A 55,634-nucleotide genomic window follows, 5' to 3' on the forward strand; every position below is an offset into this window, starting at 1 on the left:
TTCTCGGCTTCTTCATCCGGAATTTCCATGCCGAACTCGTCTTCGAGGGCCATCACGAGTTCAACGGTGTCGAGCGAGTCGGCGCCGAGGTCGTTCACGAACGAAGCTTCGTTCTTGATCTCAGCCTCTGCAACGCCCAGTTGTTCTGCGACGATCTTCTTGACGCGCTGTTCGATATTGTCCATTACCCCTCCAAGGGAAAAGAAGTTCAAAAATACAGGTGCGCGCATTTTATCAGGTTTGACCCGGCAAAAAAGCGGCGCATCGGGTTGCTGTCAAGGCATGCGCCTTACGCATTTACAAACGCATCAAGGCGCGGATAGTAACCGAATTTGGTTACGACATGTACATTCCGCCGTTCACATGCAGTGTCGTGCCGGTGATGTAGCCGGCTTGCGACGACGCGAGAAAGGCCACGGCGTGCGCGATGTCTTCCGGGCTGCCCAGGCGCCCCAGCGGAATCTGTGTCTTCAGCGCCGTTTGCTGCTCTTCCGGCAAGGTCCTGGTCATGTCGGTATCGATGAAGCCCGGCGCGACGCAATTCACCGTGATGCCGCGGCTGCCGATCTCGCGTGCAAGCGCGCGCGTCATGCCCGCCACGCCCGCTTTCGCGGCGGCGTAATTGACTTGCCCCGGGTTGCCGGCCGAGCCGACCACGGACGTGATGTTGATGATGCGGCCGCCCTTCGCCTTCATCATGGGACGCAGCACCGCGCGCGACAGACGGAACACCGACTTGAGGTTGGTGTCGATCACCGCATCCCAATCGTCGTCCTTCATGCGCATGGCGAGTTGATCCTGCGTGATGCCGGCGTTATTCACCAGCACATGCAGCGCGCCGAATTCCTTCACCGTACCGTCGATCAGCGCTTCCGCTGCGGCCGCGTCGTTCACGTTCAGTACCGCACCTCGGCCGCTCACACCGGCTGCGTTAAATGCTTCGCTGATGGCGGCCGCGCCGCTTTCGCTGGTTGCCGTGCCGATCACCGTTGCGCCCTGGCGCGCCAGTTCCAATGCGATCGCACGCCCAATGCCGCGCGAAGCGCCGGTCACGATTGCGATCTGCTTGTCGAGAGTCTTTTCCATCTGTCAGTCCGGATGCCCTTCGGAGGGCTGATTGATTCCTGATGCGCAGTCCTGATGCCGTCGCGCAGCACGTGCTGCCAGGTGCCGTGCGACGTTGCGTTCAGCCTGCCTTCACGAGTTTGAGCGTCTCTTCGAGCGAAGCCGGATCGAAGATCGAGGCACCGACCAGGTTGCCGTCGATACGCTTGGTCAAACCCGCAAGGACCTTGCCCGGACCACATTCGATCACGTGCGTGACGCCTTGAGCCGACATGGCCCGAACGCTTTCGACCCAGCGCACCGCGCCGGCCGCCTGGCGCACCAGCGCGTCTTTGATCCCGGCCGGTTCGTTGACCACGGCGACGTCCACGTTGTTGATGACCGGAATAGCCGGCACCTGCACGTCGACGCTCGCCAGATACTCGCGCAGTTGGTCCGACGCGGGCTTGAGCAGCGACGAGTGGAACGGCGCCGAGACGGGCAGCGGCAACGCGCGTTTGGCGCCCTTCGCCTTTGCGACTTCGCAGGCCTTTTCGACAGCGGCCTTGTTGCCCGCGATCACGACCTGCGCCGGCGCATTGAAATTAACCGCTTCGACGACGCCCGCAGCCGACGCTTCAGCGCACACCGCGCGCACCGTATCGTCGTCGAGACCGAGAATCGCGGCCATTCCGCCTTCACCGACCGGCACCGCCGTTTGCATGGCTTGCGCGCGAAACCGCACGAGCGGCACGGCGTCGCGAAACGCAATCGCGCCCGCCGCGACCAGCGCGGTGTATTCGCCCAGGCTGTGGCCTGCGACGATTGCCGGCTTCGGGCCGCCAGCCTGCAGCCACGCGCGATACATGGCGTACGAGGCAGTCAGCATGACCGGCTGGGTATTGGTGGTGAGGTTCAGATCTTCGGCAGGGCCTTCGGCAATCAGCTTGCCGAGATCCTGATTGAGCGCATCGGAAGCTTCCTGAACCGTCTCACGCACGACTGCGTGATCGGCGAATGCGTTGAGCATGCCGACCGACTGCGAACCTTGCCCAGGAAAAACGAACGCAAATTTCATATCGTCCCCAAAATCGATGTTGTCAGATGTGGGTGGCACGCCCGGTTGACGCGAGCGCGCTCAAGCGTAGTCGAGCGCCGCGAAGGGCGCTCGCCATCACGTCGCCGCTTTCAGTAGCGGATAACCGACGCGCCCCATGTGAAGCCGCCGCCGACGCCTTCGATCAGCACGTTCTGGCCGCGCTTGATGCGGCCGTCGCGCACCGCGACGTCGAGTGCGAGCGGAATGGACGCAGCCGACGTGTTGCCGTGCTCGCCCACTGTGACGATCATGCGTTCCTGCGGCAAACCGAGCTTGCGGCAGGTGCTTTGCATGATGCGGATATTCGCCTGATGCGGAATCAGCCAGTCGATCTGCTCAGCCGACAGATTGGCTTTCTCGAGCGCTTCGACCGCGACTTTTTCGAGCACGTTGACGGCGAGCTTGAACACGGCCTGCCCGTCCATGTGCAGGAACGCGCTGCCGGATACCACGCCGCCGTTCACGTTGCCCGGCGTGCAAAGAATGTTCGAATGGCTGCCGTCCGCGTGCAGCGCGCTGGCGAGCACGCCCGGTTCGTCGGACGCCTGCAGGATCACCGCGCCCGCTCCGTCGCCGAACAGCACGCAGGTGGTGCGATCCTTGAAGTCGAGAATGCGCGAGAAGGTTTCCGCGCCGATCACAAGCGCCGTACGGTGCTGACCGCTGCGAATGAAGCTGTCAGCCGTCGCCACCGCATAGGCAAACCCGGAACAGACGGCCTGCACGTCGAAGGCCGCGCCGTGGTTCTTGATGCCGAGCTTGTTCTGCAACAGGCACGCCGTGCTGGGAAACACGAAGTCGGGCGTGGAGGTTGCAACGATGATCAGGTCGATGGATTGCGGGTCGATATCCGCAGCCTCGATCGCGCGTTGCGAAGCGATGAACGCCAGATCGCTGGTCGTGACATCAGGTTCTGCGAAGTAGCGCGCGTGAATGCCCGTACGGGCGACGATCCACTCGTCGCTTGTCTCGATACCCTGCTCGGCGAGACGTTCCGCCAGATCCTGATTGGTGACGCGGTTGGGCGGCAGATAACTGCCCGTGCCCAGCACGCGGGAATAAATTGTCGATTGAGCCATTATGCCTTCGAGGATTGCGCAGCGTAGGGCTCGGCCGGCTGGCCTGCGATCGGGCTTGCGTGGCCCGCACCGCTCGCGTCGCGCGCCGCCTGTTCGAGAGATCCCGCGTTCTCTTCCATTGCCCGCGCAAGGCGTTCCAGCACGCCGTTTTTGACGGCATCATACCCGCGTTTGATAGCCCACTCAAACCCGTAGGCATCCGCCGAACCGTGGCTTTTGATCACCAGCCCGCGCAGGCCGAGCAACGCAGCACCATTGTATTGCCGATGATCGACGCGTTTCTTGAAGCGCATCAATACCGGCAAGGCCAGCACCGCCATCACCTTGGTGAGCCAGGAGCGGCCGAACTCTTCCTTGATGATGTTGGACAGCATCTGCGCGAGGCCTTCCGACGTCTTCAGCGCGACATTGCCGACAAAACCGTCGCAGACGATCACGTCGACCGTACCCTTGAAGATATCGTTGCCTTCAACGTTACCGTGAAAGTTAAGTGTACTCGCGCGCAGCAGTTCGCCGGCACGTTTGATGGTGTCGTTGCCCTTGATGACTTCTTCGCCGATGTTGAGCAGGCCGATGGTGGGCCGCTCCTTGCCCTCGAGCGCAGACACGAGCGCGTGCCCCATTTCCGCGAACTGCAGCAGATGTTGCGGCTCGCAGTCGACGTTGGCGCCCAGGTCGAGCATCATCGTGTAGCCATTGGGGTTGGGCAGCGCCGACGCAATGGCCGGGCGTTCGATGCCCGACAGCGTTTTCAGCACATAGCGCGAGACCGCCATCAGCGCACCGGTGTTGCCGGCGGAAATGCAGGCTTGCGCCTCGCCTTCCTTGACGCGGTTGAGCGCCACGCGCATGGACGAGTCTTTTTTCTTGCGCAGCGCGACTTCGACCGGATCGTCCATGGCGACGATCTCGGACGCGGGGACGACGGTCAACGCCGGCAGATCCTGAGCCTTCAACTTCTTCAACTGCGCACGAATCGCACTTTCAATGCCGACGAGCAGCAATTGCGCGTCGGGATGCGAACGGGCGAAGTTGACGGCAGCGGGAACGGTCACGGACGGGCCGTGGTCGCCTCCCATGCAATCTATCGTGAGCTTTACTGTCATGGAGTGCGACGAATTTCAGGCGCCCTGCATGGGATCGCAGCAAGCGCCGGAACGCCAATTGCAATCGACACAAAAAAGCGGCAATTGAATGCCGCCTTTTTGCCGAGCCGGGAAAATGTCAAGCGAGCCGATCGCCACGCGAAACGCCACAGGGGCGACACGCAGTGAAACGCGCAGTGAAACGATTAATCGTTCTTCGTCTTGACGACTTTCTTACCGCGATAGTAGCCGTTCGGGCTAACGTGGTGACGCAGATGCACTTCGCCCGTGCTCGGTTCCACGGCCAGCGGCGCTGCCGTCAGGAAATCGTGCGAACGGTGCATGCCGCGCTTCGACGGCGACTTCTTGTTTTGCTGAACTGCCATGACTAACTCCTAAAAATTTTTCGGATTCTAACACAGCCCGACCCGGTGTCCGCCACTGGCCGAGTGGCCAATGCGCCCGCATCGCGCTCCAATGCAACTGTTCAGTCCTTCTTGTCGTCCGGCTCACCGCGCTTGAGACTCTCGAGCGCCGCAAACGGATTGGGCCGCTCGGGCTCGCCGCCCTTGCCAGCTTCGTCCGGTGCGTCCTCGTCGCCCTCGCCTTCTGCGCCGGCCACACCAGAGACCAGGCTCTCGTGCACTTCGGGACAGACTTCGTGCTTGGGCACGAGCGGCAAGGAAAGCAGCAACTCTTCTTCGATCAAGTCGATGAGATCGAAATGGTTCGACCCCACGATCACTTCGACTTCATCCTCGTCGAGCGGAAACTCTTCGGCTTCCGCCTCAGTGTTGACGACCCGGTAAGTTGCGTCGACGTTGAATGCCTGCAGGTACGGCGTCATGCACCGCTGACATTCGAGCCATGCAGCGCCGTGAGTCGCCAACCTCAAATAAGGCTGGGGCCCCTCGGTGCCATCGTCCTGCAATTCCGGCTGCGTCGTGCCTTCGGCTTGCCAGGTGAACGCGGTATCGCGGTCTGGCGCTTCTGCCGGGACTTCGTTTAACATGCGCGGCAGTTGCAAGACGCGCACGACACCCGCGGCCTGACGCCCACTTCGCGCAAATTCGAACAGATCGAGGTTATGCGGGTCGGGCAGACCTGCAGGGTTGCCAGGATGTTGAGTCATGTGCGCTCCTGCGTCGGCAAGGGTTTCGCCGGGGGTATAAACCGCGGATATAACCGGTTTGCAAGACAACCTGCGAGCCCCGTGCGTGGTGCACCGCCGCGTTACACGACAGTTACACGCCTGGCACACACCGAGACCCGCCTAGCGCAAGCATACCGATGAAAAGCCAGAAATCATATCCGTTTTGTCTTTTCGAGTCAAACACTTAAGCCCGTACATGCGCGAGCTTTGCGCAACCCTGTACGCCCCGCCTCCCTAGCCGTTGATTGCCCATGTCAGATTCCCTCAATCGCCCGCCACGCCTGATTCTGGCGTCGAGTTCGCCCTATCGCCGCGAACTGCTCCAGCGCTTGCGCGTACCGTTCGATGTCGTCGCGCCCGCGATCGATGAGAAGCCGCTGGCCGGCGAAACACCCGAAGTCACCGCGCTGCGGCTGGCACAAGCCAAAGCACGTGCAGTAGCCAGTGGTCTGGGCGTTGGCGAAGCCGCACTCGTGATCGGTTCCGACCAGGTCGCCACTTATGACGGCCTGCAGATCGGCAAGCCGGGCAGCTACGCCAAAGCGCTAGCGCAGTTGCAGGCGATGCGCGGCCGCGAAGTGCAATTCCATAGTGCGTTGTGTCTGTTCGACAGCCGCTCAGGGACCGTGCAGGCCGTCGACGTGATTACCCGCGTGCAATTCCGTGCTCTGCCGGATGCCGCGCTGGAGGCCTATCTGCTGGCCGAAACGCCCTACGACGTCGCGGGCAGCGCCAAATCCGAAGGGCTCGGCATCGCCCTGCTCGAGACCATTCATTCCGACGATCCCACCGCGCTCGTCGGCCTGCCGTTGATCGCACTCTCGCGCATGCTGCTCGCAGTGGGTTATCCACTTTTGGGGGCCCAATGAGCGGCACGCTCTATCTGATCCCGAACACGCTAGGCGAAGGCGACGCCGAAGCGCTCGACGCCGTCCTGCCTGCGCCCGTACGGGCCCGCGCGGCTTCGCTTCACTATTACATCGGCGAAAACGCGAAAACCACACGCGCCTTCCTGAAAAAAGTCGGCACGGAGCGGCCGATCCAGGAAATCGAGATTCGCGAACTGAACGTCAACACACCGGCGGGAGAGATCGACAAGTTACTGGCCCCGCTTCTGGCCGGCACCGACGCCGGCCTGGTTTCCGAAGCGGGTTGCCCGGCAGTCGCCGACCCTGGTGCGCTATTGGTACGGCGGGCCCATGAGCGCGGCGTAAAGGTCGTGCCGTTTGTCGGTCCAAGCTCGATTCTGCTGGCTTTGATGGCGTCGGGGCTCAACGGCCAGAGTTTTGCGTTCCACGGATACTTGCCGGTCGACGCCACAGAGCGGGCCAAGCGGCTGCGAGACCTCGAACAGCAGTCGCGCAAAGGCAAGCAGACGCAGATTTTTATTGAGACGCCCTACCGGAATCGGGCGCTGCTCGACACGTTACTGGCGACATGCGCACCTTCCACGCTCGTTTGCGTGGCGGTCGATCTGACGCTGGAGACGGAGACCATCATCAGCCGCACCGTGGCGGACTGGAAGAAAAAACCTGCGATCGACCTGCACAAGCGGCCAGCTATTTTTCTGATCCTGGCCGTTTGACCCAGGTCGGTCAGAAACGAGAGTAAAAAAAAGCCCCGCGCGATCGTCGAGCGTCGATCGCGCGGGGCTTTCCCTAAGCCTCAACACATCAGCGCAGATTCAGTTTCCCGCCAAGGGCCATCGCGTGAACCGCGCCGCTGCCGACCGCTGCGCCGAATTTACGCGCTACGCGGTCCGTAATGCTCTCTTTCACCGTGTAATCGACGATATCCGGCGCCTTGAAGAGGTCGCGCGCCACGTAATCCGCGTCGCCGAAACCGTCGGCGAGGCCGAGTTCGACGCTCTTTTGCCCCGTCCAGAAAAGACCGGAGAACATGTCCGGCGTTTCATGCAGACGCTTGCCGCGCCCCTCCCGGACGGCGTCGATGAACTGCGCGTGGATCTGATCCAGCATGTCTTGCGCATGTTCGTCCATCTTCGGCGTTTCCGGCGAAAACGGGTCGAAAAAGCCCTTGTTCTCACCCGATGTGTGCAGACGCCGCTGAATCCCGAGCTTATCCATCAGGCCGGTAAAACCGAAGCTGTCCATCAGCACGCCGATCGAGCCGACAATACTCGCCTTGTCCACGTAGATCTTGTCGGCCGCCGCGGCCGCGTAATACCCACCGGAGGCGCACATGTCGCCGACGACGACATACAGCGGAATCGACGGGTACTTGGCGCGCAGGCGCCGGATTTCGTTGTAGATGATGCCTGCCTGCACCGGGCTGCCACCAGGACTGTTACAACGCAGGATCACGCCAGCCGTGCCCGCGTCGTCAAACGCGCTTTCGAGCGCCGTGCTGATATCTTCGGCGTTCGCATTCGTATCCGCGGAGATTTCGCCGTCAAGCGCCACCATAGCCGTATGACGGCCGGTGGCAGCGACCTTGTCGCCCGAGAAGTCGATGGCGGCCCAGATCGCCAGCAGCAAGATGAGCAGAAACACGAAGCGGAAAAAGATTCTCCAGCGCCGTGCCGCGCGCTGCTCATTGATCGCGGCAAGCGCGATGCGCTCCAGCGCCGCGCGTTCCCAGCCGGGCTCATCGGCAGGCGTGCGGGGGCGGCCTGTCAGGGACGGTTCCTTCGGCTCGGGAGTCAAATTGTCGGACATGCGGTGCAGTGGAAAGGTCGAAGAAAAGGAAAAATCAGGAGGTGGCCGGGCACAGTTCGCCGTCAGGCAGCCAGAAAACGGCGCGGCCTTCAGGCGTATCGCGCTCGTCCACCTGGACGGGCCGCAATCTGCCGCCGCGGCACGGACCGCCGACGCATTTGCCCGTATCCGGCGCGTAAATCGCGCCATGTGTAGCGCACATCAAGTATAAACCGGACGATTCGAAGAACTGGCCCTCGGCCCAGTCCAGTTCCATCGGCACGTGGGCGCAGCGGTTCAGGTAGCCGTATGCACGGCCATCATAGCGAACAAAAAACACGACAACGTCACCGCCGCCGAGTTTCGCCTCGCGACGTACGCCCGCGCCGCCGTCGACCAGTTCCGCCGACGCGCAAACGCGAACCGCCTGCGCCGCCTCTGTCGACTGCCCACTCATGCGTTCTCCCGCAGCCAGCCCGACAGCACGCTGACGCTCGACGCAACGAACTTCGGCGATAACGCGCTCAACGGACCCTCAGGATGCGCCCCATATGTGACACCGATGCCCGCGACGCCCGCATTGATCGCCATTTGCAGATCGTGCGTGGTGTCGCCGATCATCACTGTGCGCAAGTTGTCCTGCCCTAGTTCGCGCGTCAATTCGTGCAGCATGGCCGGGTGCGGCTTCGAGAAAGTCTCGTCGGCGCAGCGGGTGCCGTCGAACAGGCTTGTCAGGCGCGACTGGTCGAGCGCGCGATTCAGCCCGACGCGGCTCTTGCCCGTCGCCACCGCCAGCAGATAGCCCAGATCGCGCAATTCCTGCAGCATTTCGCGCACGCCGGCGAAAAGCTCGGTAGTTTGATCCTTCACCAGATAATGGAAGCGATAACGCTCGGCGAGCCGCGGATAGTCGGCCGGATCGAGCGTGGGCGCGGCAATTTGCAGCGCGTCGCGCAAACCGAGACCGATGACATAGCTGGCCGCCTCGTCGGCGGGAACTGGCAAGCCGAGATCGCGGCACGCCGCCTGGATGCTGCGCGTGATGTGCGCGGTCGAATCCATCAGCGTCCCGTCCCAGTCGAAGACGATCAGATCAAATTGCTCTCTAGCCATGCGGTGTCGTCTCCGGGTGTGACCCATTTCGTAATTCGTTGAGCTGCGCGATGAAGCTGCGGCACTCGGGCGGCAGCGGCGCGTCGAACTGCAGCGGCTCGCCGGTTGCCGGGTGCGTGAGCTTCAGCCGGTAAGCGTGCAGGAACATGCGCTTCAGACCAGGCTTGGCGTTGGCACGCGCCAGCGCCTTGTTCAGCGCGAAATCGCCGTATTTGGCGTCGCCGACGATCGGCAATCCCAGATGCTGCAAGTGAACACGAATCTGATGCGTGCGCCCTGTCTTCAGTTCCGCCTCGAGCAGCGCATACTCCGGCCAGCGGTCGATCAGATTGAAAACTGTGTGCGACGCGAGGCCGTCCGGCTGGACGCGAACACGCCGTTCGCCGTCTGCGGTCAGGTATTTGTGCAACGGCTCCTTGACCGCGCGGCGGCGGCCCCAGTCACTCGCCCACTCGCCGTGAACGCAAGCATAGTAGCGCTTATCCATTTTGTTCTCGCGAATCTGCTCGTGCAGATTGACGAGCGCCGAGCGCTTTTTGGCGAGCATCAGAATGCCGGAGGTCTCTCGATCCAGCCGATGCACCAATTCGAGGAATTTCGCCTGCGGACGCGCTTCGCGCATCTGCTCGATCACCCCGAACGCGACGCCGCTGCCACCGTGCACGGCCACGCCGGCAGGTTTGTCGATGACGAGCAGATGCTCGTCTTCAAAAATGATCTTGAAATGGGCGGCAGGCACCGGCGCCTGAGCAGCCGCTTCACTTGGCTGGGCGACGCGAATGGGCGGTACGCGCACCAGATCGCCCAGTTCGAGACGGTACTGCGCGTCTATCCGGCCCTTATTCACGCGCACTTCGCCGCTGCGCAGGATGCGGTAAATATGGCTTTTCGGGACGCCTTTGCAGACGCGTAACAGGAAGTTGTCGATGCGCTGCCCGGCCGCACTGTCGTCGATCTCGATCATGGAGACCTGGTCGCTTGCGACCGATTTCTGGGATATTTTGCCTAACTCTTTCATTCTGAATATAATTTGCCCAGCAGTCTGCGGCGGCCGGCGCAGTGTTCGGAATTCGGGCGGATTGCGCAGGCGCAAGCGATAAACCGTTATTTTACTTGCGCCGGGGTCTGGTTGCTCACCCTGAAAATGAGATGCAACAAGTTGCACGCACGAGGTCAGTGCCCGGCAGGGACGGCGCCCACAGGCGCGTTCGGTCAAGGTCGGCTTCGACGGTAACGGAATTTTGGTAAAAAAGAATTTAACTTTCAGCTTCGGTATCGGGCGGTATGACGCCCTGCTTGTCCGAAGCTGCAGGTTGCGAAAATACGGCGTGCGCCCGAGGCGTCTTGTAGAAAGTACAAGACATGGCGACGTCAAAATGAGGCGAGACACCCCCAGCAGGAAAAGACGCGCCGACTGCGCGAACTTCCCGCTGCGGCACGGCCGCAGCCTTCGACCCTCCGGTCACGCGCCCAGTTGGCGCACCGGCGCGAGTGGACGAAGGCTCATGAAGGTCTGCCGGCAGAACCCGCGGCGTGTCGGGTCGTTATTTGAAGCCGTGTTCGCATGTGCCCTGCGGCACCGCACCCATTTTTCAATGGGCCGGGCCCTCTCAGGCAATTCTCCCGCCAGTTTTCCCGCTCCAGCGTGCTTGTGAAAACACAATAAGGCGCGGCATGCCGCTGCCCGCTTCGCTCTCGCGACTGACAACCGCGCAGCGAAGGGACAGGCTAAGCCGCTCTGGAGCCGTTCAATGAAACGAATGTTGTTCAACGCGACGCAGCAGGAAGAACTGCGCGTCGCCATCGTCGATGGGCAAAAACTCATCGATATCGACATCGAAACCGCCGGGCGCGAACAGCGCAAAGGCAATATTTACAAGGGCATCATTACCCGCATCGAGCCGTCGCTCGAAGCCTGTTTCGTCAACTACGGCGAAGACCGCCACGGCTTTCTGCCGTTCAAGGAAGTCGCCCGCCAATATTTCCGCGACGGCGTCGACATGCGCTCGGCGCGCATCCAGGACGCCCTCCGCGAAGGCCAGGAACTGATCGTTCAGGTCGAAAAGGAAGAACGCGGCAACAAGGGCGCAGCCCTCACCACCTTCATCTCGCTCGCCGGCCGGTATCTGGTTCTGATGCCGAACAACCCGCGCGGCGGCGGCGTATCGCGCCGGATCGAAGGCGACGACCGCCAGGAATTGCGCGAAACCATGGCCCAGCTGCAATTGCCGGAAGGCATGAGCATCATCGCGCGCACGGCCGGCATTGGCCGCAGCGCCGAAGAGCTGCAGTGGGATCTGAACTATCTGATGCAACTGTGGCGCGCCATTGAAGCCGCGTCGCAAAGCGGTTCGAGCGGCCAGCCGATGCTGATTTATCTCGAATCGAGCCTCGTGATCCGCGCGATTCGCGACTATTTCCAGCCGGATATCGGCGAAATTCTGATCGACACCACCGAAATTCATGACCAGGCGCGCGCCTTCATGGATATCGTGATGCCGGACAATGTCAGCAAGGTGAAGCGGTATCACGACGACGTGCCGCTCTTCTCGCGCTTCCAGATCGAACACCAGATCGAAACGGCGTACTCGCGCACGGTGCCGCTGCCCTCGGGCGGCGCAATCGTGATCGACCACACCGAAGCACTGGTCGCGATCGACGTGAACTCGGCGCGCGCCACCAAGGGCGCCGACATCGAGGAAACCGCCGCGCGCACCAACCTCGAAGCCGCCGACGAAGTCGCCCGCCAGTTGCGCCTGCGCGATCTGGGCGGCCTGATCGTGATCGACTTCATCGACATGGAATCGGCCAAGAGCCAGCGCGAAGTCGAGCAACGCCTGAAAGACGCGCTGAAGCACGACCGTGCGCGCGTCCAGATGGGCAAGATCTCGCGTTTCGGCCTGATGGAACTGTCGCGTCAGCGTCTGCGTCCGGCCCTGTCCGAAGGCAGCCACGTGACTTGCCCGCGCTGTAACGGCACGGGTCACATCCGCGATACCGAATCGTCCGCGCTGCAAGTGCTGCGGATCATTCAGGAAGAAGCGATGAAGGAAAACACCGCGGCAATTCATTGCCAGGTGCCGGTCGAAGTCACCGCCTTCCTGCTGAACGAAAAGCGCGCTGAAATCAACAAGATCGAGTCGCGCTTCAAGGTCAACGTCGTCCTGATTCCGAACAAGCATCTCGACACGCCGCATTACAAGCTCGAGCGCCTGCGTCACGACGACGCGCGCCTCGACGAACCCCGCGCCTCGTGGAAGATGGCCGAAGAAGCGGCTCGCGAGCTCGAATCGGAAACCGGCTACAGCAAGCGCATCGAAGAAGTGAAGCCGAAGCAGGAAGCGGCGGTCAAGGGCATCACACCTGAAAAGCCGGCGCCGAGCGCGCCGGTTCGTCCGGTCGCCACCCCGGCTCCGGTCGCGGTCACGCCGGCGAGCGGCGGCTTTATCGGCTGGTTGAAGAATCTGTTCGGCATGCAGCCGGCGGCACCGGCGCCTGTTGCGCCGGCTACGACGGACAAACAGACGCGTCCGCAACGCAGCGAACGCACGGAGCGCGGTGAGCGCACCGGCGAACGCGGCGGCGAGCGCAACCGCAACCGCCGTGGCGGCGCAGGCGGCCGCGACGCAGCGGGCCGTGGCGAAGGCACGACCGCCACCGGCGGCCGTCCGGCTCAGGGCCAGCAGCCGTCGCAGCGTCGCGAGGAACGCGAACCGCGTGAAGCCCGCGAGCCGCGTGGCAACCGTGAGCCGCGTGAGGCCCGCGAAGGCCGTGAGCCGCGCGAAACCCGTGAACCACGTGAAGGTCGCGAGGGCCGGGAAAACCGTGACCGCGACAGTCGCGGCAACGAGCGTGCGGAAACCGTCGAGGGCGCACCGCGCGCCGAACGTGGCGAGCGTCCGGAACGTGGCGAACGCCGTGAACGAGGCGAACGTGCCGAGCGCGGCGAACGCCGCAAGCCGCAAGCAGAAACGGCGGACGCACTGACGCAAAGCGACGCGCAAACGGCGGAAGAACTGGCGCAAAACCAGACCGCCTTGGGCGAAAACGGCGCGCCGGTCGATCAGGAAGCCGTGGCGCGTGAAGGTGAAGAGCGTCGCCGCCGCCGTCGCGGCCGTCGTGGCGGCCGTCGCGAGCGCGAAGAAGACGTGAACGGCAACCTGGCAGCGGACGTCGCGGAAGCTGAAGGCGACAACGCCGCCGTGACCGACGAAGCGCCGGTGCTCACAGCACGTCAGTCCGTCGAGCGCGAAATGGAAGTCAAAGAGGCGAAGGACGTGACGCCGGTGGAAGTGGTGGTCGCTGCCGTCGCGACTGAAACCGCCGTGGTCAGCGAACTGCACGCTGCAACCGAAACGCCGGCTCTCGCCGTCGAGAAGGCGGCGAAGACGGAAGCGGTTGTCCCGGTGGCACAAGTGCCGGCGGCTCCGGCAGTCGTCGAGCCGGTTGCCGAAACGCCGGTGGCGCCAGCCGCTGCCGCGCCGGTCGAAGCAGCGCAAGCTGTGCCGGCCGCCAGCGAAACGGTTTCGCTAGTTGAACCGGTCGCGCATGTCGAGGCACCGGTTCAAGCCGAGGCCGAAGCGCCGGCAGTTGCTTCGCCGGTCGAAGCGCAAGCCGCACCGGCTCCGGTCGAAACCGCAGCTCCGGCGACGGTGGCCGAAGCACCGGCCGTTCAGCCTGCGCCGCATGCGGGGATCGTTGAATCGCAGCCGGTCGTGACCGCTGCTGCAACAGTGATTGAGCCGGCAGTGGTTGAGCCCGCACCTGTCGCCGTTGCACCGCAGGCACCGCAGGCACCGCAGGCACCGCAGGCAGCACATCATGACGCAGTGTCGGCGGAAGCCCTGAAACCGGTACTGGAACAAGCCGGTCTCGTCTGGGTGAACACCGACGCCGACAAGCTGCGCGCAGCTCAGGAAGCCGCCGCGCAGACCGTCAAGCCAACTCGCGTGGTGCGCGAACGTAAATCGTTGCCGCCGCTCGACAGCGCGCCGATGCAACAAGTGGAAACGGGTAAGCACGCGCAGTAAGCTTGCCCCGCGTCACTCGGAAAGCCCGCCTTCATGGCGGGCTTTTTTATGCGCGCCGCGACCCGCACTCGCCACGCTATGCCGCTCCCCGTATACCCCGACACGGCCAGGGGTGCCACTGCCGTCGGAAGCATTTCCGATAGAATGAATATCTGGCTTTGATTTAAAGCACTAACCGAAGCAATTCATGTCCCGACGCATCATCCCTGTTGCCGATCTCAGCGCCGTGCCGGTGATTGCCGGCCCCGTGCAGACGCCCAGCGGCGCGCTGCACGACACGCTCGCGCGCCCGTTGCGCGATCTGCGCATTTCGGTCACGGATCGCTGCAATTTCCGCTGCGTCTACTGCATGCCCCGCGCAGTGTTCGACAAGGACTATACGTTCCTGCCGCACAGCGCCTTGCTGAGCTTCGAGGAAATTGAACGGCTGGCGCGGATCTTCGTCGCGCATGGCGTCGAAAAAATCCGTCTGACGGGCGGCGAACCGCTGCTGCGCAAGAATCTGGAATTCCTGATCGACCGGCTTGCGCACCTGACCACGCCGGCAGGCCGGCCGCTCGATCTGACGCTGACCACCAACGGTTCGCTGCTGGAACGCAAGGCGCGCAGCCTGAAGGACGCAGGCTTGACTCGGGTCACGGTCAGTCTGGACGCGCTCGACGACACACTGTTTCGCCGCATGAACGACGCCGACTTCGCCGTTGCCGACGTGCTGGACGGCATTGCCGCCGCGCATGCGGTGGGCCTCGCGCCGCTCAAGGTGAACATGGTCGTCAAACGCGGCACCAACGACGGCGAAATCGTGCCGATGGCGCGTCATTTCAAAGGCTCGGGCGCGGTGCTGCGCTTTATCGAATACATGGACGTCGGCACCTCGAACGGTTGGAACATGACTGAAGTGCTGCCGTCCGCCGACGTGGTCACACGCATCGCCGAGCATTTCCCGCTCGCGCCGCTCGAAGCGCACAGCGCCGCCGAGACTGCTCAGCGCTGGGGTTATGTGGACGGCGGGGGCGAGATCGGCGTGATTTCGAGCGTGACGCGCGCCTTTTGCGGCAGTTGCACGCGAGCGCGTCTGTCCACCGAAGGCAAGCTCTACCTGTGCCTGTTCGCATCGGCGGGGCACGACCTGCGCACGCTGGTGCGTAACGGTTCGAGCGATACCGATATCGCCACCGCCGTCGCCGAAATCTGGCAGGGCCGCGGCGACCGCTATTCGCAACTGCGCGGCAGCAACCCGGCCGATTCACGCGTTCGCGACGGCCGCCGGGTCGAAATGTCGTACATCGGCGGCTGAGCGGCGGCGCATGAAACCAACACGCGAACACATTACCGGCCTGTTGCTCGCTGGCGGCCGCGGCACTCGCATGGGAGGCGCCGACAAGGGCCTGCAAACGCTGCACGGCACGCCGCTCGCCGCCCACGTGCTCAAGCGCCTCGCGCCACAAACCGGCACCCTGCTGATCAGCGCCAATCGTCATCTGGAGGCTTACACCGCACTCGGCGCGCCGTTCGGCGCCACGGTCGTGGCCGATACGCTGGCCGGATTTCCGGGCCCGCTGGCAGGCCTGCTCGCCGGCTTGCGCGCAGCCGGAACCGGCTACGTACTCAGTGCGCCCTGCGACTCGCCGTGGCTGCCCGCCGAACTAGCCCAGCGCCTCGCGCACGCGCTGGACTCGAACGGCGCCGACATCGCCATGGTCAGCACCACCGACGCGCACGGCCAGGTGTCGCTGCATCCGGTCTTCGCGCTGTTGCGCAGAGACCTCGCTGACGACCTGTCGGCCTTTCTGGAAGCCGGCGAGCGCAAAGTCCGCGCGTGGTACGCGCGCCACAAGACGGTGGAAGTCGTCTTTACCGACGAGCGCGCGTTTTACAATATCAATTCGCTACAAGAACTCGCCGACCTCGAACGTGATTGAGGCCCCGGTTGAAATCCCGCTCCGGCCGCACGGCAACTGCCGCTGCCGCCTCCGGCCGCGACGTCCAGCTCTTCATGACCACGCTTAACGAATTCTCCCGCTGCGTCGCGCAGTACGATCCTCACGCGCTACCCGTCCCGGCCGCTCAGGCGATTGTTCGCCAGTGGGCCGCACCGGTCACGGCCATTGAACGCGTGCCGCTGCGCGACGCGCTCGACCGCGTGCTCGCGGCCGATATCGTGTCGCCAATCGACGTCCCCGCCCACGACAACTCCGCCATGGACGGCTACGCGTTCAACCGCGCGGCGCTCACCGGCGGCGGCGCCACTGTCGAGTTGGCCGTGGCCGGCAAGGCGCTGGCCGGACACCCGTTCGCGGGCCGCGTCGAGACCACGCAATGCGTGCGCGTCATGACCGGCGCCTGCATGCCGGCCGACTGCGACACGGTCGTGCCGCAGGAACTCGTCGAGCGCGCCGCCGGCTCCAGTTCGATCCGCTTCGCCGCCAACGCCGTGGCGGCCGGCGCGAACCGGCGCCTCGCCGGCGAAGATCTCGCACGCGGCCACGCCGCACTGCGGGCGGGCCGTATCATGCGCGCGTCGGACCTCGGTTTGCTGGCCTCGCTCGGGATCGGCGAAATCAGTGTCAAGCGGCGTTTGCGCGTCGCCTTCTTTTCGACCGGCGACGAATTGCGCTCGCTCGGCGAGCCGCTCGGCCCGGGCTGCGTGTACGACAGCAACCGCTACACGCTGTTCGCCATGCTGCGGCGCCTGAATATCGACACGCTCGATCTCGGCGTGGTGCGCGACGAGCCGGCCGCGATGGAAGCCGCCTTGCGCAGCGCCGCGGCGAGCGCCGACGTGGTGCTGACCTCCGGCGGCGTCTCGGTCGGCGAGGCGGATTTCACGAGGCAGCTGCTGCAGACTTTCGGCGACGTCGCCTTCTGGAGCCTCGCCATGCGGCCGGGCCGCCCGCTCGCCTTCGGCCGCGTCTGGTCCGGCGAACGGCCGGGCCTTGGGCTTCCCGCGTTATTCTTCGGTTTGCCGGGCAATCCGGTCGCCGTGATGGTGACCTTCTATCAGATCGTGCGCGAAGTGCTGCTGCTGATGTCGGGCGCCACACCGCAACCGCTGCCGCTCATTCACGCGCTGAGCCGGCAGGCGATCCGCAAGCGCGCCGGCCGCACCGAGTTCCAGCGCGGTGTCGCCGAACAGGACGTGCACGGACAATGGCATGTCACGCCTACCGGCTCGCAAAGCTCGGGCGTACTGAGTTCGATGAGCGAAGCCAATTGCTTCATCGTGCTCGGACACGATGAAAGTGAGATTGGCGAAGGGGAACACGTCTCGATCATGCTGTTCGACGGTCTCATCTGACGCCCGGCTCGCGGCACACTTTCACCAGCGGTCATTTATAGCTTCACCCATTACCACTACGACACACGGGTTTGACTTACATGAAAAAACAGATCTCGTTCATTGCACCGGGACAGACGGCCAAAGCACTGATCCTCGTGTACCTGACGTTTTCGGTACCGATCGTGCTGCTCGGCGTACTGGTCGCGTTCGTGCGCTATGGTTCGGTGGAACTGAGCACGGTGTTCAGCGCGCTGCTGCTGAATGCGATTCTCGGTTTCATCCTGCTGTGGATCGCATGCCATGCGTACAACTGGGTTGCGTCGCGCTTCGGCGGCATTGAAATCCAGCTGACCGACGCCCCGGAAGAAGCGTAATGCCCGCAACGATCCGCGCCGCCACGCCGGCGGACACCGGCGCGATCTTCGCGCTGACGTACGAGCTCGCGGAATTCGAAAGCCTCACGCACGTGTTTGTCGCGACCGAAGACGGCTTGCACGACGCGCTGTTCGGCGCGCGGCCTTCCATTGAGGCGCTGGTCGCGGAGAACGAAGGCCGCGTCGTCGGCTATGCGCTGTTTTTTCACAATTACTCGAGTTTCGTCGGCAAGCGCGGACTGTATCTCGAAGACGTCTATGTACAACCCGCGCAACGCGGCGGCGGTCTGGGCACCGCATTGCTTCGGCGCCTCGCCGCACTGGCGGTGGAACGGCAATGCGGGCGGTTCGAATGGACCGTGCTGGACTGGAACCAGCAGGCCATCAGCTTCTACGAAAAAATGGGCGCAACCGTCATGCCGGACTGGCGCGTGGTACGCCTGGCGGGCAATGCGCTCGAACAACTGGCGGCGGGGGCTAACGCAGGTCAACCTCTCGCGCCGGCCCCATCACCTCTGCGTTAACCCAGTACCCTCATTGCTCTTCGGGTTCCACACCCGACAGCGCGTCGCCGAGCAACCCGCTCGCTTCCTCGCCAGGCAATGCCTCCACGTCGCGCAATCTGCGGCTCATGACACGGGTGCGCGTTTCCGCCGCCTCGATGGAACGCGTGACGGTTTCGAGTTGCGCCTTCGTTTTGGCCAGCACGTCACCGAACTTGCCGAACTCCGTTTTCACCGCGCCGAGTACCTGCCACACCTCGCTCGACCGCTTTTCGATCGCGAGCGTGCGGAAACCCATCTGCAAGCTATTGAGCAAAGCGGTCAGCGTGGTCGGCCCCGCAATCGTCACGCGGTAGTCGCGTTGCAGCAGATCCGTGAGACCCGGCCGACGCAAAACCTCCGCGTATAGACCTTCGGTCGGCAGAAACAGCAAAGCGAAATCCGTGGTGTGCGGCGGCGACACGTACTTCTCGGCGATAGTGCGCGCCTCGGCGCGAATCCGTGCTTCGAGCGCGCGTGACGCTTCTTCCACCGCGACCGGATCGGCGCGCTCCTGCGCTTCGATCAGACGTTCGTAGTCTTCGCGCGGAAACTTGGCGTCGATGGGCAGCCAGACCGGTGTGGCCACGGCGCCCGCCTCCGCGCGCCCCGGCAGCTTGATCGCAAACTCGACGCGCTCCGTGCTCTTCGGCACCGTCGCAATGTTCTTCGCGTACTGGTCCGCGGTGAGCAGTTGTTCGAGCAACGCTTCCAGTTGCACTTCGCCCCACGTGCCGCGTGTCTTCACATTGGTGAGCACCTTCTTCAGATCGCCGACGCCCGCCGCCAGCGTCTGCATCTCACCCAGACCGCGATGCACCTGCTCGAGCCGGTCGGACACCAGCTTGAACGACTCACCCAGACGCTGTTCGAGCGTGGCGTGCAGCTTTTCGTCGACGGTACGGCGCATCTCCTCGAGCTTGACCGAGTTGTTCGTCTCGATATCCTTCAGCCGCTGTTCGATGGTCGCGCGCACCTCGGCGAAACGGCGATCGTTCGCCTCCGTGAGCTGGCCAAGCTGCAGGCTCAGCGTATCGCCGAACTGCTTGAGCGAGCGGCCCTGCTCGTCGCGCGCCTGCTGGGCCTGCGCCTGCAGACTGTGGCGCACGGCGTCGAGCTGCTGTGCGAATCCGTCGATCTTGCCGCCCTGCACCGTCGTCATACTGCTGAACTGCGCAGCCAGCGTCTGCTGAAAATGCGCGAAGCCGCTGCTCTGTTCAGTACGCGACACGCGCGCGGTCTCGGCGATATCATTGCGCAGTTGCCGTTCGAGGCGCTCATAGGCGTGCGCTTGCGCGTCGGTCGCGGCGTCCATGCGCTCGCTGAGCAGTTCGAACTGTTCGCCGTTCCCGGCGCTATGACCGCGCATCAGCAAAGCCAGCGCGATGACCAATGCGACCGCCAGCACCGCGACGGCCGCCACCAGAATCATTGTCATGAACGCGCCTTGCCGATGACCTCGGGATTGACCGGATTCGGCGGCCGGCCCGCGCGCGGACCTTCACCCAGCCCCGCGATCAGATTGTCGGCGGCAAGATTCGCCATGGCGCGGCGCGTGGCTTCGGTCGCACTGGCAATGTGCGGCGTCAGCACGACATTCGGCACGCTCAGGAGATCCCGATTCAGATCCGGCTCGCCTTCGAACACATCGAGACCGGCCGCTGCGATCTGCTTCGAGCGTAATGCCTCGACGAGCGCCGCGTCGTCGACAATGCCGCCGCGCGCGATGTTGGTGAGCGTCGCGCTCGGCTTCATCAGCGCGAGTTCGGCCGCGCCGATCGTGTGATGGTTTTCCTTCGTGTACGGCAGGACGAGCACGACGTGATCGGCACGCCGCAACAGATCCTGCTTCGACGCGTATTCGGCGTTCAGCTCGGCCTCGATCTCCGGCGCAACGCGCGAGCGATTGTGATAAATCACCTGCATGTCGAAGCCCTTCGCACGGCGTGCCAGCGCCTGGCCGATCCGGCCCATGCCGATCACGCCGAGCGTCGAGCCATACAGATCGCTGCCGAGAAAGCCGTCGTACGTCCACTTCTGCCACTTGCCCGCGCGCAGCCAGTGCTCCGATTCGGCGATGCGGCGCGCCGCCGCCATCATCAGCGCCCAGCCGAAATCCGCCGTCGATTCGTTCAGCACGTCCGGCGTATTGGTGCCGAGCACGTTGGCCGCGTTGAAGGCGGTCATGTCGAAGTTGTTGTAGCCCACCGCCATATTCGACACCACCCGCAGACGCGGCGCCGCCGCGAGCACGGCCGCGTCAATCGGCTCGCCCGCGGTCAGCGCACCGTCCTTATCCGCGAGACGGCGTGCCAGTTCGCCGGCCGACAACACGTCGCCCTGATTCCAGTCGACGTCGAAATACTGTTCGAGCCGTTCGATCACATCGGGAAAGATCGGACGGGCGACGAGGATCTTCTGCATTGCAATTCTCCGTGTAGCGCGTCGAGTTCGATTGCCTCGACGTCAGAAAAAGAGCCAGCCGGTGACGAGGAAAAGCGGCAGCAACACCACCGCGGACCAGCCCAGATACGCGAAAAAACCCGGCATGCGAACGCCGCGCGATTCGGCGATCGCTTTCACCATGAAGTTCGGCGCATTGCCGATATACGTGTTCGCGCCCATGAACACCGCGCCCGCGGAGATCGCCGCGAGCGTAGTGGCGCCGGTGGTCATGAGCGCCTGCGCGTCGCCGCCGGCCAGGTTGAAGAACACGAGGTACGTCGGCGCGTTGTCGAGAAACGAAGACAGCAGCCCGGTCGTCCAGAAGTACATCAGGTCGTGCGGTCGGCCCGACGCGTCGTTGACCAGATGGACGATGCCGGCGAAGGCGCCCGCCTCGCCCGCACGCAGCATCGTGATGACCGGCGCGATCGTCACGAAGATGCCGGCGAACAGTTTGGCCACCTCTTCGATCGGCGCCCAGTTGAAGTCGTTGCCCGCGCGGGCCGAGCGCGGCGTGAGCGCCAACGAGAGCAACGTGACGCCGATCAGCGCGCCATCGCGCACGGCATTTTGCAGCGCCACGTGCGTGCCGAATACGTCGAACTCCATGCCCGGCTTCCACAGTCCACTCATCAACACGAGCGCGACCACAGCGGCAAGAAGCACGAAATTGATCTTGCCGTCGATGCCGAGCAGCGGCGAGTCGGGCGTGGGATCGAGAAAGCGCGAGCGCTCTTCCTCACGCCGATGAAAGTAGTACGAGTCAAGCGCATAAAACCCGATCAGCAGCACGCCGCAGACGAACAGCATCGGCAACGCCAGATGCGTGGTGGTCCAGAAGAAACTCACGCCCTGCAAAAAACCGAGAAAGAGCGGCGGGTCGCCCAGCGGCGAGAGCGAGCCGCCCGCGTTCGCCACCAGAAAGATGAAAAACACGACCACATGCACCACGTGCTTGCGATTGTCGTTGGCGCGCAGCAACGGGCGGATCAGCAGCATGGCCGCGCCGGTCGTGCCCATGATGCTTGCGAGCAACGTGCCGAGCGCGAGAATCCCGGTGTTCAGACGCGGCGTGCCGTGCAGATTGCCGCGCACGCAAATGCCGCCCGCCACCGTGTACAGCGCCGTCAGCAGCACAATGAAGGGAATGTATTCTTCGAGCAGCGCATGCACGAGCGTGCCGAACGCGGCGCCGGCACCGAAGCTGAGTGCGAACGGCACGAGGAACACGAGCGCCCACGCAGCCGCGATCTTGCCGAAATGGTGATGCCAGAGCACCGGCGCGATCAGCGGAAACACCGCGATCGACAGTAGCATGGCCGCGAACGGTAGCCCCCACAACGCCGACATGGCGGCGCCGTCAAGCGTGACCGCAGAGGCCAGTTGCGGCCAGCCAGCCAGCGTCAATGCAGCCGCGAGCCCCATGCCCGTACAGACGGCACGTCCTTTCATAGCTTTTGAAGTCCTTGTTATTGCCGGCGGCCGCGCGCGAGAACATGCGCCGCGTTGGACAGCCGCGCTTGCCGTTCAGGCGCCCTGAACGACGATCACATGCACCCGGTAAGGCCCATGCGCGCCGAGCACGATGGTCTGCTCGATATCGCCGGTACGCGAAGGCCCGGAGATGAAATTGACCGCGCGCGGTAGTTCGCCGCGTTCTTTGCGGATCAGTCCGAACGCCTCTTCATGACCCGAAACGATGCGCGAAGCCGGTACGACGGCAATGTGCGTTTCCGGCAGCAAACCGGCCGATGCATAAGTTTCCGGCCCCGACAGCAATACGAGCGTGCCGGTCTCGGCGGTCGCGCAGAAGCAGCCGGTGAGACCGACCACGTCGCCGTCTCGCGGCTTGCGGAATTCGACGGCGAGGCCGACTTCGGCCCACTGCAACTCCTGCAGTGTTTGCCAGGCAATGGCCTGCAACGGCAACGCGTGTTGCGTGAGGTAACGATGCGCCGCGGCCGGCACGTCGCTCAATGCCTGAACCGAGTCGACCGTAGTCGCCATTTTGAGTGCTTGTTCGATGAAGCGCGCGACGAGGTCGGCCGGCATCTCCGGACGCGGCCCGGCGGGATGGCGCGCCAAATAGTCCGCGGCGGCTTCGCGCTCGGCGGCGGAAGGCTCCGGCTCACGCCCCTGCGCTGCGCGGATGCGGGCCAGTATGTTGCGGCGGGCAATCGATGTATCCATGTGCGAAGTCCTCGTGTCGACAGCCGTGCGGGATGGCGGGAATTATACCGGCCGCCTTGCACGCGACCACCCTGGCCGAATGGCCTATTGCCGCGCATCGCACACGCGGCTTACGCTATAGCCAACTGCCATAGCCGGCTGCGAGCCGCCTTACTTCGCCGCTTCTTCCTCGGGCTGCGCAATGCCGAACACCTGGCGCAGGTAAGCGAGGTAAGCCTTGTCTTCGCACATGTTCTTGCCCGGCGAGTCCGACAGCTTCGCCACCGGCTGGCCGTTGCAGCGAACCATCTTGATGACGATCTGCAGCGGGTTATAGCCGAGGTCGTTGGTCAGATTCGTGCCCACGCCGAATGCCAGCTTGCAGCGGCCGCGGAAGCGCTCATAGAGTTGCAGCACTTTCGGAATGTCGAGCGCGTCGGAAAATACGAGGATCTTGGTGCGCGGGTCGCAGCGATTCGCTTCGTAGTGCTTGAGCAGACGTTCGCCCCAATCGAACGGATCGCCCGAATCGTGGCGCGCGCCGTCGAACAGCTTGCAGAAGTACATGTCGAAGTCGCGCAGGAACGCCTCCATGCCGTACACGTCGGACAGCGCGATACCCAGGTCGCCGCGGTATTCCTTGGCCCACATTTCGAAGCCGAAGATCTGCGAGTCGCGCAACCGCGGACCGAGCGCCTGACACGCCTGCAGGTATTCGTGCGCCATCGTGCCGAGCGGCGTGAGGCCGTGCTTCATTGCATAAAAGACGTTGCTGGTGCCGGCGAACTGCTCGCCGAGGCCTTCTTTGAGCTTGAGGATCACTTCCTCGTGCCATTGCTTCGAGAAGCGGCGGCGCGTGCCGTAGTCGGCGATCTTGCAGTCGGCGAATTCCGGGCGCGCGCCGAGCAGCTTGATCTTCTCGACGAGACGGCCGCGCCCTTCGCTATAGTCCGGCTTTTGCTGGGTGTTGCGGAAGTAGACTTCGTTGACGATCGCGAGCATCGGAATCTCGAACAGGATCGTATGCAGCCACGGCCCCTTGATCTCGATGTCGATTTCGCCATGGCCCTTGGGCGACGGTTCAATCGAAATGTATTTCTCGTTCAGATGGAACAGCGCGAGAAACTCGATGAAATCGCCCTTGATGAAGCGCATGCGGCGCAGGTAGTCGAGTTCGTCGTCGGTGAAGCGAAGCTGGCAGAGCTTGCGCACTTCGCCGCGAATCTCGCCGATATACGGCACGAGATCGACGTTCGGCGTGCGGCAACGGAAGCGATACTCGACGTTCGCCGCGGGAAAGTGATGCAACACCACTTGCATCATCGTGAACTTGTACAGATCGGTGTCGAGCAGCGAAGTAATAATCATGATGGTGCGAACTGAACTGCGGGAAAACGGAAGGCCCGACACGAAAGGTCCGACTCACCCATGCGCGTACGGCACGCCCCGTGCGCACCGACCTGACGCATGTTACCCGAATGCGCCCGGATTCAGCGCGCCGCCCGACTCGCGCGCCGCGTGCAGCGAAGGACATCCCTTCAAGGGCCGCCATAAACTAATCACGAAAACGTATAAAAGGCGTTGCGCGATGCTGCATGTGCCTCTTGACGTTACGATACAATAGCGCTTTTGGCGTTTGCGCCTCCCCAGATACCGCATGCAGGAGCTGCCTGAATGACTCACGTTGTGACCGAAAGCTGCATCAAGTGCCGCTATACCGACTGTGTCGATGTGTGCCCGGTGGACTGCTTTCGCGAAGGTCCCAACTTCCTCGCGATCGACCCCGATGAATGCATCGACTGCGCCGTGTGCGTGGCCGAATGCCCGGTGAACGCCATTTATGCCGAAGAAGACGTGCCGGGCGACCAGCAGAACTTCATCGAGCTGAATGCCGATCTCGCGAAAAGCTGGCCGAGCATCACCAAGACCAAGGCACCGCTGCCGGAAGCGGACGAGTTCAAAGACGTGAAGGACAAGCTCGAGTTGCTCGTACGCTAAAGCGCGCTGCCTGCCGCATGCGCAGCCGGATTCGAATGAAATCGGGATGAACGCAGGGTATTGACAGCTGCTTAAGCTCCTCCTACAATTTCGTTTCTCTGCTGTTGTTGTTCTGTTCCTCGATAGCTCAGTCGGTAGAGCGCCGGACTGTTAATCCGTAGGTCCCTGGTTCGAGCCCAGGTCGAGGAGCCAAGAATTGCAAAAGCCCGTTAACCAAGACGGGCTTTTTTATGTAGATCAAGCTGTACTGCTGTTCCTCGATAGCTCAGTCGGTAGAGCGCCGGACTGTTAATCCGTAGGTCCCTGGTTCGAGCCCAGGTCGAGGAGCCAAAAAATTTTGAAAGGCCCGCATCCGTGCGGGCCTTTTTGTTTTTGCGCGTCAACTTTGCTGGACGCCGTATCACATTGCCGGCGCATCTCCGGGTCAATGCTCGCGCCGCAATCGCAAACGGTCACGAGCGGCGGCGCGCTGAACCGGCTCATCCGTATCGGCCCCATGATCCGCTCGCCGTTATACGATGGCGGTTTGCGGCACGCATCCCGCGCCCAACTGAGGCGCTCAATCTCTGGCGATCCCATGAAATCCACTTTGTTGCGCATCGCACTCGCGGCGGCCGCCGCACTTCTGTTGCCGTCGGCACACAGCGAAGAAGTCGGCAGCGTCAATACCAATTTCCACATCACGGGTTCCGACCGTGTGGTCGTGGAGGCCTATGACGATCCATCGGTTCAGGGTGTGACCTGCTATGTATCGCGGGCGCGTACCGGCGGCGTCAAGGGGACGCTCGGCATCGCTGAAGATCCCACCGAGGCGTCGATCGCCTGCCGCCAGGTCGGTACGATTCATTTCACGGGTCCGATAAAACAGCAGGCCGACGTGTTCTCCGTGAGCATGTCGTTCATCTTCAAGTCGCTGCATGTGGTGCGGGTGGTCGACGCGAAGCGCAATTCACTGGTGTATCTCACCTACAGCGATCGGGTCGTCAGCGGCAGCGCGAAGAACAGCGTGAGCGCCGTGCCGATGCCCGCCGGCACCACGATCCCGCTCAAGTAAGCACGCCACCCGGCGGCAAAACGCACCCGGCCCACGCGCCGACGTGAAGCGGCGGCATGATGCGCCGGCCGATGAAGCGGCGCCGGTCCCGACGCGCTACACTGACCGGTCCTGCCGGACCTTCACCATGACTACCACCCATCGTTTCCAGGACTCCGCCCGCTACTGGCGCACGCCGCTTCTGCCCGGCGCGGACCTGCTCACGGCCGAATACCACGATCACGAGTTCACGCCGCATTGGCACGATGCGTACACGATTCCGGTGATCGTCGCGGGCGCCGAGGGGTATCGGTATCTCGGTTCCGACTATGTCGCCGAAGCCGGCAGCGTGCCGATCATCAACCCCGGCGAGTTGCACACCGGCTCGAAGGCGGTCGAGGCGGGCTGGCGGTATCGCGTGATGTATGCGCCGGTAGAGTTCATCCACACTCTTGCCAACGAAATCAGCGGCAAACCGCAAGCCTTGCCGTGGTTTGCGCCTGGCGTAATCCGCGATCCTGATCTGGCTGCGCGACTGGCACAAGCGCATCGTCTGCTGGAAACCGGCGACGACCCACTCGCCGCCGAAGCCGCCATGCTCGACGCGTTGTCCACGCTGCTGGTGCGCTATTCGCAAACGCGGCCGGAGCGCTCGCGCCTCGCCACCGACGACGCTCGCGTGGCGCTCATGCAGGAGCGCTTGACGGGCGACCTCGCCGAACCCATGACGCTCGCCGAAGTGGCCCGGGCGGCAAGCCTCTCGCCGTTCCACGCAGCGCGTCTTTTCACTCAAACGACCGGTCTGCCGCCTCATGCATGGCGCAATCAGGTACGCCTGCAACGCGCGCTCGCGCCACTGCGCGCCGGGATGCCGGTCACGGATGTCGCCGCGGCCAGCGGTTTCACCGATCAGAGCCATTTCACGCGGCATTTCCGGCGCATGTTCGGCGTGCCGCCGGGACGCTGGCAGGCCGCCTGACCTCCAGCAGCGCAGCACACCAAGCCCAGCACAGCCCGCCGCAAGAACGTACAAGCCCCGCCCGGCCGCCCCCGCTATGCTTCCGGAACCAAGGAGGCAAGTTTGACCCATTCCACCGAAGGCCAGCCCACGAGCCAAGGCCATTTAAAAGAGTTCACCGCCGGCGCGCGCGACATCATTCCAATGATGGTCGGCGCGGCACCTTTCGGCGTCATTTTCGGCACACTCGTCGCATCCGGCCCGCTGCACCTATGGCACGGCCAGTTGATGTCGCTCGTCGTATTCGCCGGCTCCGCGCAGTTCATCGCACTCGGCCTGATCGCCGGCCACGCCAGTTTCGCCGTAATCTGGGCGACCACGCTCGTGGTCAATCTACGTCACGTGCTGTACAGCGCCACGCTCGCACCGCACGTCGCGCATCTGTCGGCACGCTGGCGCTGGGCGCTCGGCGCACTGCTCACCGACGAAGTCTTTGCCGTCGCGTGGGAGCATTACCGGCATAAGGAGCCCGGCACGGTCGGCCCGCACTACTTCTTCGGCGCGGGTCTCGCCATGTATCTGAACTGGCAGATCTGGACCGTCGCCGGCCTGTTGTTCGGCGCGGCGTTTCCGGGGCTGCAATCTCTCGGCCTCGATTTCGCGATGGTCGCCACCTTCATCGCGATCGTCGTGCCGCAACTCGTCGCGTTGCGCTATATCGCGGCCGCCGTCACCGCGGGCACGCTGGCCTTCTTCTGGCAGGCATGGCCGTACAAGCTCGGGTTGCTCGGCGCGGTATTCGCGGGCGTGGCGGTCGGCGTCCTGCTGTCGACCTTGCGGCCCAACCTGCGCGGCACGGGCAAGACCGCGGAGGCGTCGCGATGAACTATGTCGTTCTGATTCTCGGCATGGCGGCCATCACGTGGGTGATCCGCGCCGCCGTCTTCGTGCTCGGCGACCGGCTGGTGTTTCCGCCGCTCGTGCGCGCCGCCCTCGGCTTCGTGCCGGTCACCGTGCTGACCGCGATCATCGTGCCGATGGCGGTTTCCCCGCACGGCAGCGAAGCCGAACTGACCTGGCGCAATCCGCAACTGGTCGGCGCACTGGCCGCGGTACTCGTCAGCGCGTTGACGCGGCGGCCGCTTCTGACCATCGCGGTCGGCCTGACGGTGTTTTTTGCCTGGCAAGGTCTCGTGCTGAAATAAGCGCACGCCGCATTCATGGCTGCATCCGCGTCGTCCCGGCTTGCGGCAAGCGCGCGCATGCCGGGCGACGCTTCCCTCTAAAGCGGGCGCCCGCACCCGGTATACCCTTAAGTTTCCCCCAGATCCGCCGTTATGCAGTCGAGGTCCGCTCGTCGGGATACGTCCCGCTGGTTACGCGGCAACAGGCAGGAATCAAGCGCGCCGGCATCGAACGCCGCGTCTCCCAAGGCCCGCGCGGCCGGGCGGCGCGACAAGGCCGCGCGGCAGGACCAAACGGGATAACTCATGGGTCAAATCACCCTTACGCTCAAAGACGAGACCATTGCGACACTGCGCAAGGATTTCGACGCTTTTCTGCGGGTCTCGCTGAAGCTCGATCCGCAGTTCGCGACGCCGTCGTTCGAGGATTTCTTGCGCGCCAAGCTGCTCGACAACATGGTGCCGCTGACCGAACACGCGGTTCAGCGGATGTTGCAGGGCGGCCAGTACGCCTGGGCCAAACGCACGCTCGACAAGGAATTTCCGGACGTCGTCGCGATCCTGATGCGGCAGGCGGGCGAATTCGGCTTCGGCTTCGCGGCCCGCTCGGAGTGGACCCCGGAAGAGCTGGCCAAGCAATGCCGCGAGTGGGCGGCGGCGATCGTCAAGGAAGCGGAAGGCGACGCCGCGCTGATCGACCCGCTCGCGGCGCAGATCAAGAGCGCGGCGCAAGACATTCAGGCGCTCGAGGAAGTCATGCAGACGCCGGCCTGGCGGCTGGTGGAGTCGCTGCGCCAGCGCGTCTACGAGGCCAAGGTGGCGTGTGAAACGAGCGTGGGCAGCACCGCGCGCGAAAAGCTCGGCGAACTGCGTGGGCTACTGCGGCTGGGGATTTCGCACGGTTCGTTCCAGAAGCAGGAAGCGCAGCAGATCATGGAGTTCCTGCGCCTGCTCAAGCCAGAGATTTTCGTGGAAGAGCCGTACGACGTGTTCTCGCGCATGGCGGCCTGGCTGCGCAACTTCTTCGTGCCGCCACGTCCGGCGCCACAGCAACAGCAGCAACGCCAGTCGCGCTGAAGATCAAGATCTTCGGAAACTGGCGCCGGGGCACCGGCAGCCGGCAGATCAGCTCGAAGCGCCGCGTGTAGAGCAGAACGACTGCGGCGCCCTCTCAATCCCACATCTTCCTGAGCTTCGCCCCTATCTCGATCTTCGCCCGCGCGGCGGCGGCAAGCCCGGTCGCCGTGGGCGCGCTCGGAACCGGTACGCGCGGCCATGCATAGGCGTCGAACAACGGCATCAGATGCGCGGGAATGAAGCGCGTGCGCGACGCCCACACGTGACGGTCGCCCATATGCGTCTGGTTGTGCACGTAAAAGCGCTGCGGCACGACGATATGCAGATCCTCTTTCGCGCGCGTCATCGCCACGTACAGCAGACGGCGCTCCTCATCGATTTCCTCTTCGCTGCCCGTGCCGAGGTCGGACGGAATGCAGCCGTCCACGCCGTTCAGCACGAACACGTTGCGCCACTCCTGCCCCTTCGCGGAGTGGATCGTGGAGAGGATCAGGTAGTCCTCGTCGATCAGGGGGACGCCGGATTCGTCGCTGGTGGCGTCGGGCGGATCGAGCGTCAGTTCGGTCAGAAAGCGTTCACGCGACGGATACGTGCCCGCGATGCTCTCCATCTGCAACACGTCCGCATGACGGATCGCGGCGTCCTCGTGGTTGCGCTCGAGATGTGGCTCATACCAGCGGCGCACCATTTCGAACTCGGCGGGCCACGGTGTCTGGCGGCCGTACACGCTCGACATCAGCTTGACGAACGGATGCCAGTCTTCCTGCGCGCGAGCCGGCGCGGCGAACGCGGCCAGCGCGCCGCCGGCCGTGTCGGCGGGATTGCCGCTGCCCGCGCGCGCGACGATTTCGTCGAGCACCTTCGCCGCCGTGGCGGGCCCTACGCCCGGCAGCAACTGCACGACGCGAAACCCGGCCACGCGATCGCGTGGATTTTCCGCCCAACGCAGCACGGCGAGCACGTCCTTCACGTGTACCGAATCGAGAAACTTCAACCCGCCGAACTTCACGAACGGAATGTTGCGCCGGGTCAGTTCAATTTCTAGCGCGGCGCTGTGATGCGAGGCGCGAAACAGCACCGCCTGCGACTTGAGCTTCATGCCCTGCTCGCGCGCTTCGAGCACCTGTTCGACGACGTAGCGCGCCTGATCGGCTTCGTCGGCGACGCTCACGAGGCGCGGGCGCTGCGCCGACGCCTTGTCCGTCCACAGATTCTTCGTGTAGCGCTCGCTGGCCAGTTCGATCACCGCATTCGACGCCGCCAGAATCGGCGCAGTCGACCGGTAATTGCGTTCGAGCGTGACCTGTTTGGCCGGTGGATCGAAGTGCGCGGGGAAATCGAGAATGTTGCGCACCGTGGCGCCGCGGAACGAGTAGATCGACTGGGCGTCGTCGCCGACCACGGTCAGGCCGCGGCCGTCCGGCTTCAGCGCGAGCAGGATCGACGCCTGCAGCCGGTTGGTGTCCTGATATTCGTCGACCAGCACGTGGTCGAAACGCGCCGACAGGTCGGCGGCGATGGCCGGCTCGGCGGCCATATGCGACCAGTAAAGCAGCAGGTCGTCGTAATCGAGCACGCTCTGTTTCTGTTTCGCCTCGACGTAAGCAGCGAACAGCATGCGCAGATCGGCCTCCCATTCGCGGCACCATGGAAACGCCTTGTCGAGCACCTGGCCGAGCGACGCGCCGGTGTTCACGACGCGCGAATAAATGGCAAAACACGTGCCCTTGGCCGGGAAACGCCGCTCTTTCGCCGACAAACCGAGCTCGTGGCGCACCAGATTCATCAGGTCGGCGGAATCCTCGCGGTCGTTGATCGTAAAAGCCGGCGCGAGGCCGATCAGGTCCGCGTACTCGCGCAACAGCCGCGCCCCGACGCTGTGGAACGTGCCCGACCATGTCAGCCCTTGCGCGAGCGCGGCTCGCGTGCCGAGCGCCGCGCCGGCAATGCGCGTGACGCGGCGAATCATTTCGAGCGCGGCGCGGCGCGAAAAGGTCAGCAACAGGATGCGGCGCGGATCGGCGCCATTCACGACCAGATTGGCGACCCGATGCGCGAGCGTGTTGGTCTTGCCCGAGCCGGCGCCCGCGATCACCAGCAATGCGCCGGGTGGCGCCGTAGGCGTGTCGGCGCCGTATTCGACGGCTTCGCGCTGCGCGTCGTTGAGCCTGGCCAGCCAGGCGGCGGTATCGAACGACGGGGATTCGGCGACGGAGAGCACGATCGGTTTGGGCGGTGGGTGGATTCAGTATGGCGACGCACACTGTATATCCATACAACCCCGATGGGCAAGCGCCCCTTTTTTTCGACCGTGCTTCATCAGCGACGTTTATCCCGCCGTATATCAATTGAGCGCAAAAAAATGGCCCGTGGCGTGAAAGCGCACGGACCATTCTCTGATCTGAAGCCACAACGGAACAGCCGCTCCCGCGCCGCGGTCTTGTCTACCGCGAAACCTGCTACTGCTTCTTCGCGTCCTTCACATTCGCGTCGGCGTTGGCCTTGTCGGCGTCAGCTTGCGCGTCGGTTTTCTTCTTGTCGGCCTTGGCTTGTGCGACGGACGCTTTCTTGTCCGCCTTCGACTGCTCCTTGGCCGCCTTCTTGTCGGCATGCGTGACCGGCGCCGTGGCCGGATCGCTAGCCTGCGCGAAGGCAACAGAAGACAGGCAACCCGCGATCAACGCGGCGTAGATCCTGGACTTCACGGACTGGGTGATTCTCATGCGATACCTCCATCAAACGAGATGCGCGGACCTCGCGGTCCGTCAAAGCAAGTTCGTCAAAGCGGCGGCAGCAGTCCAAGCCGTTGCGCCGCCGCTCTGCCGCTCTGCCGCTCAGTCTTAGTGCTTGACGTCAGCGCCGTCCGACTGGTCGGCCGCCTGCCCTTGCATGTCCATCTTCATTTCGTTGTTGGCGGCCTGTTTGTCCGCCTTCTGGTTGATCTTGGCGCCGCGCACCTGTTCCTTGTACTGCGACTTGGCTGCCTTCTGCTGTTCCTTCAGTTCCGCCTTGGATGCCTTCTTCGACGCACGATATTCAGCGTTGGCCTGGGCATTGGCGTCGCGCTTCTGCACCAGCGGGTCGGTCGAACCCGACGCCGTCAGACGCGCAGGCGGCGGCGTCACCGGCTGCACGCCCTGCGCGGCGGGGGCCACGTCGGCGCCTTGCATCTGGACCTGCGGCTGGCCATTGGCACCCTCTGCCGGTTGCGCAGTCTGCGCGACGGCTGCGGTAGCCGCGAAAGCGGCGGCGCTAAGGGCGGTGCTGATCAGAAGCGTACGAATCTGGGTCATGGCTAATCCTCTCTAAAGTTGTTGTGACGCGGGCGACCTGTCCGGTCTGCACATTCCTGAGTCGCTGTGTGAGCGCCCTCTGCGCGCCTCGCCCGGTCTACTCGCTGCCAGATAAATCCAGCAGGCTTTCCCACTGACCTGCACTTTACGAGTGAAGTTCGATTCCTCCGACCGGTGTTACGCAACGTTTCACTTTCTGACAAGCGCATAACATCTGCTTGCAGATACTCACGCGAAATGCATGCGATTTCGGCGCGCACCTCGAACTTCATCCAGGGCAAGCTTCTGGCTTATCATGCGAACCCTTTGCCTGAAGGCGCAAACGCCATGCCCAACCTTGATTTCACGCTCACCGGCGACTACGTCGAACTGCACAATCTCCTGAAGATAACCGGGCTGGCGGACAGCGGCGGCTCGGCAAAAATGATGGTGGCGGACGGTGCGCTCACCGTCGACGGCCGGGTCGAAACGCGTAAAACCTGCAAAATCCGCGCGGGCCAAGTCGTATTGCTCGGCGACACGCGGATTGCGGTCCACGAGGCTTGACCCGCAGGCCGTCGCCACGCAACTCCGGGAACCCGGAGGATCGCACGCACCAAAATCGTGCTTCGTCCATCGACAGCGCGGCGCCCAGGCAATAAGCTGTCAGTTTCGACAGATAAACAATCGGCTGACACATTCGGCTGGCGATTGTCCCGTGCTTTCGTCAGGGCTCACCGAGCCGCCGCCCTCGCCACCGCTCGCGCGAATGCCGCGCCCGCTGTCGTGCTTGTCGTTCGCTTGTTGCCGCTCGTTGCCGCTTATCGCCACTTCCGCCGCCAGGCGCTCCATGACTCAATCCGGCTTCACCCGGGTGGCCGCAAGGCCGCCAACCCTGACCCGCCACGCGGCGGACACCGCCCGGCTCGCCGCGCCGCTCGCCATCGCGCAACTCTCGCAAATGGCAATGGGTGTCACCGACACGATCCTGCTCGGCTCGCTCGGCCCGGACGCACTCGCAGCCGGCGGCCTCGGCGCGAACCTGTTTTTCGTGGTGGTCACGCTGCTGCAAGGCGTGCTGACCTCCGTGAGCGTGAGCGTGTCGCACGCGCGCGGCGCCGAGGACGAGGGCCGCGTGCCGCATATCTACTGGACCGGCTTCGTGCTGTCCGCGCTGCTGTCGGTGCCGGCGTTCTTCCTGCTCTCGTTCGCCACGCCGATCCTGCTCGCCTTCGGCGAACCCGCCCTGCTCGCGCACAACGTCGGCGAGTACGCGGCGGTGCTGCGCTGGGGGTCGCTCGGCAGCCTGATCGGCGTCGGCCTGATGCGCTCGTTCCTGCCCGCGATCGGCGCGGCCAAACGGCTGCTGTGGGTCTCGCTGGTGAGCGTCGGGGTGAACGGTTTTCTCAACTACGGCCTGATCCACGGCGTCTATGGTTTGCCGCGGCTCGGCTTTCTCGGCTCGGCGGCCGCGACCTCGATCACCGTCTGGCTGAGCGCGCTCGTGCTGATGGCGCTATTGCACCTGCGGCCGCGTTATCGCCATTTCGTCGTCGCCACCCGGCCGAATGTGCCGCTGATGGGCGAACTGTTCGGCATCGGCTGGCCGGTCGCGATCACCTACGGCGTCGAGTCGACGCTCTTTCTCGCCACCGGCCTGATGGTCGGTCTGCTCGGCGAGTCGCAACTGGCCGCACATCAGATCGCGCTGAACGTCGCCTCGGTGGCGTTCATGGTGCCGCTCGCGATCGGCCAGGCGGCCAACGTGCGAGTCGGCTTCTGGTCCGGCGCCGGCCAGCCGCTCGCCGCGCGCCACGCCGGGTTTGTCGCGCTGGCGCTCGGCGTCGGCTTCATGACGCTGTCGGGCCTCGTGCTGATCGCCGCGCCGCACTGGATCGTCGGCCTCTATCTGCAGCTCGACGATCCGGCCAACGCGGCCACGGTCGCGCTCGCGAGTTCGCTGCTCGGCGTGGCCGCGATCTTCCAGATCGTCGACGGCATGCAGACGGTCGGTTCCGGCTGTCTGCGCGGCCTGAAAGACACCCGCGTACCGATGATCGCCGCCGCGTTCGGTTACTGGGTGATCGGTTTTCCGACCGGCTACACGCTGGCGTTTCACTTCGGCCTGGGCGCGCGCGGCTTGTGGTGGGGACTCGCCGCCGGCCTCGCGAGCGTCGCACTGCTGATGACGCTACGCTTTCACAAATTGAGCCTGCGGCGCGTGCCGGCGAAGCCCGGCGCGCAGCCGGCCAAATCCGTTTGAAGCCTGGCTTGCGGCGCGTTCCGGCGCCGCCCGGCGCGGCGCCTGCCGGTGCCGTTTCAGCACGGCGCCTATGGTTGCACGCGCAACCATAGGCGCACGGAAAACTCGCCGCGAAAGTAAAATACGCGTTTCGGCGCACTCGCGCACACCCGCGCCCGCACGCCGAAAACCCGCTTGCGCGCCTCACGAAGGCCCGCGCCGCCTGCGCCGCCCGAAGGCTCATCACCCGCCATCACGGCTCGCCACTCTCACGCGGCAGATTCCCGGCAGCACGCCACCACTGTTGGCGCGCCGCTCGATCGACCCTGCTTCTCGCGATAAAACATAACAAGGATCACCCGCCATGCTTGCCCGCGTCACCCGTCTTTTTCCGCTCTGGGCCGTGCTCGTTTCGATTGCGGCGTACTTCTCGCCCGCCTCGTTCTCAGGCATCGCGCCGCACGTCACCACGCTGCTGACCATCATCATGCTGGCGATGGGCGTCACACTCTCCGTGGCCGATTTCCAGCGTGTCTTCACGCGGCCCGCGCCGGTGATCGCCGGCATCGTGCTGCACTATCTCGTCATGCCGCTCGCCGCATGGGTGATCGCCAAGGCGCTGCGCATGCCGCCCGATCTCACCGCCGGCATGGTGCTGGTAGGCAGCGTGGCAAGCGGCACGGCGTCGAACGTGATGATCTATCTAGCGCGTGGCGACGTCGCGTTGTCGGTGACGATCAGCGCGCTGTCCACGCTAGTCGGCGTATTCGCGACGCCGCTGCTCACGCGTCTTTACGTGGACGCCTCGATCGCCGTCGACGTGCACGGCATGCTGGTGAGCATTCTGCAGATCGTGGCGTTGCCGATCGTGGTCGGCCTGATCGTCAATCATCTGTTCGGCAAGGTGGTGCGCAAGATCGAACCGGTCCTGCCGCTGATCTCGATGATCGCGATCGTGCTGATCATCGGCGCGGTGGTGGGCGGCACGCAGAAGAGCATCGCGTCGGTCGGCCTCGTGGTGATGCTGGGCGTGGTGCTGCATAACGGCATCGGCTTGCTCGGCGGCTATTGGGGCGGGCGTCTGCTCGGCTTCGACGAAGCCGTGTGCCGCACACTCGCAATCGAAGTCGGCATGCAGAACTCGGGCCTCGCGGCCACGCTCGGCAAGCTCTATTTCACGCCGATCGCGGCGTTGCCGGGCGCGCTGTTTTCGGTGTGGCACAACCTGTCGGGCTCCTTGCTCGCCGGCTACTGGGCAGGGCGTCCCGCGAAAGGCTCGACGCATGTGGACAGTGAACAGGTGTTGAACGCCGAACGCGGCTAGCGGGATTTTCGCGCGGTGATAGCGCGGCGCGTTCGCTTCCTGATAGCGTTGCGCTGCGCCGCGTCGCACCACGCGAGCAACAGGCGGGAGCAACAAGCGGAGCAACGAAACCCGCCAGCCTGATTCCCCTTAGAATGCATTTCTCGACAGCGTGAGCCATTCACGCGCTGCCGCCATGAGAAGTCTGCAAACCAGGGGAAAAGCGTGCCGTCGTATCAAGATCAGAACCGGACCGCACTACAACACAAGTGCGCGTTCAGCACACCCCGGCGTAGTTTCGCCTGGGGCACAACGAGACATTTCTTCCTGCTGTGTTGCGCAACGGCATTTTTGACCGCCTGCGCTACGAGGCCGCCCGCCACCGCATTCGAGCGCCACGTCACTCACGCACTGCCCGTCACGGAAGCCACACCACTTCGCACAGCACTCACGCCGGTCGAAGCCGCGCATCCGGATCAGTCCGGTTTCCGGGTGCTCGCGAACGGCACCGACGCGTTGCAGATGCGCATTGCACTCGCGCGCGCGGCGACCCGAACGCTCGACATGCAGTACTACATCGCCAACGAGGACACCACCGGCAAACTGCTGCTCGGCGCCGCGCTTTATGCGGCCGATCACGGCGTGCGGGTGCGCATGCTGGTCGACGATCTCAACTTCAAGGACATCGACCGCGTAATGGCGGGCTTGAACTCGCACGAGAACATCGAGATTCGCGTGTTCAATCCGTTCGGCAGTGCGCAGCAAGGCGTGTTCGAACGCACCACGAACGTGTTCACGCAGATCGGCCATTTCACGCGCCGCATGCATAACAAGGCGATGATCGCGGACAACCAGCTGGCGATCGTGGGTGGCCGCAATCTCGGCGACGAGTACTTCAGCGCGAGCGAAACGCTGCAGTTCCGCGATCTCGACGTGCTGGCCGCCGGCCCGATCACCGCCGACATCTCAGCGAGTTTCGACGACTACTGGAACAGCAGCATCGCCTATCCGTTGCGCGTGCTGAACAAGCAGAAATTCGACGCGAAGGAACTGGACCAGACACGCGACGAGTTGCGCCAGCACTGGCGCACCAACGCCGACCCGTACAACGCGAAGCCGCTGAACGCCACCCCGCTCGCCTCGCAGATCGCCAAAGATCAGCTCGGTCTCACGTGGGCGCCGGCCGAGTTCAAAGCGGACCTCCCGGAGAAGATCGTCCACCCGTCGCCGGATTACGTGAGCCCGCCCATGCAGCGGCTCGGCGAATTGATGCGCGACGCACAGAAAGACTTCCTCGTCATTTCGCCTTACTTCGTGCCGCATGAAGCAGGTGTGAAAGCGGCCGGCGAGCTCACGCATCGCGGCGTACGCATTGCCGTGCTGACGAATTCGCTCGCCGCCACCGACGCCGTCGCCGTGCAGGCCGGCTACAACCCGTTTCGCGTGCCGCTGCTGCAACAGGGCGTCGAGTTATACGAATTCAAGCCGGAGCAGCACATGCCGCGCGTCGGCTTTACGGGCTCGCGTTCGCGCGCCAGCCTGCATGCGAAAACGTATGTGATCGACCGGAAGATTCTGGTGATCGGCTCGATGAACCTCGACCCGCGTTCGGCCAATCTGAACACCGAACTGGCGTTGGTGATCCACAGCCCCCCGCTCGCCGACCAGGTCGCGCAAATCTTCGAACGCGCCACGGCGCCCGACGAAAGCTATCGCGTCACGCTCGCGGACGAAGCGCAGCTTGCCTATCTGCGCTCGATCGGCGCACCGCTCTCCCCGCTCGTGTGGACCGACGTCGAAGACGGCATGCGCCGCACCTACATATTCGATCCCCAGGCCGGTTTGTACCGGAATGCGCTAACAGGTCTATTCTCCCTATTGCCCGTCAACGCAGAACTTTGAAAGCGGAGTTGAACATGACTGAAGACGTACGAATGGAGCGTGACACGTTCGGCGAAATCGCCGTGCCGAACGCTCGTCTATGGGGCGCGCAAACGCAGCGCTCGCTGCAGAATTTCCGCATCTCGACCGAGAAGCAATCGCCCGAACTCATCACTGCGCTGGCCGTCATCAAGCGCGCCGCCGCCGAAGTCAACCTGGACCTCGGCGTGCTCGACGAGAGCAAGGCGAAGGCGATCATCGAGGCCGCCGACGAGATCATCGCCGGCAAGCACCCGGATGAATTTCCGCTTGCCGTCTGGCAGACCGGCTCCGGCACGCAGACCAACATGAACCTCAACGAGGTGATCGCGAATCGCGCGAGCGAGCTGCTCGGCGGCGAGCGCGGCGAAGCGCGCAAGGTGCATCCGAACGACGACGTGAATCGCGGCCAGTCGTCCAACGACGTGTTCCCGACCGCCATGCACGTGGCCGCGGCCTACGCGATCGTCAAGCATCTGCTGCCGGCGCTGAAGACGCTGCGCAATACGCTCGACGGCAAGGCGAAAGCCTTCGTCGACATCGTCAAGATCGGCCGCACACACTTGCAGGACGCCACGCCGCTCACGCTCGGCCAGGAGTTTTCGGGTTACGTCGCCCAACTCGACCAGGGCATTCGTCACGTCGAATCGGCGCTGCCGCATCTGTACGAACTCGCGCAGGGCGGCACCGCGGTCGGCACCGGTTTGAATGCGCATCCGCAGTTCGCCGGCAAGGTGGCGGCGGCAATCGGCAAACTGACCGGCTTGCCGTTCGTCTCGGCGCCGAACAAATTCGAAGTGATGGCCGCGGCCGACGCACTGGTGTTCGCGCATGGCGCATTGAAGACGGTGGCGGCGAGCCTGAACAAGATCGCCAACGACATCCGCTGGCTGGCCAGCGGCCCGCGCTGCGGTCTCGGCGAACTGTCGATTCCGGAGAACGAGCCGGGCAGTTCGATCATGCCGGGCAAGGTCAATCCGACCCAGTCCGAAGCGCTGACAATGCTGTGCGCGCAGGTGTTCGGCAACGACGTCGCGGTGAATATCGGCGGCGCGAGCGGCAATTTCGAGCTGAATGTGTTCCGGCCGATGATCGCGCACAACGTGCTGCAATCAGTCCGTCTGCTCGCCGACGGCGCGCACAGTTTCAACGACAACTGCGCGGTCGGCATCGAGCCGAATCACGAGCGCATCGATACCCTGCTCAACGAATCGCTGATGCTGGTGACGGCGCTCAATCCGCACATCGGCTACGACAAGGCCGCGAAGATCGCCAAGAAGGCGCACAAGGAAGGCACCACGCTCAAGGCGTCGGCGCTTGCGCTCGGTTTCGTCACCGAGCAGCAGTTCGACGAATGGGTGCGCCCGAAAGACATGGTCGGGCATTCGGCGGCGTGATCGGCCGCATCACCGCGTCAAGGGACGTTGGAGTCAAGTGACAAGGCCAAGCTGTTTCGAGCCGCCCAACGTGATTTGAAGACTGCCGGCCGCGCGAACACAATATTCGCGCAGCCCGGCGAACGGCGCCTTCGGGCGCCGCTTAAACTTTCCCCTGCGCCACTTCTTCCGGCTTCAATTCGACGATCGCATCGAGCGCTTCCTTCACATCGATCGCGTATTTGGCGAGGCGTTTCTGTTCGTCCGTCTCCGGCACGAAGGCCGGCACGGGCACGGGCTGACCGTTCTCGTTGACGGCGACCATCACGATCAGACAGTCCGTGGTTTGCAGCAGCTCGCCGCCCTTCGGGTCGCCCGCCTGCACCGACACGTGAATGTGCATGCTGGTGCGGCCCGTCGCCACGACCCGGGCGCGCAACTCGACCAGATTGCCGACCAGAATCGGCCGGCGAAAACGGATGTTGCCCACGCTGACCGTCACGCAGTAGCGCCCCGACCATACCGCCGAGCACGCATACGCGGTCTCGTCGATCCACTTCATCAACGCGCCGCCATGCACCTTGCCGCCGAAGTTGACCGAAGTCGGTTCGGCGAGAAAGCGGAAAGTGGTTTCGGAACGGTCCAGCGGCGCTGCGGAAGGGGTGCTCATCTTGACTCCGGTCAATCGGATGCATTGAAAGGAGGCGATTATACGAGCGCAATATTGACCTCGTCGCGGCCAAATGCACGGCGCGGTGAAATCCGGCGAAACTGCCGACAGGGCTTATTGACGAGGCGCTACCGTTTGACGTCCGCGGTCAGTTCGCCTCGGCGAATTCGCAAGCGGTCTCGCCTGGCGACGCGCCCGCCGACATGAAACGCTCCCGATAATCGAGCGGCAGCACGCCGAAACGCCGCAAAAACGCCCGCCGCAAGTTCTGTTCGCTGCCAAAACCGCAGTCGAGCGCAATCCGCTTGAGCGGCCGGCGCGAGTCGGCGAGCGCCCGCGAGGCCGCTTCCAGCCGCAACGCCGCGACGGTTTTGGCCGGCGTGCGGCCGACCTCGTCGACATAGCGCCGTGCAAAAGTTCGCGGGCTCATCCGGGTTCGCTCGGCGAGCCGCTCGACTGACAGGTCGTCGCGCAAATGCGCCGCCATCCAGCTATGCAGGGCCTCGAACGGACCGTCCGCCGAGGCCTGCGCCGCCAGCGCCGCGCTGTACTGCGACTGGCCGCCCGGCCGCTTCATGAAGACCACCAGCCGCCGCGCCGCCTGCATGGCGACCGCGTGGCCGACGTCCTCCTCGATCAGCGCCAGCGCCAGATCGATGCCCGCCGTCACGCCCGCCGAGGTCCAGACCACGCCCTCGCCTTCACGGCGCCCCACGTCGCGGATAAAGATCGGGTCGGCGTCCACCTGGACGTTCGGAAAGCGGCGCGCTAGCTGCGAAGCGTCGCGCCAGTGCGTGGTGGCGCGGCGGCCGTCGAGCAGCCCGGCCGCCGCCAGATAGAACGCGCCGGTGCAGACCGAGCACACCCGCCGCGCCCGCGGCGCATGGCGTCCGATCCACGCGACCAGTTCCGGTTGCAGCGTGCAGTGTTCGTCGACCGGGACGCCGGGGATGATCAGCGTATCGATCGGCTGATCGTCCAGCGAATCGAGCCGCTCGGTAACGATCGGCAGGCCGGGAAAAGTTTGCAGTATGCCGCCGTCGATCGAAGCGACCGTCGTGCGGTAGGCCACGGGTTGCGGCAGGCTACCGGCCGAACCCGTGGCGTTAGCCGGTCGGCCGGCGCTCGCATGTTCGGCATCGTTCACACCGCGGGCGGCAGCGCCGGCCATCCCGGCGACGGTCAACTCCGCACGCCAGAACGCCTCCAGCGGCCCGCATGCATCGAGCAGCACCAGATCCGGCGCAACCGCGAAAACAATATGACGCGCTGCCATCAGGACACTTCCTCCATTACCTGCCGCTTGCGCGACCACGCGTAGCCCAGCGTGGCGAGCGCCGCCGCCCCGAGCAGCGGAAATATCGCGGCGTTGATCGTCGCCCAGCCGAAGCGGGCCAGCAATTGACCCGCAAACAGAGAGCCCAATGCGGAAAACGCAAAAGTCGTGAATTCGCTGGTCGCCTGCGTCTTCGCGCGCTCCGACGGCCGGTACGATTGCGCGAGCAGCGTCGAGCCGCCGACGAACATGAAATTCCAGCCCACGCCGAGACAGGCGAGCGCCGCGTAGAAATGCGGCAGATCGGTCGAACGCAACGCAAGTACGCCGCACGCCGCCGACAGCGCGATGCCCGCGCCGATCACCGGCAGCACGCCACAGCGTTTGATCAGGCTCGCGGAAAACAGCGACGGCGCGAACATGCCGACCAGGTGCCACTGGATGATCGCCGCGCCGTCGCCGATCGTGTGGCCGCAAGCGACCGCGGCGATCGGTGTGGCGGTCATCACGAACATCATCACGGCGTAGCCGAGCGCATTGTTGGCGAGCGCCGCCGCGAAGATCGGCTGCCGCACGATTTCGCCGAGCGGCCGCGCCGCGTCGTGGCGCGCCGCCGTGCCAACAGCCGGCGCCGCGTCGCGATACAGCAGCGCCAGCAAGGCAACCGACACAAGCCCGAAGCCCGTCACGAGCGCATACGAACCCGCGAACGCGACCGGCGCCAGCCAGTCCTTGCTCCACGCGGCGAGGAGCGGCCCGCAGACGGCGGCCACCACGCCGCCCGCCAGCACCGTGGAAATCGCGCGGCTCTTTCCTTCGATGCCGACCGCGTCGGCGGCGGCCAGCCGGTAGTACTGCGCGAACGCCTGAAAGACGCCGACCGTCGCCGTGCCCGCGCAGAAAACCCAGAAACTCTGATGAAAGATCGCCCACACGGAAACCGCGCCGCCGAGCGCACCGACGCCCGCGCCGAGCACGAAACCCGCCCGGCGGCCAATGCGCGCCATCAGAAACGACGCGAAGATCGTCGTCAGCGCGGCGGCGACGGTGATCAGGGAGAACGGCAGCGTCGCGAGCGCCTTGTCGTCGGCGAGCGTGTAGCCGACGAGGCCGGTCAACGTCAGATCGATCGATACCGATGAGGTGTACAGCGCCTGGCACACGGCCAGCACGCACGCGGCGCGCCGGCCATGCGGATCGGCATCGTGCAGGCCGGTGGAATGGGCGGGAACGGCGGACGCGGCGGACGGTGGCATCGATAGTTTCCGGGCGGCGGAAGTAAGATGACCCGATCGTCACATGGGCGCCGTTGGCAGAGATGACAATGATGCATCAATTTCTGCCAGCCGCTGTGGTTGTCCTGCGGATTTCTGTGGAAGCGCTGGCCAGCCGTCTATTTGCGGACAGTAATGCCTTCGTCGATCGTGCCGTACATCGTGATGCTGCCGGTGCCCGCGCCCGAGCCCGAACCGGTGCCGCCCTGCGCGCAGGCGCTGATCAGCAGGGCTGCGGCAATGACGGCAAGAAAAGTTTTCATGACAGCGTGTTCCCAAAGACAGACTTCAATTCTAGCCTGGCGGACCTGCGCGGCACCGAAGCGCGGGCAGGGATGGCCGCCGTCCCGGCCGGGCTCAGTGCGTCTGCCGGGTTTCCGTAACCGCTGCATTCGACAGTTCACGCTAAGCTGAAACATCGAATCGCGCAGCCCGATACAGTGAGCTTGCAGGGCGCTTTGTCCGCGCCGCTCCAGGAGACCTCAGATGACCGCCACCCTCGCAGACGAGCAGAACCATTTCCCCGGCCTGAGCCGCATCGGCGCGCTACTCGCCGACCCCGGCCGCGCCGCGATGCTGTGGGCGCTGATGGACGGCAGCGCCCGCCCGGCCGGCGAGCTGACGATGATCGCCGGGCTTTCGCCGTCGGCGGCCAGCGCCCATCTCGCGCGCCTGACCGACGGCGGCCTGCTCGCGCTCGAAGTGCGCGGCCGGCATCGCTATTTCCGGATTGCGTCGCCCGACATCGCCGCGTCGATCGAAGCGCTCGCCAACGTGGCGCAGGTCAGCGCGCCGCAGCGTCCCGTCCCGCGCCCCGCGCGCACCGTGCCGCTGGACATGCGCTACGCGCGCACCTGCTACGACCATATGGCAGGCGAATTGTCGGTGCGCGTGTTCGAGCAACTGATCGGGGGCGGCCTGCTGACGCTGCACGGCACGTCACTCGAAGCCACCGTCGAGGGCGCCGCCCGCTTCGCCGGCTGGGGCATCGACATGTCGGCGCAGAAAAGCCGGCGACGCCGCTTTGCCTGCACCTGTCCCGACTGGAGCGAGCGGCGTCCGCACCTGGGCGGCGCACTCGGCGCGGCGCTGCTCGACTCGTGGTCGTCGCACGGCTGGGTCGAACGCACGGAACGGCCGCGAATCCTGCGCATTACGCCAGCCGGGCATCGTCATTTCGATGCGTTTCTGGCCGCCTGACGCGTGGTTCGCTGCCTGACGGCATGTTCGGGAGATTCCCGATCGGCTGACGACTCGCCTTGTCGGAACTCTGATCGGGACCTTTATTGAGACCTTTTGTTACACGCTCGCCAGTGAGCCTTACAAAAGTGGGGGCCTTGAAACAAACGCCGCAGGTACAGTGACTGGACGGATGCCGCAAGATGCCGCGTCCGTCGGAGATAAATCATGAGAACAGTCACCCCACACCACCCTTCGAGCCGCCGGGTCACCGGCTATACGCTGATCGCAGCCGCCGCGTTCCTGTTCGCGGCCCAGGCCACCGTGGCGCAGGAAATCGGGGAAGCGCCTCAGAATGCGGCCGCCACGCAGAACACCGACCCGCCCGGCCGCGTCGCGCGCCTGAACTACACGGCGGGCGCCGTGACCACCGAACCGGCCGGCGCTACCGACTGGTCATACGCGCAGATCAACCGCCCGCTCACCACCGGCGACCAGTTGTGGAACGATCAGAACGCCCGCTCGGAGCTGCACATCGGCTCGACCGCGGTGCGCCTCGGCCCGTCCACCAGCCTCGATCTGCTGAATCTCGACGACAGCAGCGCGCAGCTCAAGGTCGCCCAAGGCACCTTGTCCGCGCGCGTGCGCGAACTCGCGCCGGGCTCGTCGTACGAAATCGACACGCCGAATCTCGCGCTCGGCCTGAACGGGCCGGGCGACTATCGCGTCGACGTCGCGCCGGACGGCAGCAGCACCACCGTCACCGTGCGCAGCGGCAGCGCGACGGTATACGGCGACAACGGCGAGGTGCCGGTCGCAGCCGGCCAGCAGGTCCGCTTCGGCGGCACCACCCTGCAGCAACTGGCCGACAACGGCGCCCCCGGTCTCGACGGCTTCGATCAGTGGGCCGCGAGCCGCGATGCCGCCGAAGACCGCTCGGTGTCGGCGCGCTACGTGTCGCGCGACATTCCCGGCTATCAGGATCTCGACGCGAACGGCACGTGGCGCAGCACGCCGCAGTACGGCGAAGTGTGGGTGCCGCGCGCCACGCCTGCGGGCTGGGCACCGTATCACGACGGCCATTGGGTGTGGCAGGCGCCGTGGGGCTGGACTTGGGTCGACGATGCGCCGTGGGGCTTCGCGCCCTACCACTACGGCCGCTGGGCTCAGGTGGACGACGCGTGGGCATGGGTGCCGGGGCCGGTCGCGGTCAGCGAGCCGCCTGTCTACGCGCCGGCCCTCGTCGCCTTCGTGGGGGGCGGTGGCGGCGGTGTGAACTGGGGTGTGGATCTGGCGATCGGCGGAGTTGTCGCGGCCGGCGTCGCGTGGTTCCCGCTCGGCCCGGGCGAGCCGTGGCATCCGCATTGGGGCGGTCACGATCACTGGAGCCCCGGTTACTACAACCGCGTGAACCAGACGACGATCGTCAACAATTACAGCCGCAATGTGAATGTGACCAACATTCACAACACGTATATCAACTACCGCGCGCCGGGCGGCGTGACCGCAGTGCCGGCGACGGCCTTCGTGCACGGTCAGCCGGTCGGACGCTTCGCCCAGAAGGTCGATCCGCGGCAATGGCGCAACGCGCAAATCAACCCGGGTGGGCCGGGAATCGCGCCGGTGCGGGAAAGCTTCGGGCCTGGCTTGCGCAACGCGAATTACCGGCCGTCTGCGGCCGTGACGGCCCGGCCGGTGGTGGCGACGCGCAGTCCGGCGGTGCCGGCGGCTTACCACGACAGTCTCGCGCAACGTTTCGCGCAAAGCGGCGGACGGGTGCCGGGCGCCGGTCAGCCTATCGTGCGAACGTCGGTGCCGGCGCACATGGCGGGTGGCCCGAGCGCGCTGCCGGTGCAGAACGTGCGGGTCGTGCAGTCGCATATTGCGGGACGTGCGCCTGGCATCGCGGCGGGTGCGCCAGGTGCACCCGGTAGACCTGGCGGGATGCGGCAGGCGGAACAAGCGCCGCAGCGGCCGGGGGAAGCGCCGCATGGCGGCGAGCCGCAAGCGCGGCCGGGCGTGCCGCCACAAGTGGCTAACCAGCGTGAGCAGCCCGGTGAGATGGGGCATCCTTCGAACGGGGTGCCGCGTCCGCCGCAAGTGAATGGCGGCAATGCGGCGGCGCTGGCGCCGCAGCAACGCGGTATGCCGCAGGCCGGTCAGCAGCAGGCCGGCCAGCCGCCGGGCGTCAACGAACGCCACGAGCCGGCCTGGACGCAGCCGCACACACCGATGGCTCAGCAGGCCCAGCAGCATAGCGGTCCGCAGCAACAGGCGGGACGGCCGGATCTTGCGCCGCCGCCTCGCGCGCAGCCGCAGGCAAGAGGGTCCGAGGTAGCGCAGCAGCCCGGCACGCAACAACACGGCGTGCCGCATCCCGCGGAGAACCCGGCGATGCAACAGCAGCAGCAGGCGCGGCAGCAGGGGTTTCATCCGCAGCAACAGTCGCAGTCACAACCACAGGCCCAGACGCAACATCAGCCCGAGCCGCAGGCGCCTCGTCCAACTGAAGTCCAGGCGCAGCAACAACCGCGTCAGGAATACCATCCGCAGCCCATCCAGCAGCCGCGTCAAGAACCTCGTCCTGAGCCGCGCCCGCAGCAGGTGCAGCAACAGCCCCGGCCGGAATTCCATCCGCCGCCGCCGCAGCCGCGTCAGCAGCAGGCGCAGCAGCAACCGCGGCCGGAGTTTCATCCGCAACCGCAACCGCAGCAGCCGCGCCAGGAACCTCGCCCGCAGCAGGTGCAGCAGTCGCGTCCTCAGGCGCAGCCACAGCACGCCGAACAGCACTCGGGCGGCGGCAATCGCGACGAACATCACAAAGGCTGAGCGCGTCGTTCCGTCGAGGCATGCTGGCATGCATGAAAAAACCCCGCGATTCGCATCGCGGGGTTTTTTTATACATACGGACCGGGCAGCCCGGCAGTTGACGCTCAAACGGCCATCGGCGCCGTGAGCGGATCGTGATGCCGGTAGCCGACCAGCGAGAAATCCGCCGGCTCGATCTTTTCGAGCCATTCCGGCTCGTACACGCCGGTTTTCGCATACTCGGGTACCCGGTCGGAAATCGCGAAAGCCGGGCTTTCATAAGGCTCGCGCGTGAGTTGCTGCTGCAACATGTCGAGCTGGTTCTCGTAGATATGCGCGTCGCCGATGAAATACGTGAACCAGCGCGGCGTATAGCCCGTCAGACGACCAACCAGGTGCAGCAACGCCGCGCCTTCGGTCAGATTGAACGGTGTACCGAGCCCGACGTCGTTGCTGCGGATGTACAGGCACAGCGAAATTTCCTTGCGCACCGCGTTTGGCACGAACTGGTAAAGCAGGTGGCAAGCGGGCAAAGCGATCTGGTCCAGCACGGCAGGGTTCCATGCGTGAAACAGAATGCGCCGGTCCGCCGGGTTCTGCATGATCGTGTCCAAACACTGGCGCAACTGGTCGATCGCCTTATAAAGCAGCACTTTGCGGCTGCCGTCTTCTTCGAATTCAGTCACCACCCGGAAGCCGCGTGCAGTCGCGTCGACAAGCTGCGCGCTCGCGTCTGCGTTCAACACTTTGTAGGCCGGCCACTGGCGCCATTGCACGCCGTAGACGTCGCCGAGATCGTCTGGCCCCTGGCGATAGGGATTGGCGAGCCACTGCGGATTCTGGTTGGCGTTGGCGTCCCACACCTTGCAGCCGAGGTCGCGGAAATCCGCGGCGCTGCGCGATGCGCGCAGAAACCCGACCAGCTCGCCCACCGCCGATTTGAACGCCAGCTTTTTCGTCGTAACCGCGGGAAAGCCTTGCTGAAGGTCGAAGCGCAACATGGCGCCCGGCATGCTGATGGTGCGGATGCCGGTGCGATTCTCCTGCCACGTGCCGGTGTCGAGAATCGTGCGGACGAGGTCGAGGTATTGTTTCATTCGGGTTCCTTCGACGCGGCGCCTGCCAGGTAGATCCGGGCGCCACGGAGATTGAGCGGAAAACCCGATTTTAACAAGCGCAGCCGGACGGCGCCCGGTCATGGCGCGCCGCCTGGAAAATATATCGCGGGAAAAAACGATCGGGAACGGGTGAACGGAGATCGCGCCCGGACGACGCGTAGCCGCTCACAGCGCGGCTAACGCGCTCTGAATCAATCATTCCCGAAACCCGTTTTACGAGCCCGCCGGAACCACACGGCCCATCAAACGATTCACAGATGCGGCACCGAAGCCGGCAAGTCGCCGTGCGGCGTGGCGAGCGGCTCGCCTTCCATGTGCCGCATGCCGTGCGAACACAGCAGCCGGTACAACGTGACGCGCGAGATGCCGAGTTCCTGCGCGGCGTCGCCGAGACGCCCGCGGTGACGCAGCAGCGCCAGCTCGATCGCCTGGCGTTCGGCCGCTTCGCGCGCCTGCGCGAGCGACACGGGCACGATCTCCACGTACTCCGCGAGCTCCAGATCGCGCGCCGTGATCGCGCGCCCTTCCGACATCACGATAGCGCGCCGCACCCGGTTGATCAGCTCGCGCACATTGCCCGGCCAGCCGTAGTTATGCAGCGCCGCGATCGCGTCCGGTGCGAAGCCGCGCAAGCGGCGGCTTGCATCTTTCTTGAAACGTTCGAGCATGTGCCGGGCAAGCAGTTCGATATCCTTACCACGTGCGCGCAGCGGCGGTTCATCGATCTGCAGCACGCACAGACGGTGATACAGGTCGGAACGAAAACGGCCTTCGATCATCGCCGCGGTCATATCCACGTGAGTGGCCGAGATGATACGCACGTCGACGTCGACCGCGCCGTGCCCTCCCAGCCGCTCCACTTTGCGCTCCTGCAGAAAGCGCAGCAGGCTCGCCTGACTTTCGAGCGGCAGGTCGCCGATTTCGTCGAGAAACAGCGTGCCGCCGTTGGCCGCTTCCACCCGGCCGATCTTGCGCTGATTGGCGCCGGTGAACGCGCCGCGTTCGTAGCCGAATAGTTCGGATTGCAGCAGATGCGGTGGAATCGCGCCGCAGTTGATCGGCACAAAAGGCGCATTGCGCCGTGCGGAGCGCTCGTGAATCGCCACCGCGGTCAGTTCCTTGCCGGTGCCCGATTCGCCCGAAATGAACACCGGCGCGTCGGTCATCGCCACCTTGCGGATCGAGCGGAACAGCGCGAGCATGGCATCGCACGAGCCGACCATTTCGCCTTCGGCGCCTTGCGATGCGTCGTTGGAAGCCGGCTCGCCCAAAGAAATCATGCCGTATGCATGACCCACCGAGTCGACGATCCTGTCGCCCGAATAAGGCACCGTCACATAATCGAAACAATAGTCGCGCACGAGCCGGCGCAAGGCGGCGTCCTGCAATTGGCCCGGCATGGTTGCCGCAACCCAGCCGACATTCGGCATGGTCAGGCACGATTCGAAGGCAGCGATTTCGTGTGGCTGAAAATCGCTAGACAGATCAAGCAAACCGCCCGCCGCCATTCCGGCGCGAACAGCCCGACGCACGTCGCGCGCCGACCCCACGACTTCGACGTGCCAGCCGCGCTGATGAAACCGAGTATTCAGCTCCGCGCTCGGATCGCGCGAAACGTAAATCAGTTGTCGCGTTGCGGGTTCCATTATTCAGATCCTCTCGTCAACGAACGTTAAGGATGACGCACGCACCTGAAACGAGTTCAGACACGCTGACTCATTCGGGATTCGCGAAATAGCAAAAACCGAACGGCCATTCCATTCCGTGCGGACAGCTGATCCCCAAGAAAGCGGCGTGTGTGTTTGAGACGGCCCGTTAGCAGGCTTTTTTAAATTTGAAGCTCTTTTTCGAGAGCTTACTATACGCGCGCCACTTGGAAAACAGTTATGCGAATTTAATCGTGCACCCTATACCCACTAAGGCTCTGCGGGCGATAACCAGTTATTCAGCCGACGAATAAAAGATTAGTGGAAGCGCTTTTCGTGGCGTAGACCCCGAGGTACTTCGTACCGCCCTAATTAACAATTCAAAGGTATTTCCTGCCTGTCGTTTCAACGCTGAAACGTTTTTGTCCAATTTCTGAATTGTTGCGCGGAGATTTTCACTCGCGTCTCGATGCATCAATGGATTGCGAGCGATGGCACACGTTTCGCTAAACAGCATGCACCAAGGAGACACATCATGCGACCTGTTTTCCGCATCGATCTGAGCCGCATTGCACCACACGCTGCCCTTTGCACCGCAATTGCGCTGCCCGTGCTGCCCATTGGCATAAATGCGCAGGAAGGCGAACCGGCCCAATCCGCCATGCTGGCGCAATCCACCGATGCGGCTCCCGCCGCTTCCCACGCCGAGACGATCGCAAGAGCGCCCTCGTCCGACACGAACACGCCCGCCGCCGCTGCCTTCCGCCAGCTTGCAGTCAACGCGCTCAACATTGCGGCCGAGGGTATATCCACGAACGATTTTTCACTCGACGACCAGGCGCTCTCGCGGCAACGCCGCGGCGCGGTCGGCGGGGTGATGGTGGCCGCTACGCCGCAGCTCATGCGCGGCAACAGCAACGGCGGCAGCGTAACGCTGTGGGACGAGATCGCCCCACCCTCGCCTTCACCGATTCCGGTCGATGCGGCGCGCGCTGCCCAAGGCAACTTACCCAGTTACCAAAGAAAGTAGCCCGAACGATTTAGCAGTGCAAACAGGGGTGGCGGTGTAGCGAACACATCGCCCGCATACAGGACAGCACGCAAGGAAGGACCGACATGAGCACCTCTATCCGGACGCCGCGCGATGCTTTCATACCGGCGCCGCAGAGCCAGAATCCGGTCGCCGTGCGTGCCACCACTTTCCCGGCCAACTCGTTCAACCCGGCGCCCGCCCAGACCGTGGGCGATACGTCCGGACCGGCCACGACGTCGCCGCACGGCCGGCTGCCAGGCCGGCATCCCTTCGACGGTATGGATCTGCGCGTCAGGTAGAATCGGTCCGGTTACGTTCCCCTTTCCATTCGATGACGACGCTCACTCTGATCGTCGCTCGCGCCAACAACGGCGTGATCGGCCGCGACAACCAGTTGCCCTGGCGACTTCCCGAAGACCTCGCGTTCTTCAAGCGCACCACTATGGGCGCGCCCATCATCATGGGTCGCAAAACGCATGAGTCGATCGGCCGGCCCTTGCCAGGACGCCGCAACATTGTCGTGACGCGGAATACCACACGCCGCTTCCAAGGTTGCGACACGGCCGCGACCCTCCAGGAGGCGCTCAAGCTCGCCGCTCAGGATCAGGCGCCCGAAGCGTTTCTGATCGGCGGCGCGCAGTTGTATGTGGAAGGCTTGCAGCAGGCGGACAAGCTCATCATCACCGAAATTTCCGCCGACTTCGAAGGCGACGCTACGTTCCCCGAACTCGACGAAACGGAGTGGGAAGAAGTCGCGCATGAAACACACCGCGCAGACGCACCGAACGACTTCGACTACGCATTCGTGACGTACAAACGCAAAGGCGTCTGAAGCGACCTGCTTTCACACGTAATCGCCACGCGTAAAGCAGACGGTGCTCGCCGCCCGCGTGATATGAAAAAACACCACGCAATGACTCGCGTGGCGTTTTCGTTTCTACAACCGAACCGACGGCCGACCGGCAAGCGGCAAGCGGCAAACCGCTTTACTGCCCCGCGATCGTCATCCGCTCGATCAGCACCGAACCGGTTTTCTTGGTGCCGCGCGTGATCGTATCCGCGCCGATCGCGACGATGTGGTGGAACATCTCCTGCAGCGTGCTCGCCACGGTGATTTCCTCGACCGGATACTGGATCTTACCGTTCTCGACCCAGAAGCCCGACGCGCCGCGCGAGTAGTCGCCCGTCACGTAGTTCACGCCCTGTCCCATCAGTTCTGTCAGCAACAGGCCCGTGCCAAGCTTGCGCAGCATCTCTTCGAAGTCGTCCTCGGGGCGCGTGTTCGAGCTCAGCAGCGACAGGTTGTGCGAGCCGCCCGCATTGCCGGTGGTCTGCATGCCGAGCTTGCGCGCCGAGTAGGTGGACAGGAAATAGCCTTCCACCACGCCGTCCTTCACCACCGAACGCTGTCTGGTGCGCACGCCTTCTTCGTCGAACGGCGCGCTGCCCATTGCGCGGGGAATATGCGGGTCTTCGACCACCTGCACGTGCGGCGCAAACACCGGCTTGCCCAGGCTGTCGACGAGGAACGTGGTCTTGCGATACAGCGCGCCGCCGCTCGTGGCTTGCACGAATGCGCCGAGCAGGCCCGCGGCGAGCGGCGCTTCGAACAGCACCGGCACCTTGCGCGTATCCAGGCCGCGCGCGCCGATACGCGCCAGCGCGCGTTGCGCCGCGTAACGGCCCACCGCTTCCGGATTGGCCAGTTCTTCGGCGCTGCGGGTGGACGTGTACCAGTCGTCGCGCTGCATGTTGCGGCCGCTGCCCGCAATCGGCGCGCACGCAACGTAGTGGCGCGAGTACGGATAACCCGCCAGGAAACCGCGCGAGGTGGCCAGCACGAACTGCGAGTGCTGCGCCGAGACGCTCGCGCCTTCCGAATTCTTGATCTGCGGATCGGTCGCGAACGCGGCATCTTCCGCGCGGCGGGCGATTTCCACCGCTTCGTCCGCGGACAGATTCCACGGGTGATAGAGATCGAGATCGCGCGGCGCCGTTTCCAGCAATTCGGCCTCGGCCAGACCCGCGCAGTCGTCTTCAGCCGTGAAGCGCGCGATGTTGTAGGCCGCCGCGACCGTGTCCTTCAAAGCCTGCGATGAAAAGTCCGAGGTGCTCGCATTGCCGCGCTTGTTACCGATGAACACCGTCACGCCGACCATCTTGTCGCGGTTGTGTTCGATCGTCTCGACTTCGCCGCGCCGCACGGAGACGGACAGGCCGTCGCCTTCGGAAATCTCGGTCGCCGCGTCGGTACCGCCGAGCGACTTCGCGTGACGAAGGATGTCCGAGGCTATTTCCTTCAGCTCATCCTGGGTATGCGGAAAAAAGCGCTGCTTGACGTCCATGTCTGCTGCCATTGTCGTTGCCGTCCTGTTCGGGGCCGAGCGGCCCTGTTCACTGTTCACTGTTCGCTGGGTTCGCACCGGTCACGCAGCTCACTCGCTCATGCGCACGCTGGTGTCTGCATGCGTGTGTCCGGTTACGTATCTCGCGATCATAGCAAGGTACGCGACGCCGTACCTGGCATTCGCTACGCCTCGCGTCGCTGGCGGCTGAGCGTTGCCGGAGCGCCGCGTTGCCGTCGAGTTGACGTCGCGCCGCCGTCGCTTCGCGGGGCGCGCGGCCTTGTGCGCGGCAGCAGGGCGGTTCGGCGGGCGCGGCACGCTACAATATCGGCATGACACGCAAAACCCGCATTCAAACCATCGAATCCGCCGAGCCGGAAGTCGACGAAAACGGCTACGACCGTCCCAGCAAGTCCCAGCTCAAGCGCGAAATGCACGAGTTGCAGGAACTGGGCGCGGCGCTGATCGCGCTGCCCAAAGACGCGCTCAAGCGCATGCCCATGCCCGAAAAGCTCGACGACGCCGTGCGCGAAGCGCGCCGCATCACCGATCACGAAGGCAAGCGCCGTCAGGTGCAGTACGTGGGCCGCGTGATGCGCTCGCTGCTGGACGAAGAAACCGCCGCGCTGCGCACCGCGCTCGACACCTACAACGGCGTCAACAAGGCGGAAACGGCCAAACTTCACTGGATCGAGCGCACCCGCGAAAAGCTGCTCGCCGACGACGCCGCGCTGACCGATTTCATCCGCCAGCACCCGAACGCCGACCCGCAGCAAGGCCGCACGCTGATCCGCAACGCGCGCAAGGAAGCGCAGCAGAGCAAGCCGCCGCGCTACTTCCGCGAACTGTTCCAGTGGATCAAGAACGCGGACGGCCCGTCCGCGCAGACCGATTCCGACGCCGACGACGCCCTGGACGACGAAGATGACGACCGCGACGCCTAAAAACTCAGGTAAGCCGACGCGTAATTACCCCGACGAAATCGTGATCGGTCTCGTGTCGATCAGCGACCGTGCCTCCACCGGCGTGTACGAGGACAAAGGCATTCCGGCGTTGCAGGAATGGCTCGGCGCAGCGTTGAGCTCGCCGTGGCAAGTGGTCACCCGGTTGATTCAGGACGATGCGCCGACCATTTCGGCCACCCTGACCGAACTGGTCGACGAGGTTGGCTGCGATCTGGTGCTGACCACCGGCGGCACCGGCCCGTCGCGCCGCGACGTGACGCCGGAGGCGACGCTTTCGGTCGCCACGAAGGAAATGCCGGGTTTCGGCGAGCAGATGCGGCAGATCAGCCTGAATTTCGTGCCGACCGCGATCCTGTCGCGGCAGGTCGCGGTAATCCGCGAAACGGCGGAGCGCGCGGCGCTGATCATCAACCTGCCGGGTCAGCCTAAGTCGATCAGGGAAACGCTGGAAGGCTTGCGCGACGCCGAAGCAGGCGGCGCAGTGAAGGTGCCGGGCATTTTCGCCGCCGTGCCGTATTGCATCGACCTGATCGGCGGCCCATATGTGGAAACCAACGCCGACGTGGTGAAGGCGTTCCGGCCGAAGAACGCGCAGCGCGCGCCCCGGCCGGCTTAAGCCTTCTTATTCCGCAGCTTTTTCCGCGCCGTTAACAGCGTCCGGCGCCGACGGGATCAGGAAGTGCTCGCGGTAGTACTTCAGCTCGTCGATCGACTCATGAATATCGGCCAGCGCCGTATGCATCGCGCGCTTCTGGAAGCCTTTGTAGATGGCCGGCTGCCAGCGGCGGCACAGTTCCTTGAGCGTGCTGACGTCGAGATTGCGGTAATGGAAGAAGCGCTCCAGATCCGGCATCCAGCGCGCCATGAAGCGGCGGTCCTGGCAGATCGAGTTGCCGCACATCGGCGATTTGCCCGGCGGCACGTAGACGCTCAGGAAATCGCGGATCTGTTCGGTGGCGTCGGCCTCGCTCACCGTGGAGGCCTTCACGCGGTCGATCAGGCCCGAGCGGCCATGCGTGTTCTGATTCCACTGATCCATTCCGGCGAGCGTCTCGTCGCTCTGGTGAATCGCCAGAACCGGGCCTTCGACCATTCTGTCGAGCGTGGAGTTCGTCACTACCACCGCGATTTCGATGATGCGGTCGGAATGGGGCTCGAGCCCGGTCATTTCCATGTCCAGCCAGACGAGATTCATGTCGCTGCGCACGAGCGGCGGCTGTTCGGTGGATGCGAGGATGTCAGTCATGAAGGCAACCCTGGTGGCCGGGCAAACGGCTGCTCTGCAGGCCCGCCTGCCACGGCGATTGTTCGTTTGAGATTGGTTTGAGCTGGTTTGAGGCTATCCCCCGCCGCGAGGCGGGAAGAAACATATAATTCTCGCATAGATACCACGGAATCCCCGGATGCCTACCCTGTACTTCACCGTTCTGTTCGTCGTCGCCGTCGTGGCGATGGTCGGCACCAAGCTGTGGCTCGCGTCGCGGCAAATCCGCTTCGTGGTCGGCCATCGCGAGCAGGTGCCGAGCCAGTTCGCCGGCACCATCGCCCTCACTGCGCACCAGCGCGCCGCCGACTATACCGTCGAGCGCACCCGTCTCACCATGATCGAGATCGTCGTTAGCGCGGCCGTGCTGATCGGCCTCACGCTGCTCGGCGGCGTACAGGCGCTCGATCTGGCCACCTCCGACTGGCTCGGCCGCGGTTATATCGGCCAGATCGCGCTGGTCGCCGCGGTGATCGCGATCACCAGCGCGGTCGATCTGCCGTTCGATTACTACCGTCAGTTCGTGGTCGAACAGCGCTTCGGCTTCAACCGCATGAGCAAGGGCATTTTCTTCGTCGACCGGCTCAAGGGCGTGCTGCTCGGCGCCGCGTTCGGCCTGCCGC

General features: G+C 64.3%; 55 protein-coding genes and 2 tRNA genes (2 of these 57 only partly in view). 29 read left to right on the forward strand and 28 right to left on the reverse strand.

The window, feature by feature from the left end; genetic code table 11:
- The 7 genes from acpP to NE850_RS23565 form a co-directional block, all read right to left on the reverse strand.
- Positions 1–185, reverse strand: partial view of an acyl carrier protein gene (gene acpP / locus NE850_RS23535; RefSeq protein WP_004197638.1) — the 5' portion only. 55 nt of this gene lie to the left of the window's left edge; the window shows 185 of its 240 coding nt (coding positions 1–185); it begins with the start codon at positions 183–185; the stop codon falls past the left edge of the window.
- A 151-nt stretch (positions 186–336) separates the two neighbouring features.
- A complete protein-coding gene (gene fabG / locus NE850_RS23540; RefSeq protein WP_007180971.1) occupies positions 337–1,086 on the reverse strand; it encodes a 3-oxoacyl-ACP reductase FabG in 750 nt (249 codons plus the stop codon).
- Positions 1,087–1,186: 100 nt separating this feature from the next.
- On the reverse strand, positions 1,187–2,122 hold the full coding sequence (gene fabD, locus NE850_RS23545) for an ACP S-malonyltransferase (RefSeq protein ID WP_007180970.1): 936 nt from the start codon (positions 2,120–2,122) through the stop codon (positions 1,187–1,189).
- Positions 2,123–2,232: 110 nt separating this feature from the next.
- Positions 2,233–3,222, reverse strand: coding sequence for a beta-ketoacyl-ACP synthase III (locus NE850_RS23550; protein WP_007180969.1), 990 nt, complete (start codon positions 3,220–3,222; stop codon positions 2,233–2,235).
- Positions 3,222–4,328, reverse strand: coding sequence for a phosphate acyltransferase PlsX (plsX, locus tag NE850_RS23555; RefSeq protein WP_007180968.1), 1,107 nt, complete (start codon positions 4,326–4,328; stop codon positions 3,222–3,224). The genes NE850_RS23550 and plsX overlap by 1 nt, the downstream gene beginning before the upstream one ends.
- A gap of 185 nt (positions 4,329–4,513) precedes the next feature.
- Complete coding sequence (rpmF, locus tag NE850_RS23560; protein ID WP_006051932.1) at positions 4,514–4,693, reverse strand: 50S ribosomal protein L32; 180 nt, start codon at positions 4,691–4,693, stop codon at positions 4,514–4,516.
- A gap of 101 nt (positions 4,694–4,794) precedes the next feature.
- Positions 4,795–5,439 carry a DUF177 domain-containing protein gene (locus tag NE850_RS23565; RefSeq protein ID WP_007180967.1) on the reverse strand — a complete coding sequence of 215 codons (645 nt, stop codon included), beginning with the start codon at positions 5,437–5,439 and terminating at the stop codon, positions 4,795–4,797.
- 272 nt (positions 5,440–5,711) lie between these two features.
- On the opposite strand from NE850_RS23565, the gene NE850_RS23570 reads away from it, so the two are divergent.
- Positions 5,712–6,329: a Maf-like protein gene (locus tag NE850_RS23570; protein WP_007180966.1), complete on the forward strand. Its 618-nt coding sequence runs from the start codon at positions 5,712–5,714 to the stop codon at positions 6,327–6,329.
- Entirely contained in the window at positions 6,326–7,045 is a 720-nt protein-coding gene (locus NE850_RS23575; protein ID WP_007180965.1) for an SAM-dependent methyltransferase, read from the forward strand. Before NE850_RS23570 ends, NE850_RS23575 begins: the two co-directional genes overlap by 4 nt.
- An 88-nt stretch (positions 7,046–7,133) precedes the next feature.
- Here the strand turns inward: NE850_RS23575 and NE850_RS23580 are convergent, their stop codons facing one another.
- From NE850_RS23580 to NE850_RS23595, 4 genes are read right to left on the reverse strand one after another with little or no spacing between them, the layout of a single operon-like run.
- Positions 7,134–8,138 (reverse strand): S49 family peptidase, encoded by a 1,005-nt coding sequence (locus NE850_RS23580; protein WP_165186741.1) that lies wholly within the window; start codon positions 8,136–8,138, stop codon positions 7,134–7,136.
- A gap of 34 nt (positions 8,139–8,172) precedes the next feature.
- Entirely contained in the window at positions 8,173–8,574 is a 402-nt protein-coding gene (locus NE850_RS23585; protein ID WP_165186742.1) for a Rieske 2Fe-2S domain-containing protein, read from the reverse strand.
- Positions 8,571–9,230 carry an HAD-IA family hydrolase gene (locus NE850_RS23590; protein ID WP_007180962.1) on the reverse strand — a complete coding sequence of 220 codons (660 nt, stop codon included), beginning with the start codon at positions 9,228–9,230 and terminating at the stop codon, positions 8,571–8,573. Before NE850_RS23590 ends, NE850_RS23585 begins: the two co-directional genes overlap by 4 nt.
- On the reverse strand, positions 9,223–10,248 hold the full coding sequence (locus NE850_RS23595) for an RluA family pseudouridine synthase (protein WP_035517959.1): 1,026 nt from the start codon (positions 10,246–10,248) through the stop codon (positions 9,223–9,225). The genes NE850_RS23590 and NE850_RS23595 overlap by 8 nt, the downstream gene beginning before the upstream one ends.
- 733 nt (positions 10,249–10,981) lie before the next feature.
- Here NE850_RS23595 and NE850_RS23600 point away from each other — a divergent pair.
- The 6 genes from NE850_RS23600 (at position 10,982) to NE850_RS23625 (ending at position 18,438) form a co-directional block, all read left to right on the forward strand.
- Positions 10,982–14,260 carry an Rne/Rng family ribonuclease gene (locus NE850_RS23600; RefSeq protein WP_165186743.1) on the forward strand — a complete coding sequence of 1,093 codons (3,279 nt, stop codon included), beginning with the start codon at positions 10,982–10,984 and terminating at the stop codon, positions 14,258–14,260.
- Between the two features lie 187 nt (positions 14,261–14,447).
- Positions 14,448–15,557: a GTP 3',8-cyclase MoaA gene (gene moaA, locus NE850_RS23605; protein WP_165186744.1), complete on the forward strand. Its 1,110-nt coding sequence runs from the start codon at positions 14,448–14,450 to the stop codon at positions 15,555–15,557.
- Between the two features lie 10 nt (positions 15,558–15,567).
- Positions 15,568–16,182: a molybdenum cofactor guanylyltransferase MobA gene (mobA, locus tag NE850_RS23610; RefSeq protein WP_310699460.1), complete on the forward strand. Its 615-nt coding sequence runs from the start codon at positions 15,568–15,570 to the stop codon at positions 16,180–16,182.
- Positions 16,183–16,256: 74 nt separating this feature from the next.
- Positions 16,257–17,558 carry a gephyrin-like molybdotransferase Glp gene (glp, locus tag NE850_RS23615; protein WP_035518525.1) on the forward strand — a complete coding sequence of 434 codons (1,302 nt, stop codon included), beginning with the start codon at positions 16,257–16,259 and terminating at the stop codon, positions 17,556–17,558.
- A gap of 80 nt (positions 17,559–17,638) precedes the next feature.
- The gene (locus NE850_RS23620) at positions 17,639–17,914 is read left to right on the forward strand and encodes a hypothetical protein (RefSeq protein WP_006053283.1); all 276 of its coding nucleotides are present in this window, start codon (positions 17,639–17,641) and stop codon (positions 17,912–17,914) included.
- Positions 17,914–18,438: a GNAT family N-acetyltransferase gene (locus NE850_RS23625; RefSeq protein WP_007180956.1), complete on the forward strand. Its 525-nt coding sequence runs from the start codon at positions 17,914–17,916 to the stop codon at positions 18,436–18,438. The genes NE850_RS23620 and NE850_RS23625 overlap by 1 nt, the downstream gene beginning before the upstream one ends.
- 10 nt (positions 18,439–18,448) lie before the next feature.
- Here NE850_RS23625 and NE850_RS23630 read toward each other — a convergent pair whose 3' ends face one another.
- From NE850_RS23630 to pncB, 5 genes are all read right to left on the reverse strand, one after another.
- The gene (locus NE850_RS23630) at positions 18,449–19,894 is read right to left on the reverse strand and encodes a DNA recombination protein RmuC (protein WP_007180955.1); all 1,446 of its coding nucleotides are present in this window, start codon (positions 19,892–19,894) and stop codon (positions 18,449–18,451) included.
- Positions 19,891–20,880: a D-glycerate dehydrogenase gene (locus tag NE850_RS23635; protein ID WP_165186745.1), complete on the reverse strand. Its 990-nt coding sequence runs from the start codon at positions 20,878–20,880 to the stop codon at positions 19,891–19,893. The genes NE850_RS23630 and NE850_RS23635 overlap by 4 nt, the downstream gene beginning before the upstream one ends.
- A gap of 42 nt (positions 20,881–20,922) precedes the next feature.
- Positions 20,923–22,353: a sodium:proton antiporter gene (locus NE850_RS23640; protein ID WP_405044897.1), complete on the reverse strand. Its 1,431-nt coding sequence runs from the start codon at positions 22,351–22,353 to the stop codon at positions 20,923–20,925.
- Positions 22,354–22,428: 75 nt separating this feature from the next.
- On the reverse strand, positions 22,429–23,091 hold the full coding sequence (locus tag NE850_RS23645; RefSeq protein ID WP_007180952.1) for a lactate utilization protein C: 663 nt from the start codon (positions 23,089–23,091) through the stop codon (positions 22,429–22,431).
- 150 nt (positions 23,092–23,241) lie between these two features.
- Positions 23,242–24,438 carry a nicotinate phosphoribosyltransferase gene (gene pncB / locus NE850_RS23650; protein ID WP_310699461.1) on the reverse strand — a complete coding sequence of 399 codons (1,197 nt, stop codon included), beginning with the start codon at positions 24,436–24,438 and terminating at the stop codon, positions 23,242–23,244.
- 306 nt (positions 24,439–24,744) lie between these two features.
- On the opposite strand from pncB, the gene fdxA reads away from it, so the two are divergent.
- From fdxA to NE850_RS23690, 8 genes are all read left to right on the forward strand, one after another.
- Positions 24,745–25,068 (forward strand): ferredoxin FdxA, encoded by a 324-nt coding sequence (gene fdxA / locus NE850_RS23655; RefSeq protein WP_007180949.1) that lies wholly within the window; start codon positions 24,745–24,747, stop codon positions 25,066–25,068.
- Positions 25,069–25,184: 116 nt separating this feature from the next.
- A tRNA-Asn gene (locus NE850_RS23660) sits at positions 25,185–25,260 on the forward strand.
- A gap of 62 nt (positions 25,261–25,322) precedes the next feature.
- Positions 25,323–25,398: transfer RNA gene (locus NE850_RS23665), tRNA-Asn, on the forward strand.
- Between the two features lie 247 nt (positions 25,399–25,645).
- Positions 25,646–26,122, forward strand: coding sequence for a CreA family protein (locus NE850_RS23670; RefSeq protein ID WP_035518524.1), 477 nt, complete (start codon positions 25,646–25,648; stop codon positions 26,120–26,122).
- Between the two features lie 127 nt (positions 26,123–26,249).
- Positions 26,250–27,080, forward strand: coding sequence for an AraC family transcriptional regulator (locus NE850_RS23675; protein ID WP_007180947.1), 831 nt, complete (start codon positions 26,250–26,252; stop codon positions 27,078–27,080).
- 102 nt (positions 27,081–27,182) lie between these two features.
- Positions 27,183–27,944 carry an AzlC family ABC transporter permease gene (locus NE850_RS23680; protein ID WP_007180946.1) on the forward strand — a complete coding sequence of 254 codons (762 nt, stop codon included), beginning with the start codon at positions 27,183–27,185 and terminating at the stop codon, positions 27,942–27,944.
- The gene (locus NE850_RS23685; RefSeq protein WP_007180945.1) at positions 27,941–28,264 is read left to right on the forward strand and encodes an AzlD domain-containing protein; all 324 of its coding nucleotides are present in this window, start codon (positions 27,941–27,943) and stop codon (positions 28,262–28,264) included. Before NE850_RS23680 ends, NE850_RS23685 begins: the two co-directional genes overlap by 4 nt.
- A 285-nt stretch (positions 28,265–28,549) precedes the next feature.
- A complete protein-coding gene (locus NE850_RS23690; protein WP_007180944.1) occupies positions 28,550–29,320 on the forward strand; it encodes a DUF4088 family protein in 771 nt (256 codons plus the stop codon).
- A 94-nt stretch (positions 29,321–29,414) separates the two neighbouring features.
- Here NE850_RS23690 and NE850_RS23695 read toward each other — a convergent pair whose 3' ends face one another.
- The 3 genes from NE850_RS23695 to NE850_RS23705 all read right to left on the reverse strand — a co-directional run bounded on the left by NE850_RS23695 (position 29,415) and on the right by NE850_RS23705 (position 32,613).
- Entirely contained in the window at positions 29,415–31,541 is a 2,127-nt protein-coding gene (locus NE850_RS23695) for an ATP-dependent helicase (protein WP_007180943.1), read from the reverse strand.
- Positions 31,542–31,779: 238 nt separating this feature from the next.
- The gene (locus tag NE850_RS23700; RefSeq protein ID WP_007180942.1) at positions 31,780–32,043 is read right to left on the reverse strand and encodes a hypothetical protein; all 264 of its coding nucleotides are present in this window, start codon (positions 32,041–32,043) and stop codon (positions 31,780–31,782) included.
- A 117-nt stretch (positions 32,044–32,160) separates the two neighbouring features.
- Positions 32,161–32,613 carry a hypothetical protein gene (locus tag NE850_RS23705; protein ID WP_007180941.1) on the reverse strand — a complete coding sequence of 151 codons (453 nt, stop codon included), beginning with the start codon at positions 32,611–32,613 and terminating at the stop codon, positions 32,161–32,163.
- Positions 32,614–32,940: 327 nt separating this feature from the next.
- On the opposite strand from NE850_RS23705, the gene NE850_RS23710 reads away from it, so the two are divergent.
- Positions 32,941–33,159 (forward strand): RNA-binding S4 domain-containing protein, encoded by a 219-nt coding sequence (locus NE850_RS23710; RefSeq protein WP_310699466.1) that lies wholly within the window; start codon positions 32,941–32,943, stop codon positions 33,157–33,159.
- Positions 33,160–33,258: 99 nt separating this feature from the next.
- On the opposite strand, the gene NE850_RS23715 is transcribed toward NE850_RS23710, so the two are convergent.
- Positions 33,259–33,444 (reverse strand): hypothetical protein, encoded by a 186-nt coding sequence (locus NE850_RS23715; protein ID WP_035517955.1) that lies wholly within the window; start codon positions 33,442–33,444, stop codon positions 33,259–33,261.
- Here NE850_RS23715 and NE850_RS23720 point away from each other — a divergent pair.
- The 4 genes from NE850_RS23720 (at position 33,443) to fumC (ending at position 39,454) form a co-directional block, all read left to right on the forward strand.
- Complete coding sequence (locus tag NE850_RS23720; RefSeq protein ID WP_007180939.1) at positions 33,443–34,855, forward strand: MATE family efflux transporter; 1,413 nt, start codon at positions 33,443–33,445, stop codon at positions 34,853–34,855. The genes NE850_RS23715 and NE850_RS23720 overlap by 2 nt on opposite strands.
- Positions 34,856–35,198: 343 nt before the next feature.
- Positions 35,199–36,158 carry a bile acid:sodium symporter family protein gene (locus NE850_RS23725; protein WP_007180938.1) on the forward strand — a complete coding sequence of 320 codons (960 nt, stop codon included), beginning with the start codon at positions 35,199–35,201 and terminating at the stop codon, positions 36,156–36,158.
- A 204-nt stretch (positions 36,159–36,362) separates the two neighbouring features.
- Complete coding sequence (locus NE850_RS23730; RefSeq protein ID WP_007180937.1) at positions 36,363–38,039, forward strand: phospholipase D family protein; 1,677 nt, start codon at positions 36,363–36,365, stop codon at positions 38,037–38,039.
- A 14-nt stretch (positions 38,040–38,053) separates the two neighbouring features.
- Positions 38,054–39,454, forward strand: coding sequence for a class II fumarate hydratase (gene fumC, locus NE850_RS23735; protein WP_165186747.1), 1,401 nt, complete (start codon positions 38,054–38,056; stop codon positions 39,452–39,454).
- Between the two features lie 142 nt (positions 39,455–39,596).
- Here the strand turns inward: fumC and NE850_RS23740 are convergent, their stop codons facing one another.
- From NE850_RS23740 to NE850_RS23755, 4 genes are all read right to left on the reverse strand, one after another.
- Positions 39,597–40,103 (reverse strand): acyl-CoA thioesterase, encoded by a 507-nt coding sequence (locus NE850_RS23740; protein ID WP_011489428.1) that lies wholly within the window; start codon positions 40,101–40,103, stop codon positions 39,597–39,599.
- Between the two features lie 148 nt (positions 40,104–40,251).
- The gene (locus NE850_RS23745) at positions 40,252–41,379 is read right to left on the reverse strand and encodes a GlxA family transcriptional regulator (RefSeq protein WP_007180934.1); all 1,128 of its coding nucleotides are present in this window, start codon (positions 41,377–41,379) and stop codon (positions 40,252–40,254) included.
- Positions 41,379–42,635, reverse strand: a complete 1,257-nt coding sequence (locus NE850_RS23750; RefSeq protein ID WP_310699462.1) for an MFS transporter — start codon at positions 42,633–42,635, stop codon at positions 41,379–41,381. Before NE850_RS23750 ends, NE850_RS23745 begins: the two co-directional genes overlap by 1 nt.
- Positions 42,636–42,772: 137 nt before the next feature.
- Positions 42,773–42,916, reverse strand: coding sequence for a hypothetical protein (locus NE850_RS23755; protein ID WP_007180932.1), 144 nt, complete (start codon positions 42,914–42,916; stop codon positions 42,773–42,775).
- 223 nt (positions 42,917–43,139) lie between these two features.
- On the opposite strand from NE850_RS23755, the gene NE850_RS23760 reads away from it, so the two are divergent.
- Both NE850_RS23760 and NE850_RS23765 read left to right on the forward strand, forming a co-directional pair.
- Positions 43,140–43,853 (forward strand): helix-turn-helix transcriptional regulator, encoded by a 714-nt coding sequence (locus NE850_RS23760; protein ID WP_007180931.1) that lies wholly within the window; start codon positions 43,140–43,142, stop codon positions 43,851–43,853.
- 207 nt (positions 43,854–44,060) lie between these two features.
- Entirely contained in the window at positions 44,061–46,661 is a 2,601-nt protein-coding gene (locus tag NE850_RS23765; RefSeq protein ID WP_165186751.1) for a DUF6600 domain-containing protein, read from the forward strand.
- A gap of 104 nt (positions 46,662–46,765) precedes the next feature.
- Here NE850_RS23765 and NE850_RS23770 read toward each other — a convergent pair whose 3' ends face one another.
- Positions 46,766–47,737, reverse strand: a complete 972-nt coding sequence (locus NE850_RS23770) for a thymidylate synthase (protein ID WP_007180929.1) — start codon at positions 47,735–47,737, stop codon at positions 46,766–46,768.
- Between the two features lie 272 nt (positions 47,738–48,009).
- Positions 48,010–49,404 (reverse strand): sigma-54 dependent transcriptional regulator, encoded by a 1,395-nt coding sequence (locus NE850_RS23775; RefSeq protein WP_007180928.1) that lies wholly within the window; start codon positions 49,402–49,404, stop codon positions 48,010–48,012.
- Between the two features lie 535 nt (positions 49,405–49,939).
- On the opposite strand from NE850_RS23775, the gene NE850_RS23780 reads away from it, so the two are divergent.
- The 3 genes from NE850_RS23780 (at position 49,940) to NE850_RS23790 (ending at position 51,269) form a co-directional block, all read left to right on the forward strand.
- Entirely contained in the window at positions 49,940–50,434 is a 495-nt protein-coding gene (locus NE850_RS23780) for a hypothetical protein (protein ID WP_007180927.1), read from the forward strand.
- 86 nt (positions 50,435–50,520) lie between these two features.
- Positions 50,521–50,736, forward strand: a complete 216-nt coding sequence (locus tag NE850_RS23785) for a hypothetical protein (protein WP_035517953.1) — start codon at positions 50,521–50,523, stop codon at positions 50,734–50,736.
- Between the two features lie 32 nt (positions 50,737–50,768).
- A complete protein-coding gene (locus NE850_RS23790; protein WP_007180926.1) occupies positions 50,769–51,269 on the forward strand; it encodes a dihydrofolate reductase in 501 nt (166 codons plus the stop codon).
- A 154-nt stretch (positions 51,270–51,423) separates the two neighbouring features.
- Here the strand turns inward: NE850_RS23790 and pmbA are convergent, their stop codons facing one another.
- Entirely contained in the window at positions 51,424–52,794 is a 1,371-nt protein-coding gene (gene pmbA, locus NE850_RS23795) for a metalloprotease PmbA (RefSeq protein ID WP_007180925.1), read from the reverse strand.
- A 320-nt stretch (positions 52,795–53,114) separates the two neighbouring features.
- Here pmbA and yjgA point away from each other — a divergent pair, with 320 nt between their 5' ends.
- Positions 53,115–53,726: a ribosome biogenesis factor YjgA gene (gene yjgA, locus NE850_RS23800; protein ID WP_007180924.1), complete on the forward strand. Its 612-nt coding sequence runs from the start codon at positions 53,115–53,117 to the stop codon at positions 53,724–53,726.
- Entirely contained in the window at positions 53,707–54,363 is a 657-nt protein-coding gene (mog, locus tag NE850_RS23805; protein WP_007180923.1) for a molybdopterin adenylyltransferase, read from the forward strand. Before yjgA ends, mog begins: the two co-directional genes overlap by 20 nt.
- 6 nt (positions 54,364–54,369) lie before the next feature.
- Here the strand turns inward: mog and orn are convergent, their stop codons facing one another.
- The gene (gene orn, locus NE850_RS23810) at positions 54,370–54,993 is read right to left on the reverse strand and encodes an oligoribonuclease (protein WP_165186752.1); all 624 of its coding nucleotides are present in this window, start codon (positions 54,991–54,993) and stop codon (positions 54,370–54,372) included.
- Between the two features lie 157 nt (positions 54,994–55,150).
- Here orn and NE850_RS23815 point away from each other — a divergent pair, with 157 nt between their 5' ends.
- A protein-coding gene (locus tag NE850_RS23815; protein WP_165186753.1) for a M48 family metallopeptidase crosses the window boundary here: on the forward strand, positions 55,151–55,634 show its 5' portion. Its footprint extends 776 nt past the window's final position; 484 of the gene's 1,260 nt are visible here — the first part of the coding sequence; the start codon lies at positions 55,151–55,153; its stop codon lies off the right edge, out of view.

The organism is Paraburkholderia sp. USG1 (assembly GCF_031570135.1).
Taxonomy (GTDB): domain Bacteria; phylum Pseudomonadota; class Gammaproteobacteria; order Burkholderiales; family Burkholderiaceae; genus Paraburkholderia; species Paraburkholderia dioscoreae.

What these genes read in the sequence shown, in the direction of transcription:
- fabG (WP_007180971.1), bottom strand. Translation starts at nt 1,086, where the DNA reads ATGGAAAAGACTCTCGACAAGCAGATCGCAATCGTGACCGGCGCTTCG.
- fabD (WP_007180970.1), bottom strand. Translation starts at nt 2,122, where the DNA reads ATGAAATTTGCGTTCGTTTTTCCTGGGCAAGGTTCGCAGTCGGTCGGC.
- NE850_RS23550 (WP_007180969.1), bottom strand. Translation starts at nt 3,222, where the DNA reads ATGGCTCAATCGACAATTTATTCCCGCGTGCTGGGCACGGGCAGTTAT.
- plsX (WP_007180968.1), bottom strand. Translation starts at nt 4,328, where the DNA reads ATGACAGTAAAGCTCACGATAGATTGCATGGGAGGCGACCACGGCCCG.
- rpmF (WP_006051932.1), bottom strand. Translation starts at nt 4,693, where the DNA reads ATGGCAGTTCAGCAAAACAAGAAGTCGCCGTCGAAGCGCGGCATGCAC.
- NE850_RS23565 (WP_007180967.1), bottom strand. Translation starts at nt 5,439, where the DNA reads ATGACTCAACATCCTGGCAACCCTGCAGGTCTGCCCGACCCGCATAAC.
- NE850_RS23570 (WP_007180966.1), top strand. Translation starts at nt 5,712, where the DNA reads ATGTCAGATTCCCTCAATCGCCCGCCACGCCTGATTCTGGCGTCGAGT.
- NE850_RS23575 (WP_007180965.1), top strand. Translation starts at nt 6,326, where the DNA reads ATGAGCGGCACGCTCTATCTGATCCCGAACACGCTAGGCGAAGGCGAC.
- NE850_RS23580 (WP_165186741.1), bottom strand. Translation starts at nt 8,138, where the DNA reads ATGTCCGACAATTTGACTCCCGAGCCGAAGGAACCGTCCCTGACAGGC.
- NE850_RS23585 (WP_165186742.1), bottom strand. Translation starts at nt 8,574, where the DNA reads ATGAGTGGGCAGTCGACAGAGGCGGCGCAGGCGGTTCGCGTTTGCGCG.
- NE850_RS23590 (WP_007180962.1), bottom strand. Translation starts at nt 9,230, where the DNA reads ATGGCTAGAGAGCAATTTGATCTGATCGTCTTCGACTGGGACGGGACG.
- NE850_RS23595 (WP_035517959.1), bottom strand. Translation starts at nt 10,248, where the DNA reads ATGAAAGAGTTAGGCAAAATATCCCAGAAATCGGTCGCAAGCGACCAG.
- NE850_RS23600 (WP_165186743.1), top strand. Translation starts at nt 10,982, where the DNA reads ATGAAACGAATGTTGTTCAACGCGACGCAGCAGGAAGAACTGCGCGTC.
- moaA (WP_165186744.1), top strand. Translation starts at nt 14,448, where the DNA reads ATGTCCCGACGCATCATCCCTGTTGCCGATCTCAGCGCCGTGCCGGTG.
- mobA (WP_310699460.1), top strand. Translation starts at nt 15,568, where the DNA reads ATGAAACCAACACGCGAACACATTACCGGCCTGTTGCTCGCTGGCGGC.
- glp (WP_035518525.1), top strand. Translation starts at nt 16,257, where the DNA reads ATGACCACGCTTAACGAATTCTCCCGCTGCGTCGCGCAGTACGATCCT.
- NE850_RS23620 (WP_006053283.1), top strand. Translation starts at nt 17,639, where the DNA reads ATGAAAAAACAGATCTCGTTCATTGCACCGGGACAGACGGCCAAAGCA.
- NE850_RS23625 (WP_007180956.1), top strand. Translation starts at nt 17,914, where the DNA reads ATGCCCGCAACGATCCGCGCCGCCACGCCGGCGGACACCGGCGCGATC.
- NE850_RS23630 (WP_007180955.1), bottom strand. Translation starts at nt 19,894, where the DNA reads ATGACAATGATTCTGGTGGCGGCCGTCGCGGTGCTGGCGGTCGCATTG.
- NE850_RS23635 (WP_165186745.1), bottom strand. Translation starts at nt 20,880, where the DNA reads ATGCAGAAGATCCTCGTCGCCCGTCCGATCTTTCCCGATGTGATCGAA.
- NE850_RS23640 (WP_405044897.1), bottom strand. Translation starts at nt 22,353, where the DNA reads ATGAAAGGACGTGCCGTCTGTACGGGCATGGGGCTCGCGGCTGCATTG.
- NE850_RS23645 (WP_007180952.1), bottom strand. Translation starts at nt 23,091, where the DNA reads ATGGATACATCGATTGCCCGCCGCAACATACTGGCCCGCATCCGCGCA.
- pncB (WP_310699461.1), bottom strand. Translation starts at nt 24,438, where the DNA reads ATGATTATTACTTCGCTGCTCGACACCGATCTGTACAAGTTCACGATG.
- fdxA (WP_007180949.1), top strand. Translation starts at nt 24,745, where the DNA reads ATGACTCACGTTGTGACCGAAAGCTGCATCAAGTGCCGCTATACCGAC.
- NE850_RS23670 (WP_035518524.1), top strand. Translation starts at nt 25,646, where the DNA reads ATGAAATCCACTTTGTTGCGCATCGCACTCGCGGCGGCCGCCGCACTT.
- NE850_RS23675 (WP_007180947.1), top strand. Translation starts at nt 26,250, where the DNA reads ATGACTACCACCCATCGTTTCCAGGACTCCGCCCGCTACTGGCGCACG.
- NE850_RS23685 (WP_007180945.1), top strand. Translation starts at nt 27,941, where the DNA reads ATGAACTATGTCGTTCTGATTCTCGGCATGGCGGCCATCACGTGGGTG.
- NE850_RS23690 (WP_007180944.1), top strand. Translation starts at nt 28,550, where the DNA reads ATGGGTCAAATCACCCTTACGCTCAAAGACGAGACCATTGCGACACTG.
- NE850_RS23700 (WP_007180942.1), bottom strand. Translation starts at nt 32,043, where the DNA reads ATGAGAATCACCCAGTCCGTGAAGTCCAGGATCTACGCCGCGTTGATC.
- NE850_RS23705 (WP_007180941.1), bottom strand. Translation starts at nt 32,613, where the DNA reads ATGACCCAGATTCGTACGCTTCTGATCAGCACCGCCCTTAGCGCCGCC.
- NE850_RS23710 (WP_310699466.1), top strand. Translation starts at nt 32,941, where the DNA reads ATGCCCAACCTTGATTTCACGCTCACCGGCGACTACGTCGAACTGCAC.
- NE850_RS23720 (WP_007180939.1), top strand. Translation starts at nt 33,443, where the DNA reads ATGACTCAATCCGGCTTCACCCGGGTGGCCGCAAGGCCGCCAACCCTG.
- NE850_RS23715 (WP_035517955.1), bottom strand. Translation starts at nt 33,444, where the DNA reads ATGGAGCGCCTGGCGGCGGAAGTGGCGATAAGCGGCAACGAGCGGCAA.
- NE850_RS23725 (WP_007180938.1), top strand. Translation starts at nt 35,199, where the DNA reads ATGCTTGCCCGCGTCACCCGTCTTTTTCCGCTCTGGGCCGTGCTCGTT.
- fumC (WP_165186747.1), top strand. Translation starts at nt 38,054, where the DNA reads ATGACTGAAGACGTACGAATGGAGCGTGACACGTTCGGCGAAATCGCC.
- NE850_RS23740 (WP_011489428.1), bottom strand. Translation starts at nt 40,103, where the DNA reads ATGAGCACCCCTTCCGCAGCGCCGCTGGACCGTTCCGAAACCACTTTC.
- NE850_RS23745 (WP_007180934.1), bottom strand. Translation starts at nt 41,379, where the DNA reads ATGGCAGCGCGTCATATTGTTTTCGCGGTTGCGCCGGATCTGGTGCTG.
- NE850_RS23750 (WP_310699462.1), bottom strand. Translation starts at nt 42,635, where the DNA reads ATGCCACCGTCCGCCGCGTCCGCCGTTCCCGCCCATTCCACCGGCCTG.
- NE850_RS23755 (WP_007180932.1), bottom strand. Translation starts at nt 42,916, where the DNA reads ATGAAAACTTTTCTTGCCGTCATTGCCGCAGCCCTGCTGATCAGCGCC.
- NE850_RS23760 (WP_007180931.1), top strand. Translation starts at nt 43,140, where the DNA reads ATGACCGCCACCCTCGCAGACGAGCAGAACCATTTCCCCGGCCTGAGC.
- NE850_RS23765 (WP_165186751.1), top strand. Translation starts at nt 44,061, where the DNA reads ATGAGAACAGTCACCCCACACCACCCTTCGAGCCGCCGGGTCACCGGC.
- NE850_RS23770 (WP_007180929.1), bottom strand. Translation starts at nt 47,737, where the DNA reads ATGAAACAATACCTCGACCTCGTCCGCACGATTCTCGACACCGGCACG.
- NE850_RS23775 (WP_007180928.1), bottom strand. Translation starts at nt 49,404, where the DNA reads ATGGAACCCGCAACGCGACAACTGATTTACGTTTCGCGCGATCCGAGC.
- NE850_RS23780 (WP_007180927.1), top strand. Translation starts at nt 49,940, where the DNA reads ATGCGACCTGTTTTCCGCATCGATCTGAGCCGCATTGCACCACACGCT.
- NE850_RS23785 (WP_035517953.1), top strand. Translation starts at nt 50,521, where the DNA reads ATGAGCACCTCTATCCGGACGCCGCGCGATGCTTTCATACCGGCGCCG.
- NE850_RS23790 (WP_007180926.1), top strand. Translation starts at nt 50,769, where the DNA reads ATGACGACGCTCACTCTGATCGTCGCTCGCGCCAACAACGGCGTGATC.
- pmbA (WP_007180925.1), bottom strand. Translation starts at nt 52,794, where the DNA reads ATGGCAGCAGACATGGACGTCAAGCAGCGCTTTTTTCCGCATACCCAG.
- yjgA (WP_007180924.1), top strand. Translation starts at nt 53,115, where the DNA reads ATGACACGCAAAACCCGCATTCAAACCATCGAATCCGCCGAGCCGGAA.
- mog (WP_007180923.1), top strand. Translation starts at nt 53,707, where the DNA reads ATGACGACCGCGACGCCTAAAAACTCAGGTAAGCCGACGCGTAATTAC.
- orn (WP_165186752.1), bottom strand. Translation starts at nt 54,993, where the DNA reads ATGACTGACATCCTCGCATCCACCGAACAGCCGCCGCTCGTGCGCAGC.